General features: G+C 69.7%; 52 protein-coding genes, 2 tRNA genes and 1 riboswitch. Of the genes, 27 read left to right on the top strand and 27 right to left on the bottom strand.

What is annotated here, in order from left to right; translation table 11 throughout:
* On the top strand, positions 1–2020 hold a 2020-nt coding region (locus VED21_RS07315; protein WP_324881669.1), incomplete at its 5' end, for a putative bifunctional diguanylate cyclase/phosphodiesterase.
* 8 nt (positions 2021–2028) lie between these two features.
* Here the strand turns inward: VED21_RS07315 and VED21_RS07310 are convergent.
* The 3 genes from VED21_RS07310 to VED21_RS07300 all read right to left on the bottom strand — a co-directional run bounded on the left by VED21_RS07310 (position 2029) and on the right by VED21_RS07300 (position 4946).
* On the bottom strand, positions 2029–2499 hold the full coding sequence (locus tag VED21_RS07310; protein WP_324881668.1) for a hypothetical protein: 471 nt from the start codon (positions 2497–2499) through the stop codon (positions 2029–2031).
* A gap of 1 nt (position 2500) precedes the next feature.
* On the bottom strand, positions 2501–4348 hold the full coding sequence (locus tag VED21_RS07305; RefSeq protein WP_324881667.1) for a potassium/proton antiporter: 1848 nt from the start codon (positions 4346–4348) through the stop codon (positions 2501–2503).
* A 103-nt stretch (positions 4349–4451) separates the two neighbouring features.
* The gene (locus tag VED21_RS07300; RefSeq protein WP_324881666.1) at positions 4452–4946 is read right to left on the bottom strand and encodes an RT0821/Lpp0805 family surface protein; all 495 of its coding nucleotides are present in this window, start codon (positions 4944–4946) and stop codon (positions 4452–4454) included.
* Between the two features lie 181 nt (positions 4947–5127).
* On the opposite strand from VED21_RS07300, the gene VED21_RS07295 reads away from it, so the two are divergent.
* Positions 5128–5307, top strand: coding sequence for a hypothetical protein (locus VED21_RS07295; RefSeq protein WP_324881665.1), 180 nt, complete (start codon positions 5128–5130; stop codon positions 5305–5307).
* A gap of 114 nt (positions 5308–5421) precedes the next feature.
* Positions 5422–7206: an ABC transporter ATP-binding protein gene (locus VED21_RS07290; RefSeq protein ID WP_324881664.1), complete on the top strand. Its 1785-nt coding sequence runs from the start codon at positions 5422–5424 to the stop codon at positions 7204–7206.
* Positions 7207–7303: 97 nt separating this feature from the next.
* Here VED21_RS07290 and VED21_RS07285 read toward each other — a convergent pair whose 3' ends face one another.
* From VED21_RS07285 to VED21_RS07270, 4 genes are all read right to left on the bottom strand, one after another.
* Positions 7304–8023, bottom strand: coding sequence for a fused DSP-PTPase phosphatase/NAD kinase-like protein (locus VED21_RS07285; RefSeq protein WP_324881663.1), 720 nt, complete (start codon positions 8021–8023; stop codon positions 7304–7306).
* 82 nt (positions 8024–8105) lie between these two features.
* Entirely contained in the window at positions 8106–9131 is a 1026-nt protein-coding gene (locus tag VED21_RS07280) for a hypothetical protein (protein ID WP_324881662.1), read from the bottom strand.
* An 88-nt stretch (positions 9132–9219) separates the two neighbouring features.
* A complete protein-coding gene (locus VED21_RS07275) occupies positions 9220–10227 on the bottom strand; it encodes a hypothetical protein (RefSeq protein ID WP_324881661.1) in 1008 nt (335 codons plus the stop codon).
* Between the two features lie 78 nt (positions 10228–10305).
* Positions 10306–11817, bottom strand: coding sequence for a bifunctional metallophosphatase/5'-nucleotidase (locus tag VED21_RS07270; RefSeq protein ID WP_324881660.1), 1512 nt, complete (start codon positions 11815–11817; stop codon positions 10306–10308).
* A 185-nt stretch (positions 11818–12002) separates the two neighbouring features.
* Here VED21_RS07270 and VED21_RS07265 point away from each other — a divergent pair, with 185 nt between their 5' ends.
* Entirely contained in the window at positions 12003–12179 is a 177-nt protein-coding gene (locus VED21_RS07265; protein ID WP_324881659.1) for a hypothetical protein, read from the top strand.
* On the opposite strand, the gene VED21_RS07260 is transcribed toward VED21_RS07265, so the two are convergent.
* The 10 genes from VED21_RS07260 to VED21_RS07215 are packed head-to-tail and all read right to left on the bottom strand — an operon-like array spanning position 12176 to position 21282.
* Positions 12176–13807: a molybdopterin-binding/glycosyltransferase family 2 protein gene (locus VED21_RS07260; protein WP_324881658.1), complete on the bottom strand. Its 1632-nt coding sequence runs from the start codon at positions 13805–13807 to the stop codon at positions 12176–12178. The genes VED21_RS07265 and VED21_RS07260 overlap by 4 nt on opposite strands.
* A gap of 9 nt (positions 13808–13816) precedes the next feature.
* On the bottom strand, positions 13817–14518 hold the full coding sequence (locus VED21_RS07255; protein ID WP_324881657.1) for an XdhC family protein: 702 nt from the start codon (positions 14516–14518) through the stop codon (positions 13817–13819).
* Positions 14515–14832 carry an XdhC family protein gene (locus tag VED21_RS07250; protein WP_324881656.1) on the bottom strand — a complete coding sequence of 106 codons (318 nt, stop codon included), beginning with the start codon at positions 14830–14832 and terminating at the stop codon, positions 14515–14517. The genes VED21_RS07255 and VED21_RS07250 overlap by 4 nt, the downstream gene beginning before the upstream one ends.
* Positions 14829–16034 (bottom strand): VWA domain-containing protein, encoded by a 1206-nt coding sequence (locus VED21_RS07245; protein ID WP_324881655.1) that lies wholly within the window; start codon positions 16032–16034, stop codon positions 14829–14831. Before VED21_RS07245 ends, VED21_RS07250 begins: the two co-directional genes overlap by 4 nt.
* Before the next feature lies 1 nt (position 16035).
* On the bottom strand, positions 16036–16956 hold the full coding sequence (locus tag VED21_RS07240) for a MoxR family ATPase (protein ID WP_324881654.1): 921 nt from the start codon (positions 16954–16956) through the stop codon (positions 16036–16038).
* Between the two features lie 35 nt (positions 16957–16991).
* Positions 16992–17270: a hypothetical protein gene (locus tag VED21_RS07235; protein WP_324881653.1), complete on the bottom strand. Its 279-nt coding sequence runs from the start codon at positions 17268–17270 to the stop codon at positions 16992–16994.
* Between the two features lie 4 nt (positions 17271–17274).
* Complete coding sequence (locus VED21_RS07230) at positions 17275–17508, bottom strand: DUF4160 domain-containing protein (RefSeq protein ID WP_324881652.1); 234 nt, start codon at positions 17506–17508, stop codon at positions 17275–17277.
* Between the two features lie 43 nt (positions 17509–17551).
* Positions 17552–18346 (bottom strand): xanthine dehydrogenase family protein subunit M, encoded by a 795-nt coding sequence (locus VED21_RS07225; protein WP_324881651.1) that lies wholly within the window; start codon positions 18344–18346, stop codon positions 17552–17554.
* Between the two features lie 13 nt (positions 18347–18359).
* On the bottom strand, positions 18360–20750 hold the full coding sequence (locus tag VED21_RS07220; protein WP_324881650.1) for a xanthine dehydrogenase family protein molybdopterin-binding subunit: 2391 nt from the start codon (positions 20748–20750) through the stop codon (positions 18360–18362).
* Positions 20751–20781: 31 nt separating this feature from the next.
* Positions 20782–21282 carry a (2Fe-2S)-binding protein gene (locus VED21_RS07215; protein ID WP_324881649.1) on the bottom strand — a complete coding sequence of 167 codons (501 nt, stop codon included), beginning with the start codon at positions 21280–21282 and terminating at the stop codon, positions 20782–20784.
* A 361-nt stretch (positions 21283–21643) separates the two neighbouring features.
* Between VED21_RS07215 and VED21_RS07210 the strand changes: the two genes are divergently transcribed.
* The 4 genes from VED21_RS07210 (at position 21644) to VED21_RS07195 (ending at position 26756) form a co-directional block, all read left to right on the top strand.
* Positions 21644–22585, top strand: coding sequence for a TAXI family TRAP transporter solute-binding subunit (locus tag VED21_RS07210; protein ID WP_324881648.1), 942 nt, complete (start codon positions 21644–21646; stop codon positions 22583–22585).
* 134 nt (positions 22586–22719) lie between these two features.
* Positions 22720–24819 carry a TRAP transporter permease gene (locus VED21_RS07205; RefSeq protein WP_324881647.1) on the top strand — a complete coding sequence of 700 codons (2100 nt, stop codon included), beginning with the start codon at positions 22720–22722 and terminating at the stop codon, positions 24817–24819.
* 10 nt (positions 24820–24829) lie between these two features.
* Positions 24830–25207: a DUF1850 domain-containing protein gene (locus VED21_RS07200; RefSeq protein WP_324881646.1), complete on the top strand. Its 378-nt coding sequence runs from the start codon at positions 24830–24832 to the stop codon at positions 25205–25207.
* Between the two features lie 76 nt (positions 25208–25283).
* Positions 25284–26756, top strand: coding sequence for a sodium:proton antiporter (locus VED21_RS07195; RefSeq protein ID WP_324881645.1), 1473 nt, complete (start codon positions 25284–25286; stop codon positions 26754–26756).
* Positions 26757–26806: 50 nt separating this feature from the next.
* Here the strand turns inward: VED21_RS07195 and VED21_RS07190 are convergent, their stop codons facing one another.
* The 5 genes from VED21_RS07190 to VED21_RS07170 form a co-directional block, all read right to left on the bottom strand.
* Positions 26807–27628: a universal stress protein gene (locus VED21_RS07190; protein ID WP_324881644.1), complete on the bottom strand. Its 822-nt coding sequence runs from the start codon at positions 27626–27628 to the stop codon at positions 26807–26809.
* Positions 27629–27711: 83 nt separating this feature from the next.
* Positions 27712–28668, bottom strand: coding sequence for an ABC transporter substrate-binding protein (locus VED21_RS07185; RefSeq protein WP_324881643.1), 957 nt, complete (start codon positions 28666–28668; stop codon positions 27712–27714).
* Positions 28669–28672: 4 nt separating this feature from the next.
* A complete protein-coding gene (locus tag VED21_RS07180) occupies positions 28673–29437 on the bottom strand; it encodes an ABC transporter permease (protein WP_324881642.1) in 765 nt (254 codons plus the stop codon).
* Positions 29434–30195 carry an ABC transporter ATP-binding protein gene (locus VED21_RS07175; protein ID WP_324881641.1) on the bottom strand — a complete coding sequence of 254 codons (762 nt, stop codon included), beginning with the start codon at positions 30193–30195 and terminating at the stop codon, positions 29434–29436. Before VED21_RS07175 ends, VED21_RS07180 begins: the two co-directional genes overlap by 4 nt.
* A riboswitch (TPP riboswitch) is annotated at positions 30187–30294 on the bottom strand. (Overlaps the previous gene by 9 nt.)
* 6 nt (positions 30295–30300) lie before the next feature.
* Complete coding sequence (locus VED21_RS07170; RefSeq protein WP_324881640.1) at positions 30301–30990, bottom strand: DUF1194 domain-containing protein; 690 nt, start codon at positions 30988–30990, stop codon at positions 30301–30303.
* Between the two features lie 170 nt (positions 30991–31160).
* On the opposite strand from VED21_RS07170, the gene VED21_RS07165 reads away from it, so the two are divergent.
* The 10 genes from VED21_RS07165 (at position 31161) to VED21_RS07120 (ending at position 41132) form a co-directional block, all read left to right on the top strand.
* The gene (locus tag VED21_RS07165; protein ID WP_324881639.1) at positions 31161–32345 is read left to right on the top strand and encodes an acetoin utilization protein AcuC; all 1185 of its coding nucleotides are present in this window, start codon (positions 31161–31163) and stop codon (positions 32343–32345) included.
* A gap of 152 nt (positions 32346–32497) precedes the next feature.
* On the top strand, positions 32498–33118 hold the full coding sequence (locus tag VED21_RS07160) for a hypothetical protein (RefSeq protein WP_324881638.1): 621 nt from the start codon (positions 32498–32500) through the stop codon (positions 33116–33118).
* Positions 33115–33684, top strand: a complete 570-nt coding sequence (locus VED21_RS07155; RefSeq protein ID WP_324881637.1) for a hypothetical protein — start codon at positions 33115–33117, stop codon at positions 33682–33684. Before VED21_RS07160 ends, VED21_RS07155 begins: the two co-directional genes overlap by 4 nt.
* A 103-nt stretch (positions 33685–33787) precedes the next feature.
* A complete protein-coding gene (locus VED21_RS07150) occupies positions 33788–34258 on the top strand; it encodes a DUF192 domain-containing protein (protein WP_324881636.1) in 471 nt (156 codons plus the stop codon).
* A gap of 96 nt (positions 34259–34354) precedes the next feature.
* Complete coding sequence (locus VED21_RS07145; RefSeq protein WP_324881635.1) at positions 34355–35998, top strand: efflux RND transporter periplasmic adaptor subunit; 1644 nt, start codon at positions 34355–34357, stop codon at positions 35996–35998.
* Positions 35988–36701 carry an ABC transporter ATP-binding protein gene (locus VED21_RS07140; protein ID WP_324881634.1) on the top strand — a complete coding sequence of 238 codons (714 nt, stop codon included), beginning with the start codon at positions 35988–35990 and terminating at the stop codon, positions 36699–36701. Before VED21_RS07145 ends, VED21_RS07140 begins: the two co-directional genes overlap by 11 nt.
* Positions 36698–37930: an ABC transporter permease gene (locus VED21_RS07135; RefSeq protein ID WP_324881633.1), complete on the top strand. Its 1233-nt coding sequence runs from the start codon at positions 36698–36700 to the stop codon at positions 37928–37930. Before VED21_RS07140 ends, VED21_RS07135 begins: the two co-directional genes overlap by 4 nt.
* Positions 37927–38967, top strand: coding sequence for a glycosyltransferase family 4 protein (locus VED21_RS07130; protein ID WP_324881632.1), 1041 nt, complete (start codon positions 37927–37929; stop codon positions 38965–38967). Before VED21_RS07135 ends, VED21_RS07130 begins: the two co-directional genes overlap by 4 nt.
* A gap of 54 nt (positions 38968–39021) precedes the next feature.
* Positions 39022–40389, top strand: coding sequence for a flippase (locus VED21_RS07125; protein WP_324881631.1), 1368 nt, complete (start codon positions 39022–39024; stop codon positions 40387–40389).
* 2 nt (positions 40390–40391) lie between these two features.
* Positions 40392–41132, top strand: a complete 741-nt coding sequence (locus VED21_RS07120) for a class I SAM-dependent methyltransferase (protein WP_324881630.1) — start codon at positions 40392–40394, stop codon at positions 41130–41132.
* A gap of 26 nt (positions 41133–41158) precedes the next feature.
* On the opposite strand, the gene VED21_RS07115 is transcribed toward VED21_RS07120, so the two are convergent.
* Complete coding sequence (locus VED21_RS07115; RefSeq protein ID WP_324881629.1) at positions 41159–42070, bottom strand: glycosyltransferase family 2 protein; 912 nt, start codon at positions 42068–42070, stop codon at positions 41159–41161.
* Positions 42071–42195: 125 nt separating this feature from the next.
* On the opposite strand from VED21_RS07115, the gene VED21_RS07110 reads away from it, so the two are divergent.
* The 3 genes from VED21_RS07110 to VED21_RS07100 all read left to right on the top strand — a co-directional run bounded on the left by VED21_RS07110 (position 42196) and on the right by VED21_RS07100 (position 42729).
* Positions 42196–42273: transfer RNA gene (locus VED21_RS07110), tRNA-Pro, on the top strand.
* A gap of 37 nt (positions 42274–42310) precedes the next feature.
* Entirely contained in the window at positions 42311–42607 is a 297-nt protein-coding gene (locus tag VED21_RS07105) for an ETC complex I subunit (RefSeq protein WP_324881628.1), read from the top strand.
* Between the two features lie 45 nt (positions 42608–42652).
* Positions 42653–42729 (top strand) — tRNA-Arg (locus VED21_RS07100).
* A 264-nt stretch (positions 42730–42993) separates the two neighbouring features.
* Here VED21_RS07100 and VED21_RS07095 read toward each other — a convergent pair.
* Positions 42994–43179, bottom strand: a complete 186-nt coding sequence (locus VED21_RS07095; RefSeq protein ID WP_324881627.1) for a hypothetical protein — start codon at positions 43177–43179, stop codon at positions 42994–42996.
* Between the two features lie 152 nt (positions 43180–43331).
* On the opposite strand from VED21_RS07095, the gene VED21_RS07090 reads away from it, so the two are divergent.
* Positions 43332–43577: a DUF6460 domain-containing protein gene (locus tag VED21_RS07090; protein ID WP_324881626.1), complete on the top strand. Its 246-nt coding sequence runs from the start codon at positions 43332–43334 to the stop codon at positions 43575–43577.
* Positions 43578–44055: 478 nt separating this feature from the next.
* Here the strand turns inward: VED21_RS07090 and hisI are convergent, their stop codons facing one another.
* A complete protein-coding gene (hisI, locus tag VED21_RS07085; RefSeq protein WP_324881625.1) occupies positions 44056–44466 on the bottom strand; it encodes a phosphoribosyl-AMP cyclohydrolase in 411 nt (136 codons plus the stop codon).
* Between the two features lie 12 nt (positions 44467–44478).
* Complete coding sequence (gene metC, locus VED21_RS07080) at positions 44479–45663, bottom strand: cystathionine beta-lyase (RefSeq protein ID WP_324881624.1); 1185 nt, start codon at positions 45661–45663, stop codon at positions 44479–44481.
* 266 nt (positions 45664–45929) lie between these two features.
* Between metC and VED21_RS07075 the strand changes: the two genes are divergently transcribed.
* From VED21_RS07075 to hisC, 5 genes are all read left to right on the top strand, one after another.
* The gene (locus VED21_RS07075) at positions 45930–46952 is read left to right on the top strand and encodes an amino acid ABC transporter substrate-binding protein (RefSeq protein WP_324881623.1); all 1023 of its coding nucleotides are present in this window, start codon (positions 45930–45932) and stop codon (positions 46950–46952) included.
* A gap of 83 nt (positions 46953–47035) precedes the next feature.
* Positions 47036–48229: an amino acid ABC transporter permease gene (locus VED21_RS07070; RefSeq protein ID WP_324881622.1), complete on the top strand. Its 1194-nt coding sequence runs from the start codon at positions 47036–47038 to the stop codon at positions 48227–48229.
* A gap of 3 nt (positions 48230–48232) precedes the next feature.
* Positions 48233–49345, top strand: a complete 1113-nt coding sequence (locus tag VED21_RS07065) for an amino acid ABC transporter permease (RefSeq protein WP_324881621.1) — start codon at positions 48233–48235, stop codon at positions 49343–49345.
* Between the two features lie 23 nt (positions 49346–49368).
* The gene (locus tag VED21_RS07060) at positions 49369–50151 is read left to right on the top strand and encodes an amino acid ABC transporter ATP-binding protein (protein WP_324881620.1); all 783 of its coding nucleotides are present in this window, start codon (positions 49369–49371) and stop codon (positions 50149–50151) included.
* Between the two features lie 117 nt (positions 50152–50268).
* Positions 50269–51354: a histidinol-phosphate transaminase gene (gene hisC / locus VED21_RS07055; protein WP_324881619.1), complete on the top strand. Its 1086-nt coding sequence runs from the start codon at positions 50269–50271 to the stop codon at positions 51352–51354.
* 45 nt (positions 51355–51399) lie between these two features.
* On the opposite strand, the gene VED21_RS07050 is transcribed toward hisC, so the two are convergent.
* A partial coding sequence (locus VED21_RS07050) for a DUF2852 domain-containing protein (protein WP_324881618.1) occupies positions 51400–51751 on the bottom strand: 352 nt, incomplete at its 5' end.

Here is a 51751-nt window from a genome sequence, read left to right as displayed (position 1 = left end):
CGACGCCGACCTGCGCTGCCGCCACGCCGCTCCCCGCTTCGCCGCCCTGCTGGACAGCCAGCCCGAAGCCCTGCTCGGCCGCCGCCTGTCGGAGATCGACCACGCGGTCGCCCGCGGCGTCGCCGAGGCGCTGGCCCACGCGGCGGGGACCGGCACCGCGGCGCCGGTCGACTGCTTCGCCGCGCGCGGCGACGGGCGGCGCGTCATGCTCACCGGCTGCGTCATCCCGCACCGCATGGCGGACGGGGCGGTGGAGGGTGGGGAGACCCCGGGCTTCCTGGGCATCCTCCAGGACATCGCCGACGAGGAGCGCATCGCCGATTTCGTGATGCGCCGCGACCCGTTCGTGGCGACCCTGCTGGACGCGGCGGTGGACGGCATCGTCATCACGGACCGCAAGGGCGTCATCCGCTCGATCAACCGCGCCTGCTGCCAGCAGTTCGGCTACGAGGAGGCGGACCTGCTGGGCCAGAACGTCACGGCGCTGATGCCGCCGCCGTTCTCGCGCGACCATGACCGCTTCATCCAGACCTACCTGCAGACCGACCGCGCCAAGATCATCGGCATCGGCCGCGAGTCGCTGGGCCGGCGCAAGGACGGCACCGTCTTCCCGATCCACCTCAGCGTCGGCGAGGCGCGGCTGGGCGAGGAGGTCACCTTCGTCGCCATGATCCGCGACATCTCCGACCGGCTGGCGGCGGAGCAGCGCGCCTCCTATCTGGCGCGGCACGATCCGCTGACCGGCGTGCTGACCCGCACCGCCTTCCTCGAGGAGTGCGAGGCGGTGCTGGCGCGGAGCGGGGAGGGGGAGGGCGCGCCGTGCTTCGCGCTCTACTCGCTCGACGTCGACCAGTTCAGCGACATCAACGAGGCTTTCGGGTTCCATGTCGGCGACGCGGCGCTGAAGGCGCTGGTCAGCCGCGTCATCGAGGTGCTGCCGAAGGAAACCTACATCTGCCGCATCGCCGCCGACGAGTTCGCGGCGCTGTCGCGGGTGGACGATCTGGAACAGGCGCGCACGCTGGCCGACGTGCTGCACGACCGGCTGACCGCGTCGATCTACGCCGACCGCCACTGGGTGCGGCTGCGCGTCTCCATCGGCGCGGCGGTGTTCGACCAGACGGTGCAGCGCGTCGAGGAGCTGAACGCCAAGGCCAAGCTGGCGCTGCAATCGGTGCAGCACAACGGCGGCAACGCGGTGTGCTTCTACACGCCGGAGATGGCGGCGGCGGCGACCCGGCGCATGCTGCTGACCATGCACCTCGCCCACGCCATCGAGCGGAACGAGCTGCACCTCGTCTACCAGCCCATCGTCGAGGCGCGCAGCGGCAAGGTGACCAGTGCCGAGGCGCTGCTGCGCTGGACCCACCACACGCTGGGCGCCATCTCGCCGGGCGAGTTCATCCCGGTCGCCGAGGAAAGCGGCTTGATCGTGCCGATCACCGACTGGGTGCTGACCTCGGTCGTGCGGCAGATGGTGGCGTGGGAGGCGCAGGGCGTGCTGCCCGGCCGCGTCTTCATCAACATCTCCGGCCAGCAGTTCCTGCGCGGCAACCTGACCCACCGCCTGGCCGAGCTGCTGGCCGAGCACCCCGGCCTGAACGAGCGCCTCGGCCTGGAGATCACCGAGCAGGCCGCCGTGCGCGACCTGAAGGCCGCCGTGCGGACGCTGACCGAGCTGATGGGCATCGGCGTCCAGGTCGCCATCGACGACTTCGGCTCCGGCTACTCCTCGCTCAGCTACGTGCAGCAGCTGCCGGTTGCGAAGCTGAAGATCGACCGCGCCTTCGTCATCGACGTGCCGGAGAACACCAAGAACGCCGCCCTGGTCCGCGCCGCCGTCGGCATGGCGCACGGCCTGGGCCTGATCACCGTGGCCGAGGGCGTGGAGACGGTGGAGCAGCGCGAGTTCCTGTGCTCCGTCGGCTGCCTGCAGCTCCAGGGCTACCTGTTCGGCCGCCCGATGACGCCCGAGGCGCTGTCCGACATGGTCCGCGGCCAGCAGCAGGAAGGGCTCTGAGCCCGACGTCAATCGTTAGTGACGATCTTGAGCGCGCGGAATGCGTGGCCGGCCGTCGTACTGTCGTCGAATGCGACGATGGACGGGTGTTGGTCGTGCTCCCAGCATCGCAAGGTTTCGCCGCGGTCGCTGCCGCCCGCTCGTGGAAGCACGACGTAGGAGGCTTTATCTTTCCAAATGAAGATAAAGCCCCAATGCCCGTCGCCACCGGCCCATGGCGACCGCCGGATCTCGACACCAGTCGCCTCTCGTATAGCCCGCCTATCGGTGTATGGCTGTACCACACACGCACGGGTCCAACCGGAAGGCCCGGCTTCGGTAAGCGATACGCGGCGGCCGTCCGGGCGCAGGTGTGCGATACGCTCTTGTAGCGTGCGCTCTATCACCTTGTCCCGCAAAGCAGGCTCCGGTCCGCCGCAGCCAGCACTCGTGAACACGATGAGCGTCAGAGCAAGGCCCGCCGTCGTAAGCCGTGGCATGTCAATCCCCCTGCGCGGCGTCCTGCGGACGGCGCTGGCGGCGCTGCCAGCGGCGGAAGGACTGGCGGCCCCACCAGTTGCCGATGGCCTTCGCCACCTGCCGGGGGCGCAGGAACAGCGCCACGCGCGGCTGCGACGCCTTGCCGGGCTCCAGGGCGAGGCCGACGGAGGCGATCTCGCCCTCCTCGTCCAGGTCGCGGACGATCAGCTCGACACCGCCCATGCGCAGCCGGTCGCCCAGTTCGAAGCCGTTCGGGAACTCCAGGTGGAACTTCTCCCGCAACGTCCGGCTGGCGTTGGCGACGGCCATGGGCAGGCCGTACATCTCCGCCAGCTGCTCCACCGTGATGGTCGGGCTCAGCACGAGGTCGCCGTAGAATTCGCGGTCGGCGGGGTCCAGCGGGCGCACGCCGCCCATCAGCTTGTCCAGCAGCGGCAGGCGGTGCGGTGCGATGAACATGTAGACGTGGTCGTTGGCCTGGATCGGCCGCGCCTTGTGCAGCGGCACCACCAGACCGTCGCGGATGACCAGCGACGGCCGTGCCCAGCGCGGCAGGCTCTGGCCGCGCGCCACGGCGCTCTTGGGGTGGACGCGGTAGGCGACCAGCTCGTGCTCCACCTCGCCGGGCAGCTCCAATTCCACGCGGTCGACCGGCCCGGTGCGCGGCGGCACGATCAGGCCCAGCCAGCGCGCCATCGGCCGGATCGTCCAGCCCTGCACGATCAGCGAGACGATGACGACGATGAAGGCCGTGTTGAAGATGGTCTGCCCGTTCGGCAGGCCGCCCAGCGTCGGCACCAGCGCCAGCAGGATGGACACAGCACCCCGCAGGCCCACCCAGGCGACGAAGGTCGTCTCGTTGGCGGTGAAGCGGAACGGCAGCAGGCACAGCCACACCGCCAGCGGCCGCGCCACCAGGATCAGCAGGAACGCCAGGATGACCGCCGGGATCAGGATGTCCACGAACTCCCGCGGCGTGGCGAGCAGGCCGAGCATCACGAACATGACGATCTGCCCAAGCCACGTCAGCCCATTGTGGAAGCGCCGCAGGCCCTGGGCACCGCGCAGCTTGACGTTGCCGGCCACCAGACCCGCCACGTAGACGGCCAGGAAGCCGCTGCCGCCCAGCACGCTGGTTCCGCCGAAGACGAACAAGGCGAAGGCCAGCGACACCACCGGGTTGAGCCCCGGGTCGACGCGCATGCCGTTCAGCACCGCCACCAGCACGACACCGCCCAGCAGGCCGGCCAGGGCTCCGCCGCCCAGTTCCCACACGAACTCCAGCGCCACGTGCGCCGGGGTGAGGCCGCCGGTCGAGGTCGCCGCCTCCACCAGCAGGATGGTCAGCAGGATCGCCATCGGGTCGTTGCTGCCCGATTCGATCTCCAGCGTCGACCGCACCCGTTCGCGGATGGTGATGCCGCCGATGCGCAGCAGCAGGAACACGGCCGCCGCGTCGGTGGAACTGATGGCGGCACCCACCAGCATCGCCTCGATCCACGGCAGGTCCAGCAGGTAGTGCGCGGCGGCGCCGATGGTGCCGGTGCTGACACCGACGCCGATGGTGGCCAGCGACAGCGCCGGCCACGCAGCCGTGCGGTAGCTCTGCAGCCGCGTGTCGAAGCCGCTTTCGAACAGGATGACGGCGAGCGCCACGGAACCGATCAGGAAGGCCGTCGGGGCGTCGTCGAAGGGGATGCCGCCGATCCCGTCCTCGCCGGCCAGCAGCCCGATCGCCAGGAAGATGAGCAGCAGCGGCGTGCCGAAGCGGATCGCCACATAGCTGGTCATGATGCTGGCGAGCAGCAGCACCGAGCCGATGAGGATGATGGTACTCGCTGCCTCCATGGCCGTCGCGCCGCGCCTTTCCGGGAATCCACAACCCGTTGATGGTGCCCCTTTTGTGCGGTGCACGCAACGTGGACGGACGGATAAGGCGCGGACGCGGCCGTCAGCTGACCAAAGCCCAGCTTCCGTCGGGCTGCCGGCAGGCGGTCCCGCGCGCCGATTCCGCCTGACCCTGCACGTAGATCGTGTGGGTGTAGTCGCGGCAGGTCTGGCCGGCGTTGTTCTGGTAGGTGCGCTGCGGCTGGACCGATCCGCGGGCGCCGGTCTCCGGGTTGCTCCAGTCGATGGGGCCGCCCTGCGACACCGCCTGCCGCTCGGCCGCGGCGGCGCGCTCGGTGTCGTTGCCCTTCAGGTAGCGGGCGATCTCGCGGCCGGCCAGGGCGCCCAGCACCGTGCCGATGCCCACCGTCGCCACCTTGCCGGCCCCGCCGCCGAAGCGCGAGCCGAGCAGGCCGCCGGCCACGGCACCGCCCAGCGTGCCGACGGTCTCGCCGGTGCTCATGCTCTCGAAGCCGCCGCCGCCCTGGCAGGCGCCGAGGCCGAGGGCCAGCGCCGCCGCCAGCGCCGTGGTGCGGAGAGTCGTCTTGCGCAGGATCATGTCCGTCCTCCCCAACCGGGATGCCGAAAATCTCTCGGATTCACCGGGCAAACCCCGCCGGGGCGGCAAGGTTCCCGGCACCCGGGGAACGGGAACGCGGCGGTTTCTTCATCGGACGGGGAAGCTTTCTGCCGTTTCGTGTGTTTAAGGGGGGAAGAGCCACGAAACGGAGGGTATTTTCATGTCTCGTCTGCGCCTGATCGGGGCTGCCATCGCGCTGTTGACGCTGGCTGCCTGCAACACCGGCACGATGCTGGGCGGTGCGGCCGGTGCGGCCGGCGGCTATGCGCTCGACGGCAAGCGCGGCGCGGTGATCGGCGGCCTGGGTGGCGCGGCGGTCGGAACCGCGCTCGACAACTAGGCGTCCCCTTCGCCATGGCGGGCGGCGCGGGGCCGGCAGGCTCCGCGCCGCTTGCCGTTTGCGCCCCGGGTCGGCTATGGCTTCGCGCTTGGTGAACGACTGGGGTGGCCTGCGGTGAGCGGCAAGAAGGAGGCGTTGCGCCTCGACGCGGCGACGGAAAAGCTGATGCTCCGGGTGTGGCGGGAATGGATCCGGCCGTACCGGGGCAAGCTGCTGATCGCCTTCGCGCTGATGGGCGTGCTGGCGGCGGCCACCGGCGCCTACCCCCTGCTGATCGACAAGTCCTACAGCATGTTCGAGACGCAGGACCGCACCATGATGGTGCTGATCCCGCTTGCCATCGTCGCGGTGACGCTGATCAAGGCGCTGACCGCCTATGCCCAGACGGTGGTGACCGCCGACATCGTGCAGCGCGTGCTGACCGACGTGCGCATGCGCATGTTCGACCACCTGCTGGTCAGCGACCTCGCGGCCTTGCACGCCGCCCCCACGGGCACGCTGGCGTCGCGCTTCATCAACGACGTGGACGTGGTGCGCAACGCGCTGTCGCGCACGGTGACCGGGCTGGTGCGCGACGTCCTGACGGTGATCGCCCTGGTCGGCGCCATGTTCTACCTGGACTGGGTGCTGTCGCTGATCACCTTCCTGGTCTATCCGCTGGCGGCCCTGCCCATCGTGAACATCGGCAAACGGCTGCGCCGCGTCTCGCGCGACACCCAGGCGCAGATGGGCGACATGACGGCGCTGCTGACCGAAAGCCTCGCCGGGGCGCGCATGGTCAAGACCTTCAGCCTGGAGGATTACGAGCGCAAGCGCGCCGGCGCGGCGTTCGAGGAGAACTATCGCCTGTCCATGAAGGCGACGCGCCAGCGCTCCGCCGTCGACCCGATGCTGGAGGCGCTGGGCGGGCTGGCGGTGGCCGGCGTCATCGCGTTTGCCGGCTGGCGCATCGCCACGGGCGCGGGGACGGTGGGCGAGTTCACCGGCTTCATCGGCGCGCTTCTGATCGCCGCCCAACCCGTGCGCGCCATCGGCACGCTGAACGCCGCGCTGCAGGAGGGTCTCGCCGCCGCCCAGCGCATCTTCGAGCTGACCGACCGGAAGCCCGCCATCACCGACCGGCCGGACGCCAAGCCGCTGGCGGTCGCCAAGGGTGGCGTGCGGCTGGACGGCGTGCGTTTCGCCTACGACACGGGAGCTGAGACGCTGAGGGACGTGACGCTGGACGTGGCGCCCGGCAGCACGGTGGCGCTGGTCGGGCGCAGCGGGGCCGGCAAGTCGACCGTCTTCAACCTGATCCCGCGCCTCTACGACGTGACCGGTGGTGCCGTGCTGATCGACGGGCAGGACGTGCGCGCGGTGACGCTTGCCAGCCTGCGCCGTGCCGTGGCCGTGGTCAGCCAGGATACGGTGCTGTTCAACGACACGGTGCGCGCCAACATCGCCTTCGGCCGCCCGGACGCCACCTTCGACGACATCGTCGCCGCCGCCAAGGCGGCCGCCGCGCATGGGTTCATCGAAAAGCTGCCGGACGGCTACGACACCGTACTGGGCGACCGCGGCACCAAGCTTTCGGGCGGCGAGCGCCAACGCGTGGCGCTGGCCCGCGCCTTTCTGAAGGACGCGCCGATTCTGCTGCTGGACGAGGCCACGAGTGCGCTCGATTCCGAATCCGAACGTCTGGTGCAGGAGGCGCTGGAGCGCCTGACCAAGGGGCGCTCGACTCTGGTCATCGCCCATCGCCTCGCCACCGTGCGCAGCGCCGACCGCATCGTCGTCATGGAGCAGGGCCGCATCGTCGAGCAGGGCACCCACGACGAGCTGCTGGCCGCCGAGGGGATGTACGCCCGCCTGTGCAAGCTGCAGTTCGGCGAGGACGGCGAGGCGGTGACGGCCTGAGGGCGTGACGTTGGGTTTGCGGCTCGCGCCTTAACCCAACCTACGACGCGCCCGTAGGTTGGGTTGAGCGCAGCGAAAACCCAACGTCAGAAACGCATCACTCCCGCGCCAGCAAACGATCCACCACCGTGTTGGCCCATTCGCGGGAGCGGAAGCTCGCCTTCGCCTCCGCCGGGTCGTAGACGGTGTCCACCCACCGCCAGAAGTCGATGGGGTGGCGCTCGTTGTAGGCGCGGTAGAGGTCGAAGAAATAATCCAGGATGCCGGTCTTGGCCTGTTTGAAGTGGCCGTACTTCCAGTGCAGCTGCTTCACCGCCTCGTCCAGCGGCACCTTCTCGTGCACGAACATGTACAGCGCGGCCATGAAGCCGGCGCGGTCGGCGCCGGACTTGCAGTGCATCAGCGCCGGGTACTCGATCGTCTCGAACATCCGCTTGGCGGCGTGCAGCGTCTCGCGCTTCGGCGTGTCGCGGGAGTTGACCGGGAAGTCGACCAGCGTGACGCCGTACCGCCGGCAAGCCTCGTCCTCCAGGATGTAGGAGGCGCAGTCGCGCTGGCCGCGCAGGTTGATGATGGTCTTCACGCCCAACTCGGCCGCCTTGCGCACGTGCGACGGCGACACCTGACTCGCCCGGAACATGCGCGGCGAGATGCGGTAGCGGTTGTCGTAGATCAGCCGGAAGCAGGCGTGGTCGATGAATACCGCCTCGAAATGGCCGAGCGCACGCTCCCACGTGGTGCCCATGCGGGCGCGGCGCCGTTTGATCAGATCGGCCAGATCACTGAAATACTGGCGCAGGAACCACTTCTTCGCCAAGACACTCTCGCTTCGCGTCGGCAACATGGTCGTTGCAACAAGGCCGCCAACATAGGTGCCGGGCGGCGCGCGTCAAGCCCGCTCAGGCGGGCGTGCGCTCCTGAAGGCGGTCGAAGACGCGGTATTCGGCGGCGATGCCCAGCACGATCTCCATATAGGCGTTGATCATGCCGACCACATAGAAGGCCGGGCAGCCGGTGAAGTGGCGCTCGCCCTCCTGGGCGATCGGCTTGATCACCTCGGTGTTCAGACGGATGAACGGCTCGCCGTCCTGCTCGGCCAGCTGGAAGGCGGTCTGGTGCAGCGGCAGCACGTGGGTGGCCTGGTGGTGGTCGGCCTCCATGTGGCTCGCCTCGATGTAGTAGGACAGCATGCCGAGGCTGCCCATGGCGAGCGGCAGGATCTGCTTCAGGCTGCGCCGCACCAGCGCGTCGTAGAACGCGCCGTCGCGGCCTGGGGCCAGCATGGGCGCGGCCTCCACAAGGCTCCAGCACACGTGCAGGGCGGTGTGGCTGCCGGTCTTGGTGATCGACAGCACGTCGTAGCCGTTGACGTTGTACGCGGGCGAGTCGTCCAGCAGCTGCGCCAGCACGAAGTTGGCGGCGGCGCGCGCCGAGATCTCGCCGGTGCCGAGGTTGCGGTAATGCTCCTCCTCGCTCAGCAGCTCGATCGCCCACTTCTTCACCAGCGCGTCGAGCAGGTGGCAGGCGGTGTCGCGCAGATAGGCGCAATAGTCCTCCGGCGACAGCTTCGCCAGCCCCTCGTGGTCTTCCGGGTCGAGGCCGAACAGGGGATCGGGTGCGCGCAGCAGGACGATGCGCCCGTCCTCGGTCGTCGGCAGGCCGTTGATGATGTGGCGCAGCAGCGAGTCGTACAGCGTCGCCAGCAGCGTGTTGATGGCGATCTTGTCGTAATCGGTCTGCCGCGTGTCGGCGTGCGCCGGACAGTGGCCGGCCAGCTTCTTCAACTCTTCGTCGAAGATGTAGCCGGGGTTCTCGGCGATGCGGTGCAGGACGGGCGACAGCAGGATGCGGTCCATCCCGGCCTCCGTATGCGCGGCGAGATAGGCCTGGGCGAAATCGTTCGGGCGGGAGGTCGGGGCGGACATGGGCATGCAACTCGGGCAGAAATCGACGCGAATACCCTAGGCAGCCCCATGCCGCGGCGCAATGGAGACGTTTTGTGACAAGCCGGCCCTACCGCTGCAAAAGCCGGTCGTAGACGGCGTATTCGCGGGCGATCGTGGCGACGATGTCCAGGTACAGGTTGATCAGCCCCGGCGCGTAGAAGGCCGGGCAGCCGGTGTAGTACTGCTCGCCCTCCTTCCGGAACGGGGTGATCGGCTCCGGCGACAGGCAGATCAGGCCCGACTCGTTCAGCGTGAAGGCCGTCTGCTCCTTGGGCAGCAGGTGGATGGCAAGGCCGTCGTGCGGCTCGATCCCGCCGGCTTCCATGTAGTGCACCAGCATGCCCAGGCTGACCATGGCCAGCGGGATCACCTGCTTGGCGCTGCGCCGGACGAGGTCGTCGTAGAACGCGGCGTCGCGGCCGGGCACCAGCAGCGGTGCCGCCTCCACCAGCGCCCAGCCGATGTGGATGGCGGTGTGGCTGCCGGTCTTGGTGATCGACAGCGCGTCGTAGCCGGCGCGCTGGTAGAGGGCCGAGTCCTCCATGTGCGTGTGCAGCAGGAAGCTGGCCGCTGCAACGGCGGAGATCTCGCCGCTGCCCAGGGTGCGGTAATGCTCCTCCTCCACCAGGACGTCGGCCATCCAGCGGGTGATGATCTCGTCCAACAGGTGGCAGGTGCAGTCGCGCAGGAAGCTGCACATCACCTCCACCGGCACGCCGCCCAGCGACGCGCGGTCGGTCGGATCGAGCGCGTAGGCCGAGCGCGGCGGCGGCACCAGCCGGATCCGCCCCTCGTCGTCCACCGGCAGGCCGGCCTCCACGTACGCCTTCAGCCCGTGAAAGAGGAAGGCCAGCAGCGTGTTGACCGTCACCTTGTCCATATCGTCCTGGCTGGTGTCGGCGTGCACCGGGCACCGGCCGCCCAGCTGCTTCAGCTCTTTCGAGAACAGGAAGGCCGGGTTCTCCGAGATCGTCTGCAGGATCTGGTTGATCGGGACGCGCGTCAGCCCCGCCCCGGCATGCGCGGCGGCGAAGGCCAGGGCGAAGTCGTTGGAGCGGGAGGCGGGACGGGACATGCGGCGGGAACCCGGTGAGTGGCGCTGAACGAGGGTAGGCGAGCGGTTCGCCCACCGCAACCTTGCATCGGCGAACGGCTACGGTTTCGCCACCGTCCGCCCTTCCACCTTCGGCGACACGGTGCCGCGGGCCTGGACGTGGTCCATGACGATGGTGGCGAACAGCATGGCACCCGACGGGTCGACCAGCACCCGGCCGCGCGTCAGCGCCGCGTACCCGTCGCCGCCCTTCAGCATGTAGTCGTTGGTCGCCACGCGGTAGGTGGCCGCCGGGTCCAGCGGCTTGCCGCCCACCGTCACCTCCACCACCCGGGCGCCCGGCGGCGCCTTGGGGTCGTAGACGGCGCTCAGGCCGGACACCTGCGGGTAGCGGCCGGCGCGCTCCTCCACCTTGGAGAAGCCGTTCTCCAGCGCGGCCAGCAGATCGGCGCCCTTCAACTCGGTCAGCACGCCGACGTTGCCGAACGGCATCTCGGCGAAGATGTCGCGACGGCGGATCGGTGCGCCAGCGGGGTGCAGTGCGTCGGCACGCAGGCCGCCACCGTTGGTGATGGCGACGTCGGCCTTCAGCGCCTCGCGCAACGCGTCGGCGACGAGGTTGCCCATGGTCGCCTCACGCGCGCGGACGGTGCCGCGACGGCTGTCCAGCTCCGTTTCCGTGCGGCCGATGACGGCGTCCATGTCGGCGGCCAGCGCGTCGGTGTGGATCTTGACCAGCGCGGCGAGTTCCGGATCGGGTGTCGCTCCGGCGGTGGCGGCGAAGCGCCATTGCGCCGGCTCGACACGGGTGACCGGCCCCTTGTCGCCGGTGGTGGTGCGCACCGTCAGGTCGACCACGCCCAGGTAATGGGCATCGTAGCCGGCCTTGAGGATCAGCGTGCCGCCGTCGTGGAAGCTGATGGGGTCGTGGTCGTGGCCGCCCAGGATCAGGTCGATGCCCTTCACGGCACGCGCCAATTCGCGGTCCTCGTCCATCGACAGGTGGGTGAGGGCGACGACGACGTGCGCGCCGTCGGCCCGCAGGCGCTTCACCGCCTCCGCCGCGGCGGGCAGGACGGGCGTGAACTGGACGACTCCGGGATGGGAGAGCGTGCCGGTCTCCGGCGTCAGCACGCCGAAGAATCCCACCTTCACGTCGCCCACGGTCTTTGTCCAGGTCGCAACCGCACCACCGAAGGGCTGGCCGTCCGGCCCCAGCACGTTGGTGCCCAGCCACAGGAAGCGCGATTCGGACAGGCGCTGCCTGGCCACCTCGGGTCCGAAGTCGAACTCGTGGTTGCCGAAGGCGGTGGCCTCGATGCCCAGCGCGTTGAACAGCGCCACCATGTGGGCGCCCTTGGTGAGGCCCGACAGCAGCGACGGCGACAGGAAGTCGCCGCCCAGCGTGGTGACGGCCGCCGGGTTGCGCGCCCGCTCCTGGCGCAGCAGCGTCATCAGCTCGGCAAAGCCGCCGCGGCCCTGCACCGGGGTGATCTCGTACACGTCGTTGACGTGCAGGAAGGTCAGCGTGCCGTTCTGCGCCCGTGCCGCCAGCGGCAGGAGCAGGACGGCGAACAGGGCGCAGGCGAGAGTGCGGAGCGTGTGCGGCATGCGGCGGGACCCGTGGCGGTTAAGTCCGGTGCAGCGTAGCGCAGTCCGCCTGGGCGGTGGGAGTATACCGTTTGCGCCGTGCTGCGCGGAAATGTTTGCTTAACGAACTGATGTAAATCAACCCGGCCCCGCGCCGTTCCGTCCTAGGCTTGCCGCTCTGGTCCTTGCGGCGGAAAGGAGGCGTCATGTCCCCGAGGCTGATCGACGCGGCGATCCAGACCATCCTTGCGTCCAACTCGCTGAGCGAGGCTGAACGCCGGCTCCTGGAACGGCTGCGTGCGGTGCGCGATGCGCTGTGCGCCCGGCCGGACTGCACGGTGCTCTGCGCCGCCGACTGCCGCCGGACCCGCCGGCCGCATTAGGGCTGCCGCTCCTTCAGCGCGGCGATGGCGTCGGGCGTGTCGACGTCGCGCAGAACGGCCTCGTCGTCGACCGGCACTTCGGCGACCTGATCGGGGTTGGCGCCGATCAGGTGCTTGGCGCCGGTGTCGCCGGCCACCGCGGCCATGTCGGCGAAAAAGCCGCGGTCCCACAGCACCGGGTTGCCGCGCTTGCCCCCGGCCACCGGAACGCAGATGGCGCGTCCCTCGACGGGATTGTACGCGGCGATGAGCCGATCGATCACGGCACCGCTCACCTCCGGCATGTCGCCCAGGCACACCAGCGCGCCGTCGGCGTCGGCCGGCACGGCGGCGAGGCCGGCGCGCAGGGAGGTGCTGAGTCCTTCGGCGAAGTCGGGGTTGTGGACGAACTGTACCGGCCGTCCGGCCAGCGCGGCGGCGACCTCGTCCCGCTGGTGGCCGGTGACGACGATGACGGGCCGGGCGCGCGATGCCAGCGCGGCGTCCACCGTGCGGGCCACCAGCGCGCGTCCGTCCAGGTCGGCCAGCAGCTTGTTGGGGCCGCCCATGCGCGTGGAGCGGCCGGCGGCCAGCACCAACGCTGCGATGCGCGGCGCGCGGGGCGCCGTGGCCGGCGGCTCGCCGACGCTGGCGCGGGGCAGGGGGCGGCTGGGAATCTCGGCCAGCAGGCCGCCCACACCCATGCGCATGATGTCCGTACGATCGACCGGCACGCGCGCGGCGACGCGCTGCAGCACCCAGTCGAAGCCGTTGAGCTTGGGCGAGCGCGCGCAGCCCGGCAGCCCCAGCACCGGCGTGTCGCCGAGATGGGCCAGCAGCAACAGGTTGCCGGGGTCGACCGGCATGCCGAAGTGCTCCACCGCCCCGCCCGCGCGCTCGATCGCCGCCGGCAGCACGTCGCGCCGGTCGGTGATGGCCGACGCGCCGGCGATCAGCAGCAGGTCCAGGCCGTGCGGGCGCAACGCCAAGATGGTGTCGGCCAGTTCCCCCTCGTCGTGGGCGCAGCGCAGTTCGGCTTCCAGGGTACCGCCCAGCGCCGCGAGGCGGTCGCGCGTCACCCCCACCGTCTTGTCCAGCATGGCCTCCTTCACGCCCCAGAAGCGCGTCTGGATCAGGCCGGCGCGCAACGGGCGGTAGGCGGACACGGCGAGCGCCGGGCCGCCGTCGGACAGCAGGCGCTCGACTTGCCCGACCACGGCGCGAGGTGCTGCAAAGGGGATGATCTTGACGGTCGCCACCATCTGCCCCGGCGCCACGGGCGCGAAGGCGGGCAGGGTGGCGATGGTGACGGATTCGTCCAGCAGGTTGACGCGGTCGATGCGCTCCGCGTCCAGCGTCAGCACGCCGGCCGCCTCGGCGAACAGGTTGACGCGCCCGGTGAAGGCGGCTGCCGCGGATACGCCGCTGCCCTGCACGGCCGCCGCGATGCGCGTCGCCGCCTCATCCTCGCTCACGTCCTCGAGCCCGAGCCGAGCGACCACCACGGTGGTGAAGTCGGAGGCCTTGAGGGCGGCCACGTCCTCGGCGCTCAGCACCCGGCCCTTCTTGAAGATCAGGCCGCTCTTGCGGACGGAGTGGGCGAGGATGGCGCCCTCCGCCTCCTCCACCGGGATCGGGCCGAAGTGCATGGCGGCCTCCTATTCCTTGCGGCGGCGGGCCGCGATGATCTGCGCCATGACCGACACGGCGATTTCCGCCTGCGTCACGGCGCCGATGTCCATCCCGACGGGCGCGTGGATGCGCGCCAGCTCGTCGTCATTCAGGCCCGCGGCGCGCAGCCGGTCCAGTCGCTTGGCGTGCGTGCGCCTGCTGCCCAGCGAACCGACGTAGAAGGCGGGGGAGCGCAGCGCCACCGTCAGCGCCGGGTCGTCCAGCTTGGGGTCGTGCGTCAGCGTCACCACGGCCGTGCGCGCGTCGATGGCCAAGCCGTTCAGCGCGTCGTCCGGCCATTCGGTGACCAGCGCCACGTCGGGGAAGCGGCTTTCCGTGGCGAAGGCGCCGCGCGGATCGACCACCGTGACGGCGTAGCCGGTCAGCCGCGCCACCGGCACCAGCGCCTGGGCGATGTGCACGGCCCCCACCACGATCAGGCGCAGCGGCGGGGCGAAGGCGTTGACGAACAGGCGCACCTCGCCGTCGTACGCCTCGATCATGCCGCTGCGGTCCTGCGCCAGACGCTCGCGCACCATGGGCAGGAACTCCTCGTCCAGGCCGAAGGCGCCGTGCACGGCGTCCTCGAAGACGAGGGTCTGCATGCCGGTCGTCATGTCGGTGACCAGCGCCACCGGGCGCTTCTCGGCACGGGCCTGAAGCAGGCGTGTGAGCAGGTCGGCCTTCATTCCACCGGCTCCACATAGACCTGCACGGTGCCGCCGCAGGCCAGCCCGACCTCCCACGCCATCTCGTCGCTGACGCCGAAGGTCAGCAGGCGCGGCTCGCCGTCCTGCATGCTCTTCAGCGCCTCGTCCACCACGGCGCCCTCGATGCAGCCGCCGGAGACGGAACCGGCCATGGCACCGCCCTCGTCCACTGCCAGTTGGCTGCCGACCGGCCGGGGCGAGGAGCCCCAGGTGCTCACCACCGTCGCCAGCGCCACCTTGCGTCCGGCCGCGTGCCACGCCGCCGCCTGTTCCAGCACGTCGTCCGTGATCATCCCTGTCCCTCCCGCAGCCATTGCCGCGACGCTTCCCGCCGGATGCCGTGCTGCTGCAGAGCGCCGGCCAGCGCCGCGAGGCTGTCCAGATTGTGCGCCGGGCGGAAGTCGTCGACGTGCGGCAACAGCGCCCGGATACCGGAGGATTTTGGTGCGAATCCCTCCCAGCGCAACAGCGGATTGAGCCAGACGAGGCGGCGGCAGCTCTTGTGCAGCCGTTCCGCCTCGCGCCCCAGCCCTTCGCCCGCGTCGCGGTCCAGCCCGTCGGTGATCAGCAGCACCACCGCTCCCTGGCCCAGCACGCGGCGCGCCCACACCCGGTTGAACTCCTTCAGCGCCACGCCGATACGCGTGCCGCCCGACCAGTCCTCCACAGCGCCCGACACCGCCTCCAGCGCCACGTCCACGTCCTTGTGGCGCAGGTGGCGGGTGATGTTGGTCAGCCGCGTGCCAAAGGTGAAGCTGGACACCCGGTCGCGGTCGTTGGTCACCGCGTGCATGAAGTGCAGCAGCATGCGCGAATAGCGGCTCATGGAGCCGGAGATATCGCACAGCACCACCAGCGGCGGCGGGCGCGTGCGGCGGCTGCGCCGCGCCAGATCCACCACGTCGCCGCCGGATTGGAGCATGCGCCGCAGCGTGGCGCGCGGGTCGACGCGGGGGCCGCGCGGGTCGGGCCGCCAGCGCCGCGTGGACGCCTGCGCCACCGGCAGCGCCATGCGGGCGAGAAGCTGCTTGGCCTGCGCCAGCTCCTCGCCCGACATCTTCTCGAAGTCCTTGGCCTGCAACAGCTCCTGGTCGGAGACGGTGAGGGCGGCGTCGACCTCGATCTCCGTCTTCTCCGGCCCTTCCTCGGCCGGGCCGGTGCCGGGCGGGCGCAGCGCCTCGGCGATGCGGCGGGACATTTCCTTGTCGTCCGGCGACGGCGGCGTGCGCATGCCGGGCAGCAGCAGGCCCATCATGCGCTTCAGGATGTCCGGGTTGCGCCAGAAGACGTGGAACGCCTGGTCGAACAACTCGCGCTGGTCGCGGCGGTTCACGAAAACGGCGTGCAGCGTCCAGTAGAAGTCGCGCCGGTCGGTGATGCCCACCGCCCGCACGGCCTCCACCGCCTGCAGCACCTTGCCGGGGCCGACCGGCAGCCCCGCCGCCCGCAGGGCACGGGCGAAGTGCATGAGGTTCGCGGTCAGGCGGTCGTCCATATTAGCGGACCTGCGCGGCCAGCTCCGTCTTCACCTGGGCGAGCAGGCGGGCGGCCTCGCTGCCCTGGATGCGGGCGATGTCGTCCTGGTATTTCAGCAGCGTGCCCAGCGTGTCGTTGATGACGCTCGGGCTCAGCTCCAGCTGGTTGAGTTCCACCAGCGCCTGTGCCCAGTCCAGCGTCTCCGCCACGCCCGGCGCCTTGTACAGGTCCATGCCGCGCAGGTGCTGCACGAAGGCGACGACCTGGGCGGCGAGGTCGGCGTCCGCTCCCGGCGCCTTGACGCGCAGGATCTCCCGCTCCCGCTCGGCCGAGGGGTAGTCGACCCAGTGGTAGAAGCAGCGCCGCTTCAGCGCGTCGTGGATCTCGCGCGTGCGGTTGGAGGTGAGGATGACGATGGGCGGCTCCGGCGCCTTGATGGTGCCGTACTCCGGGATGGAGACCTGGAAGTCGGACAGAATCTCCAGCAGGTACGCCTCGAACGGCTCGTCGGTGCGGTCCAGCTCGTCGATCAGCAGCACCGGTGCGCCGGCGAGGTCCGGCTCCAGCGCCTGGAGCAGCGGGCGCTTGATGAGGAACTTCTCGGAGAAGAGATCGCCCGCCAGCGCGTCCCGGTCGCGGTCGCCCGTGGCTTCGGCAAGCCGGATCTCCATCATCTGGCGCGCGTAGTTCCACTCGTACACGGCGGCCGCCGCGTCCAGCCCCTCGTAGCACTGCAGCCGCAGCAGCCGGCGGCCCAGCGTGCGGGACAGCACCTTGGCGATCTCGGTCTTGCCCACGCCGGCCTCGCCCTCCAGGAACAGCGGGCGGCGGAGCTTGAGCGCCAGATGGAGCGCCGTGGCGAGCGCCCGGTCGGGCACATAGTCGCCGCCGCGGAGCAGATCGGCCGTCGCGTCGACGGAGGAGGGGAGGGGTGTGGGCATGTCCGTTAAGGTATGGCGAGACCGCGAAGCGGCAATCAGGCGGCGGCCGAGCGTTGTTCGCGGGCGCGCTGCCAGAGGCGGTCGGCGGGGTAGCCGACCTCCGGTTCTTCCTCGTCGCCCCACCCGATGGCCCATCCCCAGGCAACGACCTTCACCGTGGCGAAGGCCTGGGGATCGCGGATCGGACGGAAAGCGCGGAACTTGGCGATCGGCTCAGCGAGGTCCACGACGTCCTGCGTGCCGTCGATCCAGGTGATGCGAACCGACTGCGTTCCGGGGAGTGCCTCGACGGCAGCGATGCGCGGCTGGTCCATGGCCTCACTCCTCTCCGTTGATCTCGATCCACGTCAACGCCAGGAGCGCCCGGTTGGCGTCCGCCCATTCGAGCACCTTGCGCATCGTGTCCGGCGGCGCGGCGCCGGCCATGACCTTCAGGTCGCTGATGCGCACCAGCGCCTTGAAATCCGGCCCGACAACGTGGAAATGCGGCGGGTTGTGGTCGTCCGCGTAGATGTAAACCCGTGCATTTCCAATGCGGACGACGATCGGCATAGGCCAAGCCTAAGGCCGATCGCCGTCCGTTGTCAAACCGGCCTCATCCGCAGCTTTCCACCGCCCGCTTCGCCATCACGGTGACGAGATGCGCGCGGTATTCGGCGCTGCCGTGCATGTCGCTGTTCAGGCCGTCGGCCGGCACGGCGATGCCGGCCACCGCGTCCGGGCGGAAGTCCTTGGCAAGCGCCGCCTCCATCTCCGGCACGCGGAACACGGACCCGCCGGCGCCGGTCACGGCGACGCGCACCCCATCGCCGAATTTCGCCACGCACACGCCGACCATGGCGTAGCGGCTGGCCGGGTTGCGGAACTTGGCGTAGCCGGCCTTCTCCGGCCGGGCGAAGCGCACGCCGACGATCAGCTCGCCCGGCTCCAGCGCCGTTTCGAACAGGCCGGTGAAGAAGTCATCGCACGCGATCTCGCGCCGGTCGGTCTTCACCACCGCCTTCAGCCCGACCACGGCCGCCGGGTAGTCGGCCGCCGGATCCGCGTTGGCGATGGAGCCGCCGAGCGTGCCGAGGTTGCGCACCTGCCGGTCGCCGATCTCGCCGGCCAGGGCGGCCAGCGCCGGGATGCGCTGCTTCACCAGATCGCCGTGCGCCACCTCCGCGTGGCGGGTGTAGGCGCCGATGAAGAGGCCGTCGCCGTCCTCCCGGATGCCCTTCAGCTCAGGCAAACGGCTGAGGTCGATGAGTTCGGTCGGCTGGGCGAGGCGCTGCTTCAGCGTGGGCAGCAGCGTCTGGCCGCCGGCCAGGATCTTGCCCTCCTCCGACTGGCCGAGGATCGACACGGCCTCGGCCAGCGAGGTGGGGCGGCGGTATTCGAACGCGTACATGGTTGGTCCTCCCTCACTCCGCCGCCATGGCGGGCCGGTTGCTGCGGATGGCGCGCCAGACGCGCTCCGGCGTGGCCGGCATGTCGAGATGGGTGATGCCGTGTTCCGACAGGGCGTCGACGACGGCGTTCATCACGGCGGCCGCGGCGCCGATGGTGCCGGCCTCGCCGCAGCCCTTCACGCCCAGCGGGTTGTGCGTGCACGGCTGGTCCTCGTGCCAGCTCACCTGGAACGACGGCACGTCGTCGGCGCGCGGCATGCAGTAGTCCATGTAGGAGCCGGTGAGCAGCTGGCCCGAGTCCTCGTCGTAGACGCAGTGCTCGAACAGAGCCTGCCCGATGCCCTGGACAAGGCCGCCGTGCACCTGCCCCTCGACGATCAGCGGGTTGATGACCCGGCCGAAGTCGTCCACCGCCAGGAAGCGGTCGACCTTGACCACGCCGGTGTCGGGATCGACCTCCACCTCGCAGACGTGGCAGCCGTTGGGGTAGGTGAAGTTCTTGGGATCGTAGAACGCCTGCTCGTCCAGACCCGGCTCCAGCTCATCGAGCGGGAAGTTGTGCGGCACGTAGGCGGACAGCGCGATGTCGCCGATGCCCACGCTCTTGTCGGTGCCGGCCACGGTAAAGCGGCCGTCCTTCACCTCGATGTCGGTCTCGGCGGCCTCCATCAGGTGGGCGGCGATCTTCCTGGCCTTGCGCTCCACCTTGTCCATGGCCTTGACGATGGCCGAACCGCCGACCGCCAGCGAGCGCGAACCGTAGGTGCCCATGCCGAACGGCACCTTGGCGGTGTCGCCGTGCACGATCTCCACGTTCTCGATGGGGATGCCGAAGCGCTCCGCCACGATCTGGGCGAAGGTCGTCTCGTGCCCCTGGCCGTGGCTGTGCGAGCCCGTGAAGACGGTCACCGATCCGGTCGGGTGGAAGCGCACCTCGGCCGACTCGTACAGGCCCGCGCGCGCACCCAGGGCGCCGGCCACGTTGGAGGGTGCTATGCCGCACGCCTCGATGTAGTTGGCGAAGCCGATGCCGCGCAGCTTGCCGCGCTTGGCCGAGTCCGCCTTGCGGGCGGCGAAGCCGTCGTAGTCCGCGGCGGGCAGCGCCAGTTCCAGGTTCTTGGCGAAGTCGCCGGTGTCGTACTGGAGCGCCACCGGCGTCTGGTAGGGCATCGCGTCCGCCGGGATGAAGTTGCGGCGGCGGATCTCCGTCTTGTCGATGCCCAGCTCGGCCGCCGCCTTCTCGACCAGCCGTTCAATGAGATAACAGGCCTCCGGCCGGCCGGCGCCGCGGTAGGCGTCGACGGGAGCGGTGGTGGTGAAGACCGCCTTCACCTCGGCGTAGATGGCCGGCGTCTTGTACTGCCCGGCCAGCAGCGTGGCGTAGAGATAGGTGGGAATCGACGTGGCGAAGGTGGACAGGTACGCCCCCATATTCGCCTGCGTCGCCACGCGCAGCGCCAGGAAGTGGCCGTCCTTGTCCAGCGCCAGTTCGGCGTGGGTCAGGTGGTCGCGCCCGTGCGCGTCGGTGAGGAAGCTCTCCGCCCGCTCCGCCGTCCACTTCACCGGCCGGCCGATCTTGCGCGCCGCCCAGGTAACGATGGCCTCCTCCGCGTAATGGAAGATCTTGGAGCCGAAGCCGCCGCCGACGTCCGGCGCCACCACGCGCAGCTTGTGTTCGGGAATGCCCAGCACGAAGGCGCCCATCAGCAGGCGGATGACGTGCGGGTTCTGCGAGGTGGTGGTCAGCGTGTAGTCGCCGGTCGCCGCGTCGTACTCGCCCACGGCCGCGCGCGGCTCCATGGCGTTGGGGACGAGGCGCTGGTTGACGAGGTCGATGGTGGTGACGTGCGCGGCCTGCGCGAAGGCCGCGTCCACCGCCGCCTGGTCGCCCAGGTGCCAGTCGTAGCAGAGGTTGCCCGGCACGTCGTCGTGCACCGCCGGCGCGCCCTCGGCCAGGGCCGCGCGGATGGAGGCGACGGGCGGCAGCTCCTCGTAGTCGACGTCGACCAGTTCGGCGGCGTCCTTGGCCTGCTCGCGCGTCTCGGCGATGACGACGGCCAGCTGGTCGCCGACATAGCGCACCCGGTCGCGGGCCAGCGGCCAGTGCGGCGGCTCCTTCATGGGGGAGCCGTCCTTGTTGTGGATCAGCCAGCCGCAGGGCAGGCCGTTCACGTTGTCGGCCGCCATGTCGGCGCCGGTCAGCACGGCGATGACGCCCGGCGCCTTCAGCGCCGTGCCGGCATCGATGCTCCGGATGCGCGCGTGCGCGTGCGGCGAGCGCAGCATCACGGCGTGGGTCTGGTTGGGCCGGCTGATGTCGTCGGTGTAGGTGCCGCGGCCGGTCAGGAAACGCTGGTCCTCTCGACGGCGCACGGAGGCGCCGATGCCCGTTGCAGTCGCCATGGTCCTCTCCCTCCCCAGGGCATTGCCGTCCTTATTCGGCGGCAGCTTTTTGCGTCGTGCCGGACTTCATGGCCTCGGCACCGGCCAGCACCGCCTTGACGATGTTGTGGTAGCCGGTACAGCGGCAGATGTTGCCCTCCAGCCCCTCGCGCACCTCCTCTTCCGTCAGGTTCGGGTGGGTGTTGGCGAGGTCCACCGCGCTCATCACCATGCCCGGCGTGCAGAAGCCGCACTGCAGGCCGTGGTGCTCGCGGAACGCCGCCTGCATGGGATGCAGCGTGCCGTCGGCCGCTGCCAACCCCTCGATGGTGGTGACCTCCGCGCCGTCCGCCTGGGCGGCCAGCATGGTGCAGGACTTGACCGACCGGCCGTCGAGATGGACGACGCAGGCGCCGCACTGGCTGGTGTCGCAGCCGACGTGCGTGCCGGTCAGGCCGAGGTGCTCGCGCAGGAAGGTGACGAGCAGCGTTCGCTCCTCGACCTCCCGCGTGACCGCCTTGCCGTTGACGGTCATCGTTACGGTGCAGGACATGCGGTTCCTCCCTGTGGACGCGTTCCCGTGGGCGCGCGCGTGCGCCGCCTTACCGATAGGATAGGGTCATCATAGCGGTATTGGTCAATCCGCCGTTCAGCCGACCACCAATGAAGCACGCCAACGCTCAGGCGAAGACGGCCAGAAGGGCTACCACGATCACGACGACCGCCGGGATCCACACCACGGGCGGCAGCCCGGAGCGGGCGGGCGAGGGGCTCGATTCGGGATCTGGCGGCATCTACGGACTTTCCGCAAGGGGGACGGTCGGCACTGGCGCCCCGCCTGGGCGCGGGGTACAGTCGACACCATCACCGACGCGCACGGTGCGCGAACAAGAAGACATGAGGGAGGTTACCCGATGAAGCGGATGCTTGCCGCACTGGGAGTCTGTCTGGCCACCGCGCTGCCCGCGCAGGCGGACGAGTTCATCACCGTGCTGACCGGCGGCACCAGCGGCGTGTACTACCCCCTGGGCGTCGCGCTGAACGGCGTCTACAGCAAGGCGATCCCGAACGCGAAGGTGACCGTGCAGGCCACCAAGGCGTCGGTCGAGAACCTGAACCTGCTGCAGTCCGGCCGTGGCGAGATCGCCTTCACGCTGGGCGATTCGCTGTCCGACGCCTGGAAGGGCACGGAAGAGGCCGGGTTCAAGTCGAAGCTCGACAAGCTGCGCACCATCGGCGGCATCTATCCCAACTACATCCAGATCGTCGCGGCGAAGGATTCGGGCATCAAGACGCTGGCCGACCTGAAGGGCAAGCGCGTGTCGGTGGGGGCGCCCAAGTCCGGCACCGAACTGAACGCCCGCGCCATCTTCGGCGCCGCCGGCATGACCTACCGTGACTTCGCCAAGACCGAGTACCTGCCGTTCGCCGAATCGGTCGACCTGATGAAGAACCGCCAGCTCGACGCCACGCTGATCTCCGCCGGCCTGGGCGTGGCGGCGGTGCGCGACCTGTCGACCTCGCAGGAGATCGCCATCGTGTCGGTGCCCGAGGACGTGGTGCAGAAGGTGGGCGACCCGGCCTACATCTCCGAAACCATCCCGGCCAACACCTACAACGGCCAGACCGAGGCGGTGAAGACGGTGGCGATCCGCAACCTGCTGGTCACCCACTCCGGCGTGTCGGAGGCCACCGCCTACGCCATGACCAAGGCGACCTTCGAGAACCTGGAGCAGCTGACCGCGGCGCATGCGGCGGCCAAGCAGATCAAGCTGGACGCCGGCACGGCCAAGTCCCCGGTGCCGCTGCACCCCGGTGCGGCCAAGTACTACAAGGAAAAGGGCCTGATCCAGTAGGCGGATCACTCTGTAGGTTGGGTTGAGCGCAGCGAAAACCCAACATTGCTTGCAGAGCGGACACGTTGGGTTTTCGCCTGCGGCTCAACCCAACCTACGAGCCTTTTTCTTTTGACGGACTTCCACGCAGACCGATGACCGCAGCCCAGGGCGAGGCGGACGCCAAAATCCGCCAGGTGATCGACCGCGAGAACCCCGCGACTGTCGTCGCGTTCGAGGGGATCGCGGGGAGGGCGATCTTCGCCATCGCCGTGCTGTTCTCGCTGTTCCAGATCTGGACGGCGGCGTTCAACCCGCTGTCCAGCCTTGTGGTGCGGTCGGTCCACGTCGGCTTCCTCCTGCTGATGACCTACACGCTGTTCGGCTTCCGGCAGGAGGAGCGGCGAACCGTCCCCTGGTACGACTGGCTGCTCGGGCTGCTGGCCTTCGGCCTCAGCCTCTACCACTGGTGGTTCGAGGCCGACCTGATCCAGCGCTCCGGCGACCCGAGCACCACCGACCTCATGGTGGGCATCGTCGTCATCGCCCTGGTGTTCGAGGCGGCGCGGCGCATCATGGGCTGGGTGCTGCCGATCATGTGCGGCGTCTTCATCCCCTACGCGCTGTTCGGCCGCTACCTGCCCTTCGGGCTCGGGCACCGCGGGTACGACCTGGATCAGGTGATCGACAACCTGTACCTGTCGACCGAAGGCATCTACGGCACGCCGACCTTCGTGTCGGCCACCTACATCTTCCTCTTCATCCTGTTCGGCGCGTTCCTGGAGCGCGCGGGCATGATCAAGCTGTTCAACGACGTCTCGCTGGGCCTCGTCGGGCACGCCAAGGGCGGGCCGGCCAAGGTGGCGGTGATATCGTCGGGCCTGATGGGGACGATCAACGGTTCCGGCGTGGCCAACGTGCTGACCACCGGGCAGTTCACCATCCCGCTGATGATGCGCTTCGGCTACCGCCCGGCCTTCGCGGGCGCGGTGGAGGCGACCGCCAGCATGGGCGGGCAGCTGATGCCGCCGGTGATGGGGGCCGCCGCCTTCATCATGGCCGAAACCATCGGCGTGCCCTACAGCGAGGTGGCGCTGGCCGCCACCATCCCGGCCATCCTCTACTTCGGCAGCGCCTTCTGGATGGTCCATCTGGAAGCCGGCATGCGCAACCTCGTCGGCCTGCCGCGCTCCGAGTGCCCCAGTGCTTTGAAGGCGGTGGTCGAGGGCTGGTACCTGATGCTGCCGCTGGCCGCGCTGGTGTACCTGCTGTTCTCCGGCTTCACGCCGCTGTTCGCCGGCGTCATCGGCCTGTTCGCCACCTGCGCGCTTATCCTCGGCAGCGGCGTCGCGGCGATGATCGGCCCGACGGCGCTGCGCGTCGCCTTCTGGGTGGCGATCGGCCTCGGCGCCGCCGGCCTGTGGCGACTGGGCTTCCGGACGGAACACATGGCGCTCCTCGTCATGGGCGCGCTGGCGGCGCTGTGCCTGCCGTTCCGCAGCGGGCGGGAGACGTTCGGTCTGCTGGTCCAGGCGCTGGCCGACGGTGCGAAGAACGCGCTGGGTGTCGGTGTGGCCTGCGCGCTGGTCGGCGTGCTGATCGGCATGCTGCAGCTCACCGGGCTGTCGTCCGGCTTCGCGGCCATGGTGGTGGAGTTCGCCCAGGGCAACCTGCTGCTGGCGCTGCTGCTGACCATGGTCGCGTCGATCGTGCTGGGCACCGGCCTGCCGACCACGGCCAACTACATCGTCATGGCGGCGATCACCGCCCCGGCGCTGAAGATGATGGGCGTCGACCTGATCGTCTCGCACATGTTCGTCTTCTACTTCGGCATCATGGCCGATCTGACGCCGCCGGTGGCGCTGGCGGCGCTGGCCGCCTCCTCCATCTGCCGGGCCGGGCATCTGGAGGTCGGCTGGATCGCCACGCGCATCGCCATGGCCGGCTACGTGGTGCCGTTCATGGCGGTGTACGACCCGGCGCTGCTGTTGCAGACCGACAACCCGCTTGCGGTCGCCTACATCGTGGTGAAGGCGTGCCTTGCCATCGCGCTGTGGGGGGCGGCGACCATCGGCTTCTTCTGGACGCCGCTGACGTGGATCGAGCGGCTGATCGCCGGTGCGGGCGCACTGCTTTTCGTGCTGGCCCTGCCGGTCACCGATGAGCTGGGCTTCGCGATCGCCGTCCTGTTCGTGCTGTGGCAGCGCTGGCGGATGCGCGCCCTGAAAGGGGCCGCGGTCCGGCCGGCGCAGTGAGCGGCCGGCAATGACCGGGCTGTGCGTCGCTCTCGTTGGTGGCGCGCTGCTCGCCACGATCCCGGCCGAGCGGTTCAGCCTGTCCTGGACCCATTCGGTGGAGAAGACCGAGTGGCGGGAGGACTGGCGGATCGACGGCGGCCGGCTCGTGCTCGCCCGGGCGTGGATCAAGAGCACCGGGGCCGGCATGGAGCCGCCGGACGGGGCACGGCTGGAGGACGGCTGGTGGACATGGACGCCGGCTCTCGCGCCGCAGCCGCGCATGATCCTGGCTGCGTCCGACCACACGGCGGACCACACGCTGTGCGCGGCCGGGTCCTGCCGGCTGCTGCACGCGTGGTTCGACCGGCCGGTGCACGACCCGGTCGAGCTGCGGGCCTGCCCGTGAAACCGCGGCCTTTCCGGCTTGGCTTACGCTTCCCTTGCACGCATACTGCCCTCCCACCGACTGCAAAGCCCTTGCGATGATTGAGGTTTCCGCCCTTCGCCCCGGCCTCGGCCGCATCCTCTCCCGCGCGCTCGCCGTCGGCCTGCCGCTCGCCGTCCTGATGCTGCCGGCCCTGGCCTTCGCCATGGAAGGGGAGACGGCGGCGCTACCGCACCTGGACGGGCGCGAACTGGGACCATTGTGGGTGGTGCCGTTCGCCGGCGTGCTGCTGTCCATCGCCATCCTGCCGCTGCTGGCGCCCAGCATCTGGCACCACCATTTCGGCAAGATCTCGGCCGCCTGGGGCCTCGCCTTCCTCATTCCCTTCGCCGTCCGCTACGGCGTGGCGCACGCGACGTACGAGGTGCTGCACGTCGTGCTGCTGGAATACATCCCCTTCATCGTCCTGCTGACGGCCCTGTTCACGGTGGCCGGCGGCGTGCGGCTGAAAGGGGCGCTGGTCGGCACGCCTGTGATGAACACGGCCGGCCTCGCGGTGGGCACGGCGCTGGCCAGCCTGATGGGCACCACGGGTGCCTCCATGCTGCTGATCCGGCCGCTGCTGCGCGCCAACGCGCACCGCAAGTACAAGGTCCACACGGTCGTCTTCTTCATCTTCCTGGTCGCCAACATCGGCGGCTCGCTGACGCCGCTGGGCGACCCGCCGCTGTTCCTGGGCTTCCTGAAGGGCGTCGAGTTCTTCTGGCCGACCGTCCACCTGCTGGCCCCCATGGTCTTCTGCGCGGTGATCCTGCTGGTGGTCTATTTCGTGATGGACGTGACGCTGTTCCGGCGCGAGCCGGAATCGGTGCCGAAGCTCGACGGCGTGGCGGAGCCCATCGGCCTGGAAGGCAAGGCCAACCTCGTCCTGCTGGTGGCCATCGTCGGCGCGGTGCTGCTCAGCGGCGTGTGGAAGCCGGGGATCGAGCTGACCGTGTGGGCGGTGCACGTGCCGCTGGAGAGCGTGGTCAGCCAGCTTCTGCTGATCCTCATCACCGTGCTGTCGCTGAGGCTGACCAGCGAGCAGAGCCGGCGCCTGAACGGCTTCACCTGGGGGCCGATGGTCGAGGTGGCGAAGCTGTTCGCCGCCATCTTCCTGACGATCATCCCGGCCATCGCCATCCTGAAGGCGGGGACGGAGGGCGCGCTCGCCCCCATCGTCGCCAGCGTCAACCAGGGCGGCCAGCCGGTGCCGGCGGCGTACTTCTGGGCGACGGGCGCGCTGTCCAGCTTCCTCGACAACGCGCCGACCTACCTGATCTTCTTCAACACCGCCGGCGGCGACGCCGGACACCTGATGACCGATCTGGCGCTGACGCTGGCGGCCATCTCGGCGGGTGCCGTGTTCATGGGCGCCAACACCTACATCGGCAACGCGCCCAACTTCATGGTCAAGGCCATCGCCGAGGAGCGCGGCGTGAAGATGCCCAGCTTCTTCGGCTACATGCTGTGGTCCTGCGGCATCCTGGTGCCGCTGTTCGCCCTGGTGACGGTGGTGTTCTTCCGTTAGGCGATCGATCCCTCGCACGCCGGACGCGGGCGAGGGATCAGAAAACATCCTCAATGCGACATCAGCGCCGGCACCTGGGTGTGCTGGAGCACCGTGCGCGTGGCGCCGCCCAGCACCATCTCGCGCAGGCGGGAATGGCCATAGGCACCCATCACCAGCATGTCGGCCGACAGGTCGCGCACGCAGGTCAGGATCACCTCGCCGATGTCGCCGCCCTGGTGGATGTTCGCCTGGTGCTGGGTGCGCACGCCGTGGCGCTCCAGGAACACCATGATGTCGCGGCCGCTGTCCCCCTGGTGGCCGGGCGGGTCGATGGTCAGCACCGTCACCTTCTCCGCCGCCATCAGGAAGGGCATGGCGTCGCGCACGGCGCGTCCGGCCTCGCGCGTGTTCTTCCAGGCCAGCACGATGTGCCGCCCGAAGCCCGGCGGGGCACCGTCGTAGGGCAGCACCAGGGCCGGGCAGGGCGCCTCCAGCGGCAGGCGGTCGGGCACGTGCAGCAGCACGCGGTCCTCCAGGTGCGCCCCGTGCGACTGGGTGATGACGGCGAGGTCGGCGTAGGCGGCGCGCTCGGCCAGCAGCTCGACGTGGTCGCCCTCGACCACCGAGAAGGAGTAGGAACAGTCCTTGAGCGCCTGCCGCACCTCGTGCTCGATCTCGCCGGCCTTTTCGTGCGCGATGGCGGTCGATTCGGCGATGTAGCCATAGGACGCGGCGCGTCCGGTGGCGGCGGCCGGCATCGACACCGGCGTGGCGATGTACAGCACCTCCACATAGGCGCCGAAACGCTGCGCCAGCGACACGGCGACCTCGATCCGCTGGGCGTGGCGGTCGTCGTTGGACATGTGGAGCAGGATGGTCTTGATCGGCATGGATCCGCTCGCGCTGTTGCCGGCCCCGGCGGGCCTTCCGCACTAGGTAACGCCCGCCGGAGCCGAATGGCAACGCCCGTCGGCTATTTCAGCGTGACGGCATAGCTGTCCACCGGCAACGCCTTGTCGATCAGACCGCGGGCCTTCAGGAACTCGGCGAAGCGGGCGTAGCGCGGGCCGTCCAGCGCCGCCGGGCTGTGCGAGAATCGCGGCAGCGTGTCGGCCCAGGCGCGGCGGTTCAGTTCGTCGTTCAGCTCCGGCCGGTCCTTGACGAAGGCGGCGTGCGCCTCCTCCGGGTGGTTGAGGATGTAGAGGACGGCGCGCTCCACCGCGGCCAGGAAGCGCGGCAGGCGCGGGTCGGCGGCCTTGTCGGCGTGCGCCACGACGATCAGTTCGTCATAGGCGGGCACGCCCTCCTCCTCGGGATAGAAGGCGCGGCCGTCGCGCTTTTCGATGGCCATCTGGTTCAGCTCGAAATTCCGGAAGGCGCCGATCACCGCGTCCACCTGGCCCGACAGGATCGACGGCGACAGGGAGAAGTTGACGTTGACCAGCGTCACGTCCTTCAGGCTCAGCCCGTGCTTCTCCAGCATGGCGCCGAGCAGCGCGTCCTCGAACCCACCGACCGAGAATCCCACCTTGCGGCCCTTGAGGTCGGCCACGCTCTTCACCGGGCCGTCCTTCAGCACGACGAGCGAGTTCAGCGGCGTGGACACCAGTGTGCCGACGCGGCGCAACGGCAGTCCCTGGCCCACCTGCACCTGCAGCTGCGGCTGGTAGGAGATGGCCAGCTCCGCCTTGCCGGCGGCCACCAGCTTGGGCGGGTCGTTGGGATCGGCTGGGGCAATCAGGTCCACGTCCAGGCCGGCGTCCTTGAAGAACCCCTTCTCCTTCGCCACCACCAGCGGCGCGTGGTCGGGGTTGACGAACCAGTCGAGCAGGACGGTCAGCTTGTCCTGTGCCAGGGCAGGCCAAGGGGTCAAAAGACCAGCGGTGAGAAGGCCGGCGGCGAGCGTGCCGGCGGCGAGGAGTCGCTTCATCGGTTCAGTCCCTTTCTTCGAAGGCATGGGTGTCCGGCTGCCAGGGCAGGGCCCGGCGCAGCAGGGTGTCGACGGCGGCGTAGAGCGTGACGGCGAAGGCGCCGAGAACGAACAGCGCGGCGAACAGCAGGTCCACCTGCATGCGGGCGTTGGCGTGCAGCATCAGGTAGCCGAGCCCGGCGGAGGACCCCACCCACTCGCCGATCACGGCGCCGATGGGTGCCACTGCGGTGGCGACGCGCACGCCGGACGCCAGCGCCGGCAACGCCGCCGGCAGGCGCAGGTGCCACAGCGCCGATGCCCTGGACGCCCCCATGGTGCGGGCGAGGTCGAGCCAGCCCGGCTCCGTCCGCCGCAGCCCGTCGAACAGCGCGGTGGTGACCGGGAAATAGATGACCAGCGTCGCCATGGCGACCTTCGACGCCATGCCGTAGCCCAGCCACAGCACCAGCAGCGGGGCCAGCGCGAACACCGGGATCGCCTGGCTGACCACCAGCAGCGGCATCAGCCAGCGCCGCGCCGTGCGCACGCTGGCCAGCACCAGCGCGCTGCCGGTGCCCAGCGCCACGCCGAGCACGAGGCCGCTCAGGATCTCCCCCAGCGTCGTCAGCCCGTGCTGGAGCAGCAGCGGCGCGTGGCGCTGCAGGGCGCCCGCCACCAGCAGCGGCCCCGGCAGGATATAGCGCGGCACGTCGGTGGCCCAGACCAGCGCCTGCCACGCGGCGAGCAGCACGGCGAGGGTGACCGAAGCGCGGAACAGGCGGTTCACGACGCCAGCCTCCGCAGCAGCTCCGCCTGCATCGACAGCACGGCCGGATCGTCGACGGCGCGGGGCGGCGGGCCGGGTGGTTCCAGGGCCGGGCCTATGGTGGCCGGGCTGCCGGTCATCACGTGCACGCGATGGCCGAGGCGCAGCGCCTCCAGCGGGTCGTGCGTGACCAGCAGCGCCGTGCGGCCGGCCAGCAGCTCCGCCGCCAGTTCCTGCAGGCGCAGCCGCGTGATGGCGTCGAGCGCCGAGAAGGGCTCGTCCATCAGGACCAGCGGCCGGTCCTCCATCAGCGTGCGGGCCAGCGCCACGCGCTGGCGCTGGCCGCCGGACAGCGCGGCCGGGCGGTCGTGCTCGCGCCCCTCCAGCCCGACGCGGGCCAGCAGGTCGAGGGCGCGGGTCACCAGCGCGGCCGAACGGCGCTCGCCGCGCAGGCGGGCGCCAAGCAGCACGTTGTCCAGCGCGTCCAGCCAGGGCAGCAGCAGGTCCTGCTGCGCCATGTAGGCGATGCGCCCCTGCAGCGGCAGCCCGTCGCCGGCCGCGACGGTGGTCGGTGGCTCGGGCTCCGCAAGGCCGGCGATCATGCGCAGCAGGGTGGTCTTGCCGACGCCGCTGGGGCCGAGCAGGCAGGTGATGGCGGCCGGCTCCAGGCGCAGGTTCACGCCGGCGAACAGCGGGACGCCGTCGTAGGTCAGGCGGGCGGCATCGATGGAAACGGAAAGCGGGGCCGGGACGCTGCCCGGCCGGACGATGTCATGCATGCTCACTGGTCCCTACGCCGGTACGAGCCGGATCAGGTTCCAGGGGTCGTCCCGCGTGTGGGACCTCTCAGCCGCCGACCGGCTCCCCCCAGTGAAGATGCCGAACTATGGCAAGTCGCCGCAGCCGGGGCAAGCCGCGAACGCGTGGCGGGTCGTCTCGTCCGGCTTGCCGGCGATCTCCAGCAGCAGCTTGTTCAGGATGGCCTCGGCGAAGGCGCCGAAGTCCTGCGCCACGACGATGAAGGCGCCGGGCCCGCCGATCACGCGGTTGCGGTAGTAGGAATCCAAATCGCGCGGCGCCTCGCCGCCCCAGGGGTTGGGGCGGTCGTTGACGATGGGCAGGCCGTTGATGGTGATGCCATGCGCCAGTGCCGCGTCACGCGACCATTCGATGGGTGGGCCATTGTTGTTCGGCCCGTCGCCGGAGATGTCGATCACCTTGCGCGTGCCGTCGAAGCCGTTGTCGTCGAAACGCGGAACGCAGTACTCGATGGCGGCGCTGATGGAGGTCCAGCGTTCCCGCCCGATGGGCTTCATCGCCAGCGTGTCGGCGAAGGCCTTCGGTGCCCCGGCGCCGTCCAGCACCATCCAGTCCACCACCGTGCGCTGGTAGTGCTCGCCCGCCCATTCCACGTAGGTGACGGCGATGCGCCCGTACGGGCCCGAGCGGATGGCGTTGGCGATCTTGGGGTTCTGGAACGCCTCGACATAGCCCAGGCGCTGGAGCTGCCCCTCCTCCTCGTCGACGCTGCCGGAGACGTCGACGGCGAGCACGAGTTCCAGGTCCACGGGCATGCCTGCCCCCCAGGCCCGGCCGGCGAGGCCGAGTGCGAGGACAAGCAGCAGGACGGCCAGCGGTCGTGTCGCCATTTCCAAGAAGAAGGGACTGGAACGCCGTTCGGCAAGGGGCGGACGCAAGGGGCGGACATTGACGCGAGCGCGACCGTGCGCCACCTCTTCCACCCATGCCCCCATCCATTTCCCCGTGCGATTCCGCACGCCCCCTGTTCATCGGCAGCGACGTCTACCGCGGGTCCAGCTATGGACCGAAGCACCCGCTGTCGGTGCCGCGGGTCTCGACCGTCATCGACCTGTGCCGGGCCATGGGCTGGCTGCCGGACTCCGTCTACGTCGACAGCCCGCCGGCCACGCCGCGTCAGCTCGCCCGCTTCCACGACCCCGACTACATCGCCGCCCTGGCGCGGGCGGAAGCCGAACAGAGGGTCGATCCCGAGACGGCGGCGCGCCACAACCTGGGCCGGCTGGAGAATCCCATCTTTCCGGAGATGTACCGCCGCCCGGCCACGGGCGCAGGGGCCGGCGTGCTGGCGGCGCGCCTGATCATCGACGGGCACCGCACGGTCTACAGCCCGGCCGCCGGCACGCACCACGCCCGGCCGGCACGGGCATCCGGCTTCTGCTACTTCAACGCGCCGGTCCTGGCGATCCTGGAGCTGCTGGACGCGGGGTTCGGGCGGGTGTGCTATATCGACCTCGACGCCCACCACGGCGACGGGGTGGAGGAGGCGTTCGCCGACGATGACCGCGTGCTCACCATCTCCGTGCACGAGGATGGCCGCTGGCCCTTCACGGGCAAGGCGGAGGAACGCGCCGGCCGGATGGTGCGCAACCTGCCGGTGCCGCCGGGGTTCAACGACAGCGAACTGGCCTATGTGGTCGAACACGCGCTGGTGCCGCTGACCCGCGATTTCGCGCCGGAGGTGCTGGTGCTCCAGACCGGCGCCGACGCGCTGGCCGAGGATCCGCTGAGCAGGCTGGAGCTGTCCAACCGCGCCCTGTGGGATGCGGTGGCTGCGCTTGCCCCACTGGCGCCGCAAACAATGGTGGTGGGCGGCGGCGGCTACAACCCGTGGTCCGTCGGGCGGGCCTGGGCCGGCATCTGGGCCGTGCTGAACGGCATCGACCCGGCCGTGCCGCCGACGCCGCAGGCCGAGGCGGTGCTGGGTGCCCTGACCTGGAACCGCGCCGCCGGCCGCAACCCGCCCCGGCACTGGTTCACCACGCTGGCCGACGCGCCGCGCGAGGGGCCTGTGCGGGACGGCGTACGCCGCGTGGTCGAGCTGGCGCTTGACCCATTTCCTTTCACGCCGATGCCGAAGTATTCCCCGACGATGATCAACGGCGGTTGATCGCGCGACAATACTCGCCGAAAAGCCTAGCAAAAGCCCCGACAAATCGTTGACGTTGCATGTGGAATGAGTGATTCTCAACGATGGTGCGCGCGGGCCGGGGGGCATTGAGGGCGGCCGCGGGTGCGATTGGGGGAAAGGCACGGGAGCGCATGTCGAATACGACCCTGCTGCTCATCGCCATCGGCGCGATCATGCTGGCGGCGTTGCCGCTCGCCGCGATCATGAAGGATTTCCTCCCCGGTTTCATGGAACGCAGCGCCGGCCTGGACCAGCTGGAAAACCGCATCTACGTCCTGCATTCCGAGGCGCACGACCTGCAGGACCGCGTGAACGCGCTGGTGGCGCGGCGCAACCAGGTCTCCTCCGAAAAGCACCGCGTCGACAGCGACATCCGCAAGATGGAGAAGACCATCACCGATCTGGCCGACCAGCCGCCGCTGTTCGTGCACGAGGTGGGGGAGCCGTCGGCCGGCACCACGCCATTCCTGGTCAACATCCAGCAGGAGAAGGCCTCGGCCCAGGCGCGCCTCAGCGGCGACCGTGCGGCGGTCAACCCCATCTGGCGCTACACCAACGTCGCCGAGGTGTGGGCCGGCAGCTACGAGGAGGCCAAGCAGCTGGTCGAGACGGCCTTCCCCTTCAAGCTGGGCTTCCAGAAGAGCTTCCAGAAGCAGGCGGTCGCCGCCGAGAAGGCGCAGGCCGACGCCAAGGCCAAGGCGGCGGCGGCCGGTGCGCCGCCAGCGGCCCGCAAGAAGGCGGCGGCCGGATGATCAACTTCCTGATCATCCTCGTCATCATCGCGCTGGCCGCATGGCTGGGCAACGTGCTGCTGTCGGTCGAGGCGACGGTCGCCGCCTCCCGCACGCGGGTGCGCGGGGCCAAGGAATCGATCGGCAAGATCGAGGCGACGATGGCCAAGCTGCAGCGCGAGGAAGAAAAGCTGGCCAAGGAGATCGACGAGATCACCAACGCGCTGATCGAATCCCGCCGCAAGCAGTCCGAGGTGCAGGTGAAGCTGGCCGAGGCGCAGGCGCAGCGCCGTCCGCGCCTCCTCATCCTGTCCGACCGCCGCAACAACGGCGACAAGGAATGGCTGGTCACCGTCGTCAACACGCAGATCCGCGAGGTCGACGCCAACCACCCGCTGGCCGCCGAATGGGCGGCGGGACGCGACTATCTGGTGTGGGCGGAAAGCGACCGCGACGCGGCGGAGCGCGCGCAGCGCCGCTTCAACGCCCGTCCGGGCTATTCCATCAAGTCTGTGGGACCGGTTCGGGACGAGCTGTACCCCTCCTCCCGCCCGCCGGCCGCGGCTGCGGCGGCGGCCTCGTCCTGATTGCCGGCATTTGCGCCCTGGACAGCGCACCGTCCGGACGGCATGGTTTCCGGCGATGCCGACCCTGTTTTGGCCGACCCTGTTTTGAGAGAACGCAACCCCGATGATCGGACGGATTCTGCAAGGCGCGCTGCTGTGCCTGGGCCTGCTGCTGGCGGCGGGCGCCGCCACGGCGCTGGAGACCTTCGAGCGGTCCTCGCTCACCGTCGAGACGGCGGGCGGCGGGCGCTTCCGCTTCGACGTGGAACTGGCCTACACCCCGGCGCAGCAGGCGCAGGGCCTGATGTTCCGCGAGACGATGAAGCCGGACGCCGGCATGCTGTTCCTCTACGACCGGCCGCAGCCGGCGACCTTCTGGATGAAGAACACGCTGATTCCGCTGGACATGATCTTCATCGGCGCCGACGGCCGCATCGTCAACATCCACGAAAACGCCGTGCCGCACTCGCTGGAGGGGATCCGCTCGGCCGGGCCGGTCAAGGGCATCCTGGAGATCAACGGCGGCATGAGCAAGCGCCTGGGCATACGCCCCGGCGACCGGGTGGCGCACTCCACTCTCGGCACCGCCAAATAGCGCCGTAGGCGCCCCCCAGCGCCTTTGCCGCACCGTTGCCGTATTTGCGACGTTTACGATCAGGGGATTCGCCCCGGAGCCCCCTGGAGCCATCGGATGATTCGGCGTCTTGCGACCTTGCTGGTGCTGGTGCTTCTGGCCGTGGCGGCGGTCGCCGGCTACCTGTACCTGGACCGGGCGGAGGCAGCACCCAGCTACCGCACCGCCAAGGTCGAACAGGGGCCGCTGGTCAGCGCCATCACCGCGACCGGGACGCTGAACGCCGTGGTGACGGTGGAGGTCAGCTCCCAGCTCTCCGGCCAGATCGCCCAGGTGCACGCCGACTTCAACAGCGCGGTCAAGGTCGGGCAGGTGCTCGCCAACCTCGACGACACGCAGCTGAAGGCCCGCCTCGCGTCGGCCCAGGCCGATCTTGAGGCGTCACAGGCGACGTTCAACGTGCAGCAGGCGCAGCTGGAGAAGTCGCAGGCCGACGTCGCCAGCGCGCGCGCCAACGTCGCCAACACCGTGGCCGCCGTGCTGCGCGCCGAACTGGCGATGCAGGAGGCCGAGCGCGACCTCGCCCGGCGGGAGGACCTGCGCGGCCGCGGGGTCGTCGCCGCCGCTGACCTGGAAAAGGCGCAGACCGCCTTCCGCACCGCCCGCGCGCAGATGACCTCCGCCCAGGCGCAACGCCAGCAGGCGGAAGCCGCCGTGGCGTCCGCCGAGGCGTCCGCCCGCATCGCCCTGGCGCAGGTGGAGGTGGCGCGCGCCAACGTGCTGCAGCGGACCGCCGCCATGCAGCTGGTGCAGGTGGACATCGACCGCTCGGTCATCCGCTCGCCCATCGACGGGGTTGTGGTGGACCGGCAGGTGAACGTCGGCCAGACCGTGGCGGCCAGCCTGCAGGCGCCCAAGCTGTTCAACATCGCCCAGGACCTGCGGCAGATGCGGGTGCTGGCCAACATCGACGAGGCCGACATCGGCCGCGTGCGCGAAGGTCTGTCGGCCAGCTTCACCGTGGGCGCCTACCCCGGCGAGACGTTCCACGGCACCGTGGCCGAGGTGCGGCTGGCGCCGGAGACGCAGCAGAATGTCGTCACCTACATCGTGGCCATCACGGTCGAGAACGCCGAACTGCGCCTGCTGCCCGGCATGACCACCAACCTGCGCGTCGCGGTGGATGAGCGGGCGAACGCCGTGAAGGTGCCGAACGCCGCCCTGCGCTTCCGCCCGATGGGCACGGCGGCACCGGCCGACACGGCCGCGGCACCGGTCACCGTGGCGCCGGCCATCGGCGCCGGGCGGGGGGCCGCGTCGGTGGAGGCGATGGTGCGCCGGCTCGACGGCGAACTGACGCTCGACGACAAGCAGCGCACCCAGATCGACCGGATCCTGGCGCAGGCGCGCGAGCGCTTCACCGCACTCGGCTCCCGCGACGGCGACGCCGAGCGGCGGCGCGCCGAGGCGCGCGAGATCCGCCGCTCGGTCGAGGAGGGCATCGCCGCCGTTCTCGACACCGACCAGCGCGCGCGCTTCGATGCGCTGAAGAACGGCGGCACCACGAAGACGGTGGTGACCCCGCGCACGGTGTGGGTCGTCGGCGCCGACGGCCAGCCGCAGGCGGTGCAGGTCCGCGCCGGCATCAGCGACGGCAGCTTCACCGAGGTGGTCGGCGGCGGGCTGGCGCCGGGGCAGGAGGTGATCGTCGGCATGAACTCCCAGGCCGCCGCGAACCGGGGACCGCGCCTTGCCTTCTGAGGCGCCGCTCATCCGCACCGAAGGGCTGTGCCGGACCTACGTCATGGGTCCGCACCGGGTGCCGGCGCTGGCCGATGTCGGCGTCGTCGTGGAGCGCGGCAGCTTCGTCGCCGTCATGGGCCCGTCGGGGTCGGGCAAGTCGACCTTCATGAACGTGCTCGGCTGCCTGGACCGGCCGGACGCCGGCCGCTACTGGCTGGACGGGGAGGAGGTCAGCGGCCTCGACCCTGACGCCCTGGCCGAGGTGCGCAACGGCAAGATCGGCTTCGTCTTCCAGTCCTTCAACCTGCTGCCGCGCGCCACAGCGCTGGCGAACGTCGAGCTGCCGATGGTCTACGCCGGGCTGGACCGCGCCGCCCGCGCCGAACGCGCCACGGAGGCGCTGGCCGCCGTCGGCCTGGCCGAACGCGCCCACCACCGGCCCACACAACTGTCCGGCGGCCAGCAGCAGCGCGTCGCCATTGCCCGCGCGCTGGTCAACCGGCCGCCGCTTCTGCTGGCCGACGAGCCGACCGGCGCGCTGGACACCCGCACCACGCGGGAGATCATGGCGCTGTTCCAGCAGCTCAACCGCGCCGGCATCACCATCGTGCTGGTGACGCACGAGCCGGACGTGGCGCGCTACGCCGGCCGCGTGCTCTCCTTCCTCGACGGGCGGGTGGTGGAGGACCGGGTGCAGGCACCGCAGGAGGCTGTCCCATGAACGCGCTGGACGCCATCCGCACCGCGCTGGACGCGTTGCGCGCCAACCTGCTGCGCACCTCGCTCACCATGTTGGGCATCGTCATCGGCGTGGCGGCGGTGATCGCCATGGTCGCCGTCGGGTCGGGCGCGCGCAACCAGGTGCTCCAGCAGATCTCCAGCCTGGGCACCAATCTGCTGCTGGTCGGGCAGGGCAGCGTGGCGCGCGGCGGCCTGCGGCTGGGCGCCGGCACCGCCGCCTCGCTGACCGAGGACGACGCCATCGCCATCACCGCCGAGATCCCGGAGGCCGAGATCGCCGCCCCCTACGTGCGCTGGGGCCTGCAGGTGGTGGCCGGCAACCAGAACTGGAACACGACCCTGTTCGGCGTGACGCCCGATTATCTGGACGCCCGCACCTGGACCGTGGCGGCGGGGCGCGGCCTCTCCGACCAGGACGTGGCGCAGAACAACAAGGTCATCCTGCTGGGCCACACGGTGGTGGAGAAGCTGTTCGGCGGCGGCGACCCGGTGGGGCAGACGGTGCGGCTGCTGTCCACGCCCGTCACCGTGATCGGCGTGCTGGCCGCCAAGGGCCAGAACAGCAGTGGCCAGGACATGGACGACGTGGTCTTCGTGCCGCTCAGCACCGCCAAGCGCAACATTCCCGGCATGGCGAAGGCCAACCCGCGCTTCATCCACGCCATGGCGGTGAAGGTGCGCGAAGGCTACGACGTGCCCGAGGCGCAGCGCCAGATCAAGGACCTGCTGCGCCAGCGCCACCGCCTGGTGGAGGGGCAGGACGACGATTTCTGGATGCGCGACCTGAGCGAGGTGGCGGCGACGCGCGACGCCTCGTCCCGCGCGCTGTCCTTCCTGCTGGCTGCGGTGGCGGCGGTGTCGCTTCTGGTGGGCGGCATCGGCATCATGAACATCATGCTGGTCTCCGTCACCGAACGGACGCGGGAGATCGGGCTGCGGCTGGCCGTGGGGGCGAAGCGGCGCGACATCCTCATGCAGTTCCTCATCGAATCGACGACTCTGTCGGTCATCGGCGCCGGGGTGGGCGTGGTGCTGGGCGCCGGGGTGGCGCTGATGGTGGCGCGGGCCGCCGGCTGGCCTGTGCTGATCAGCCTGGACGCCGTCATCCTGTCGGTCAGCGTCAGCGGCATGGTCGGCGTCTTCTTCGGCCTCTACCCGGCGCGGCGCGCCTCGCAACTCAACCCCATCGAGGCGCTGAGGCACGAATGAACGTTTCCAGGCCCCCCCTGCCTAAGCCACTGCGCGTCATGGCCTTCACCGGCGGCGCCACCGTGCCCGCCGCGCGCTTCCGCGTGCGCCAGTACATTCCCGCCCTGGCCGGGCTGGGCGTGAGCGTCGACGAGCGCCCGGCGCCGCTCGGCGCCTACCCGCCGCGCGACCGCTGGCTGCGCCCGGCCTGGGCCGCCGCGTCCCTGGTGCAGCGCCTGCCGGCGGTCGCCTGCAGCCACCGCGCCGACGTGACGCTGCTGCAGCGCGAGCTGCTGTCGACCCTGGTGACGCTGGAGGGCTGGACCGGCCGCCCGCGCGTGCTGGACGTCGACGACGCCATCCACCTGTTCCGCGAGGGCCGCACGGCCGAGCGGCTGGCCCGCGCCTGCGACCTCGTGGTGTGCGGCAACTTCTGGCTGGCCGATGTCTACGCGGCGTGGAACGCCAACGTCGCCGTGCTGCCCACGGCGGTGGACACGGCGGCGCTCCCGGCCACACCCTATCCGGCCGGGAGCGCCGTCATCGGCTGGATAGGCACGTCGGGCAACCTGCGCTACCTGGAGGGCGTCGAGGACGCGCTGGCCGTGGTGTTCGACCGGTTCCCGCACGCGCGGCTGGCGGTGTGCGCCGACTTGCCCCCCGCCTTCCACCGCCTGCCGGCGGAGCGCGTCGATTTCGTTCCCTGGTCGCCGGCGGCCGAGGCCGGCTTCTTCGCCCATCTCAACGTCGGGCTCATGCCGCTGGCCGACAGCCTGTGGGAGCGCGGCAAGTGCGGCTTCAAGATGCTCCAGTACCTGTGCGCCGGCCGTCCCGCCGTGGTGTCGCCGGTCGGCATGAACGTCGACATCCTGGCCCACGGCGACGCCGGCTTCGCCGCCGATTCGACGGACGGGTGGGTGGAGGCGCTCTCGTCGCTGCTGGCCGATCCCGGCCGCGCCGCCGCCATGGGCCGGCGGGGCCGCGCGGTGATCGAGGAGCATTATGCGGTGGACGCGCTGGCGCCCCGCTTGGCGGGCCTGCTGCGCGGCGTGGCGTAACGCCGCCGCCGGTGGCAGTATGCGCGCCGCCCTGACCTTCGGAAGCCTCCGTCCTTGATCGCCGCCGCCCTTCGCTCGCGCCTCCTGCGCAACACCGGCTGGAACCTGCTGGGTGAGGGCATGCCGCTGGCCGCGGCGGTGCTGTCCATCCCGCTGCTGATCCAGCACATCGGGCTGGAGCGTTTCGGCGCGCTGACACTCACCTGGGCGCTGCTGGGCTACCTGACGCTGCTGGACTTCGGCATGGGCCGGGCGCTGACGCAGCGCATCGCCGAACTGACGGGGCAGGGCCGCGACGCCGACCTGCCGGCCGAGGTGTGGCCGCCGCTGCTGCTGATGGGCGCGCTGGGCGCGTCGGCCGGGGTGGCGGTGTGGCTTGCGTCCGACTGGCTGGCGCACAACGTCGTGCACGCCGACGGCGTCGGGGGGGAGGAGATCGCCACGGCGCTGCGCCTCGTCGCCCTGATCGTGCCCACCGCCCTGCTCACCGGCGGTTTCCGCGGCATCCTGGAAGGGCTGCACCGCTTCGACCTGTCCAACGCCGTGAAGGTGCCGGTGGGGGTGCTGAACTACCTCAGCCCGCTGTTCGTCCTGCCCTTCACCGAAAGCCTGATCGCCGTGATCGCCGCCATCGCGCTGGGCCGCGCCGCCGGGATGGCCGCTTACATGACGCTCGCGGCGCGGGTGACGCCGGGGTTGTTCGCCGGAATCGGCCGGCGCGGCGAATCGCTGCGCCATGTGCTGGTCACCGGCGGCTGGATGACGGTCAGCAACGTCGTCGGCCCGGTGATGATCTACGCCGACCGTTTCGTTCTTGCCTCCCTGGTGCCGCTGGCGGCGGTGGCGTACTACACGACGCCGTTCGAACTGGTCAGCCGCCTGCTGTTCGTGCCGGCCGCCCTGGCCGGCGCCCTGTTCCCCACAGCCTCCGCCGATCGCGGCCGGCCGGAGCGTCTGGCCTCCTTCGTGGAGCGCGGCGGCACGGCAGTGGCCGGCGTGTTCCTGCCGGTGCTGCTGGCGGTGCCGCTGGCCGGGCACTGGGGGCTGTCGCTGTGGTTGGGATCCGCGTTCGCGGATCAGGCGGCGCCGGTTCTGTCGGTGCTGGTGCTGGGGGTGTTCTTCAACGCCGTCGCCTACGTGCCCTTCGCCGTCATCCAGGGGATGGGCCGCGCCGACCTGACGGCGAAGCTGCACGCGGCCGAGATGCCGCTGTACCTGGGTGCCTTGTACCTGCTGGCCGGGGAATACGGCATCCTGGGCGCTGCGGTGGCTTGGACGCTGCGCACCGGCGGCGACCTGGCGGTGATCCTGGTGATGGCCGGCCGCCTGACCGGCCGGACAGAAGCGGTGCGCACGTTGGCCGTCCTGTGCGGCGTAGCCGCGGTTGCGTATGTCGCCGTCCTGACGATGATGTGGAGATGAGCATGGACGGCAACGCGGGCGATGTCTTGGGCGGCTTCGGCAGCACCGCCTACCACGACCAAGTGCGCCGCGACGTGGCACCGCTGCTGCCGGCGCGCACGCGGCGGGTGCTGGAGATCGGCTGCGGCACCGGCGCCACCCTGGCGTGGCTGAAGGCGGAGCGCGGTGCGGAGGAGACCATCGGCGTGGAGATCGAGCCGGCGGCGGCCGACGCCGCGCGCGGCCGCGTCGACCGGCTGGTGGTCGGCGACCTCACCCGCATGGACCTGGAGACGGGGCAGGAGACGGGCGGCGTCGCGATCGCGCCCGGCTCGCTCGACCTCGTCATGGCGCTCGATGTCCTGGAGCATCTGCCCGACCCATGGGATGCCGTGCGGCGGCTGACGCGGCTGCTGGCGCCCGATGGCGCGCTGATCGCCTCGCTGCCCAACGTGGCGCATTTCTCCGTGTCGCTCGGACTCGCGCTGGGGAACCGCTGGCGCTACGCGGACTGGGGAATCCTGGATCGCACGCACCTGCGCTTCTTCGTGCGCGACACCGCGGTGGACCTGCTGCAGGCCGGCGGGCTGGTGGTGGACCGCGGCGTCCTGCTGGGCCTGGAACCGGGGCGGCGGACGCGGCTGGCCGACCGGCTGACGCTGGGCCGGGCGCGCCACCTGCTGACGCACGGCTTCATCCTGCGCGCCGTGCGCGCGCCCTCCGGCGGCGCCGTGCGGTGGAGCTTCCGCGGCGACCCGGCCTGATCACCCCGCCTGATCACCCCACCTGATCAGCGGCCGAACAGCCCGGCGAGCGCGCCCCGCACGGTGGCCGCGATCTTGGCCGGCCGGCCGCGCTCGAACAGCACGAGACGCAGCAGGTCCACGGCGATCGCCGGCAACTCGGCCCGCAGGAAAGCGGGCAGGGTGCCGCCGTAGAGGCGCAGCGTGCGCACGCGGTTGCGGTATTGCGTGTAGCGCCGCTTGGCGCTGTGGTGCGTCACCGGCACGGCCCGGCCGAGCAGCCGGCGCTCCTCGTAGGCGCCCAGCCGGTGCCGCAGGCGGGCCTCGCGCGCGGCGACGATGTCCCAGCCGGCGCGGCGCAGGCGCAGGCCGAACTCGACGTCGACGAAGTCGATGAAGAAGTCTTCCCGCATCGGCCCGACCTCGTCCAGGACGGCCATGGGGATCAGGCTGCCCGACGCGATGGCGTACAGCAGGTGGTGCAGCACCGGCCGCTCCGGCGCCTGCGCCGCCGCGCGGCGGCCATCGGCGGAGACCAGGAAACGAGTCGGCTTCCTCTGTCCGTCGTCGGCGGTGACCGGCACGGCCATGCCGACCCGCTCACCCGAATCCAGTGCGTCCAGGAGGGCGGCGACCATGCCCGGCTGCGCCACGCTGTCCTGGTCCAGCAGCAGCACGTGGCGGGCGCCCAGCGCACGGGCGCGGGTGATCCCCTGATTCTGTGCGGCGGCGATCCCCAGGTTCCCGGCGTTGCGCAGCAACTCGGCGCGCGTTCCCGCCGCCCGCACGGCGTCCTCCACCGGCGCCAGCCGCTCTACGGCGGAGGCGTTGTCAACCACCACCAGCCAGTGCGCCTGCTCCAGCGCCGCCGCCAGCGTGCGCGCCACCGTCGCGTCCGGATGGTGGGTGACGACCACCGCGGCGACCGCGTTGTCGGGGAAAGGCGACGGCTGGGACATGCGGCCCGTCTATCGGTCGGACCGCACCGCGTCAAGCGCGGGTGCGGCAAAGGAGGTGACCCGGCCGAAAGGCACCGCTTCACCTTGCCGTGGCGTCGTGGTTCGTGTATCTGACAGCACGGCGACGGGGCGTAGCGCAGTCTGGTCAGCGCGCCAGTTTTGGGTACTGGAGGCCCCCGGTTCGAATCCGGGCGCCCCGACCACCGTACATGAAGCGTAGGAAGAAGGAGCAGCAGCGCCATGAAGGTCCGGATCTATCAGCCGAGCAAGACGGCCATGCAGTCCGGGCGTGCCAAGACGCAGTCGTGGCAGCTGGAGTACGAGCTTGAGACGCCCCGCCGGCCGGAGCCGCTGATGGGTTGGATCAGCTCGGGCGACACGCTCAATCAGGTGAAGCTGCGCTTCGATTCGAAGGAGGACGCCATCGCCTTCGCCGAGCGCAAGGGATGGGAATACACCGTGCAGGACGCCCCGGTGCGCCGCGTGCGTCCGCGCAACTACGCCGACAATTTCCGGATGGACCGGCCGCGCTTCTGACGCGCAACCATTCAAGGCCGGTGCGCTCCCGTTCCCGCGGGCAGGGCGCCCTTAGCTCAGGTGGATAGAGCAACCGCCTTCTAAGCGGTAGGTCGCTGGTTCGAATCCAGCAGGGCGCGCCACTCCCGGCCCGGGGCGGCACCCTTCCGCGCGTGCGCGAACGGAGTTATCCACGGCGAGGCACTCCGCCTGGATATGCGGCAGAATTGCCGCTCGACCTATACGGACGCATATCGAATACGCCGAAAGCGGCAGAAACTATGGAAAATCCGCGCAGCCCAATTTTTGGGCAGGCGCAAATGCGGCTGTGCGACGTGGCGTCATTGCGTCCGGGTCCACAGAGTTATCCACAGATTCTGGGGATAACTGCGCCGGCCTGCCATCCTCTACGCCCGGCCAACACCGTCCTGTCCGTCGAGCGCGTGCACGGTGTCCGTCCAGATGGCGTGCGCCTCGTCGTCGCCGTCGCGTTCGGCCTTGGCGGCGTTGGCTTCGGCCTTGGCGCCCGCCTGCGGTCCATAGCGGCCCAGCAGCAGCCCGGCCACCGCCCATAAGTCGTGTCGCTCTTCCATGTCCCACTCCTTCGCGTGTGGGTCCGCCGGTGCGCGGCTGCCGTTGGCAGGGCACCGCCGAGGCCGGTAAGCTCGAGCGGAACCGCCGTCGGCACCGGCCGTTCTACCGTGAACACGCCGCCGTGCCCCGGAATTCCAAGGGAGGTGGTCCATTGGATTGGATCGTCAAGGTCGTAATCGCGAGTTTTCTGGTCGGATTCGCGCTGTCCGCGTTCGACATCAACCCGGCCCGGATCCTGACCGACACGTGGTCGACCCTGGGGGACGTGGTGGAGTTCTTCATGGGCATCGTACGCTGGGCGCTGCCCTACATCCTGACCGGCGCCATCATCGTCGTGCCCGTCGCGGCGCTGGGCGCGCTCGCCCGCTGGACGCGCAGCCGCCGCCCGAGACCCTAAAAGCAAAAAAAATTGGGAGACTCCGTTTCCGGAGCCTCCCGAGACTCAAAAACAGGGAGGGTTAGAGACGATTTGTTTGTACGCCTCAACGCTCCCTCCACTCCTTGATCCAGGTCAAGATTTCGTCTGTTGGCAAAGCTGACGATATGGCCCGAAACGAAAAAAAACCGGAGCCCCTTTTCGGAGGCTCCGGTGTAGTCAATACAGGGAGGGTTAGAGACGAGGTGTCATATAGCTGATCGGCATACATGGCAACCTTGATCTGCATCAAAACGAAGAAACTTGCTTGAAATCGCCCCGCTGCGTTCGTTGCGCCACACAAAGTGGTCCTACCACGCACGAAAAAAAGCCGGAGGTTCCGAATGGAACCTCCGGCATAGGCGATTACAGGGAGGGTTAGAGACAGCCAACGTTCTAACCCGAACGTTGGAGTGCCTACGTTGACATAGATCAATTCACCGTGGCGGTGCAGCATAGGCTAGGTCTGCGTGTCATTCTTGCCACCATAGAGCGATTCGGGGCTGCGCAACACGTCCAAAACCGTCACCAGCTCGCCGTCACGCGCTGTACGGTAGAAGCAGCTCCGCCGGCCGGTGTGGCAGGCGACACCGTCCTGGTCGACGACCAGCAGCAGCGTGTCGCCGTCGCAGTCGATGCGGAACTCCTTCAGGCGCTGCACTTGGCCGGACGTCTCGCCCTTGCGCCACAGGCCGCCGCGCGACCGCGACCAGTAGCACACGCGCCCGGTGCTCAGCGTCTCCACGACGGCGTCCCGGTTCATCCAGGCCATCATCAAAACCTCGCCGCTGCCCTCCTGCTGGGCGATGGCCGGCACCAGCCCGTCGGCGTTGAAGCGGATGGCGTCCAGGATCTTGGCATAATCGGTCATACGAACAGGTCCTCAGGCGGCGGAGCGGAGGCGCCGGAACCCGGCCTCCAGGTCCTTGATCAAATCGTCGGGGTCTTCCAGGCCGGCGTGGATGCGCACGAGGCGGCCGGGCTCGTTCCATTTGGTGGCGGTGCGGATGGCGGCCGGGTTGGTCGGCAGGATCAGGCTCTCGAACCCGCCCCAGCTGTACCCCATGCCGAACAGCTCCATGTGGTCGAGCATGGCGGCCAGTGCCGGCTTCTCCACCGGCTTCAGCACGATCGAGAACAGCCCGCTGGCGCCGGTGAAGTCGCGCTTCCACAGGGCGTGGCCGGGATGGTCGGGCCGGGCCGGGTGCAGCACGCGCGCCACCTCCGGCTGGCGCGACAGCCAGTCGGCCAGCATCAGGCCCGTCTCCTGATGGCGCTTCAGGCGCACGGACAGGGTGCGCAGGCCGCGCAGGCCCAGGTAGAGATCGTCCGGCCCGGCGCAGGTGCCGAATCGCACGGCGTTGCGCTTGACCGGGATCCAGCTCGCCTCGTTGCACACCAGCACGCCCAGCATGGCGTCGGCGTGGCCGACCAGGTACTTGGTCGCGGCGTGGATCGACACGTCCACCCCGTGCTCGAACGGCTTGAAGAAGAGCGGGGTGGCCCACGTGTTGTCCATCAGAACCGTGGCGCCGGCCGCCTTGGCGACGGCGGCCATGGCCGGCACGTCCTGCATTTCGAAGGTCAGCGAGCCCGGCGATTCGAGGAAGACCACCGAGGTGTTCGGCCGGATCAGCCGCGCGATGTCGGCGCCGATCAGCGGGTCGAAGTACTCGGTCTCCACGCCGTAGCCGGCCAGCACCTCGTTGCACAGCCGGCGTGTCGGCGCATAGGCGCTGTCGGTGACCAGCACGTGGTCGCCGGCCTTGGTGAAGGCGGTCAGCGCCGTGGCGATGGCGGCGAGGCCCGACGCGGTGTTCACCGCCTTGTCCCCGCCCTCCAGCGCGGCCACCGCCTCTTCGAAGGCGTAGGAGGTCGGCGTGCCCATGCGGCCGTAATGCACGCCCTCGAAGGGATGGCGGTCGCTGTCCTCCAGCGCCTCCAGCGTCGGGAACAGGACGGTGGAGGCGTGGTAGACGGGCGGATTGACGATGCCGAAGTTGGCGAACGGATCGCGCCCGGCGTGGGTGACGATGGTGTCCGGCTTGGCGTGCGTGAGGTCCTTCATGGGGATCCCGGTGTCGTTTCGGCCATCTGGTGGCGCGGAGGGGCGGAGCATCTTGGCAGGCGGGCGCCGCCGGGGCCACCCGGAATCACGGCGTCGTAAGCCCATGAACACAATGGATTAACCATCGGATCGGAACACGGAGGATTCGACAAAGCAAATGCCGCTGATACACTCTGTGACACGCGCGTGTGGTCATACCGCATGGTGTGCCGCATGGGCATACAAGATCGAATCATAAGACGGCCACGAACAGGGTGGAGTACACAATGAAAGCGGGATTCTTCGCCGCGGCTGCGGCGGCCATGACCCTTGTCGCCGCCGGCGGCGCCCAGGCGGGCGCGACGCTGGACGCCATCAAGGCGCGCGGATTCGTGCAGTGCGGCGTGAACTCGGGCCTCGCCGGCTTCGGCAGCCCGGACAGCGCCGGCAACTGGACCGGCCTGGACGTCGATTTCTGCCGCGCCGTCGCGGTGACGCTGTTCGGCGACCCGTCCAAGGTCAAGTTCACGCCGCTGTCCGCGCAGCAGCGCTTCCCGGCCGTGCAGTCGGGCGAGGTCGACCTGCTGTCGCGCAACACCACGTGGACGCTGACCCGCGACACCTCGGTCGGCCTGAACTTCGCTCCGGTCACCTATTATGACGGCCAGGGCTTCATGGTGCCCAAGAAGCTCGGCGTGAAGAGCGCCAAGGAGCTGAACGGCGCCACGGTGTGCGTGCAGTCCGGCACGACGACGGAGCTGAACCTCGCCGACTACTTCCGCGCCAACGGCATGAGCTTTAACCCCGTCGTCATCGAATCGATCGACGAGGTGAACGCCGCCTACTTCGCCGGCCGCTGCGACGTGTACACCACCGACGCCTCCGGCCTTGCCGGCACGCGCGCCTCGGTGGCGCCGAATCCGGAAGACCACGTCATCCTGCCCGAGCTGATCTCCAAGGAGCCGCTGGCCCCCGCCGTGCGCCACGGCGACGACCAGTGGTTCGACATCGTCAAGTGGACGGTCTACGCCACCATCCAGGCCGAGGAGAAGGGCATCACCTCCAAGAACATCGATGAGTTCCTGAAGAGCAAGGATCCCGACGTGCTGCGCCTGCTGGGCGTGACCCCCGGCATGGGTGCCGCACTGGGTGTCGACGAGAAGTGGGCCTACAACGTCGTCAAGAAGGTTGGCAACTACGGCGAGATCTTCGAGAAGAACGTGGGCAAGAACACCCCGCTGAAGCTGGAGCGCGGCCTGAACGCGCTGTGGACGCAGGGCGGCCTGCAGTACGCCGCCCCCTTCCGGTAAGCGCGTCCTGACGGCACGGCCGCCCGCCTGCTCCGGCAGCGCGGGCGGCCATCTCGTCCCATGACGGCAGAGCGGAGGGGGCCGTGGCCAGCGAAACCAGGGACGACCGGCGCGAACGCGCCGCAATCTCATTTTCCCTGAACGATCCGACGGTCCGCGCGACGGTCTACCAGATCCTGGTGATCGGTGCCGTGGTCGCGCTCGGCTGGTATCTCATCTCGAACACGCTCGACAACCTGTCGCGGCGCGCCATCGCCACGGGCTTCGGCTTCCTGGGGCGCGAGGCGTCGTTCGGCATCAGCGAGCACCTGATCGACTATTCTCCGCGCGACGACTACGGCCGCGCGCTGCTGGTCGGCGTGCTGAACACGCTGAAGGTGTCGTTCATTGGCGTCATCCTGGCCACGCTGCTGGGCACGGTGGTGGGCATCGCCCGGCTGTCCAGCAACTGGCTGGTCGCCCGCATGGCCGGCGTCTACGTCGAGACGGTGCGCAACATACCGCCGCTGCTGCAGCTGTTCTTCTGGTACGCGCTGATCACCGAAAGCATGCCGCCGGTGCGGCAGGCGCTCAACCCGATCCCCGGCGTGTTCCTGTCGCAGCGCGGCGTGTGGTTCCCCACGCCCATGCCCGACCCGGTGTGGAGCACCATGGGCATCGCGCTGCTGATCGGAATCGTCGCGGCCTGGGGCGTGGCCCGCTGGGCCAAGGCGCGGCAGGACCGCACCGGCCAGCCGTTTCCCAAGGGCTTGGTGGGGGTGGGCCTGATCCTCGGCCTGCCGCTGATCGCCTACGTGGCGGGCGGCGCGCCCACGGCGCTCGACGTGCCGGTGCTGCAGGGCTTCAACTTCCGCGGCGGCATGGTGCTGTCGCCGGAGTTCTTCGCCATCCTCATCGGCCTCGTCGTCTACACCGCCGCCTTCATCGCCGAGGTGGTGCGCGGCGGAATCCTGGCCGTGAACTGGGGACAGACGGAGGCGGCGCGGGCACTCGGCCTGCCGCAGGGGCGCACGCTGCGCCTCGTGGTGCTGCCGCAGGCCCTGCGCGTGATCGTGCCGCCGCTGACCAGCCAGTACCTGAACCTGACCAAGAACAGCTCGCTGGCGCTGGCCATCGGCTACCCGGATCTGGTCTCCATCGCCAACACGGCGATCAACCAGACGGGCCAGGCGATCGAGGGCGTGGCCATCATCATGGGCACCTACCTGTCGATCAGCCTGACCATCTCGCTGTTCATGAACTGGTACAACAAGCGCATCGCGCTGGTGGAGCGCTAGGCCATGACGGGTGACGTGCACAACAGCACCGTGAGCCTGCCGGACGAGCGGCCGCCGTCCTCGGTGGTCGGGCCGCTCGCCTGGATCCGGGCCAACCTGTTCAACACCTGGTTCAACGGCCTGCTGACGATCCTCATCGTCTGGCTGCTGTTCCAGATGATCCCGCCCTTCGTCAGCTGGGCCTTCGTCAAGGCCCAGGGGTTCGGCGCCACGCCGCAGGAATGCCGGGCGCCGGGCGCCGGGGCCTGCTGGGCGTTCGTCAGCGAGAAGCTGCGCTTCATCCTGTTCGGCACCTACCCCTACAACGAGCAGTGGCGCCCCCTGGCGGCGATCATGGTCGTCATCCTGCTGCTGGCCGCGAGCTGCGACCGCCGGTTCTGGCGGGCGTGGTTCCCGCTGGTGTGGGTGGCGGGGCTGGCGCTGGTCGGCGTGCTGATGTGGGGTGGCGTGCTCGGCCTGACCTACGTCGAGAACTCCTTCTGGGGCGGGTTGCCGCTGACCATCATCCTGTCGGTGATCGGGCTGGCGGTGGCGTTCCCGATGTCGATCCTGCTGGCGCTGGGCCGGCGTTCGAACATGCCGGCGATCCGCGCGCTGTCCGTCGCCTACATCGAGCTGATCCGCGGCGTGCCGCTGGTCAGCCTGCTGTTCATGGCGTCGGTGATGTTCCCGCTGTTCCTGCCGACGGGTGTCAGCATCGACAAGCTGCTGCGCGCGCAGATCGCCTTCATCATGTTCGCCGCCGCCTACATGGCGGAAGCCATCCGCGGCGGCCTGCAGGCGATCCCGAAGGGGCAGTACGAGGCGGCGGACGGCCTGGGCCTCAGCTACTGGCAGAAGATGGGCAAGATCATCCTGCCGCAGGCGATCGCCATCTCCATCCCGCCGCTGGTGAACACCTTCATCAGCTTCTTCAAGGACACCTCGCTGGTCATCATCATCGGTCTCTACGACCTGCTCGGCACGGCCAAGGCGTCGCTGACCGATCCGGCATGGCGCGGCTTCTACCGCGAGGCGTACCTGTTCATCGGCCTGATCTACTGGGCCTTCTGCTTCTTCATGTCGAAGTACAGCCAGCGGCTGGAACGCGACCTCAACCGTTCCCGCCGCCGCTAGAAGCCTTCGCTAGGAGATTGGGCATGACCGTCACCCAGAACACCGCTCAGCCGCACGCCTACGCCGAGGGCGAGGACATCATCCAGTGCACCGGCGTGCACAAGTGGTACGGCGAGTTCCACGTCCTGAAGGACATCCACTTGTCGGTCCGCCGCGGCGAGCGGATCGTCATCTGCGGCCCGTCGGGATCGGGCAAGTCGACGCTGATCCGCTGCCTGAACCGGCTGGAGGAGCACCAGAAGGGCCGCATCGTCATCGACGGCATCGAGCTGACCGGCAACCTGAAGAACATCGAACTGGTGCGCCGCGAGGTCGGCATGGTGTTTCAGCACTTCAACCTGTTCCCGCACCTGACGGTGCTGGAGAACTGCACGCTGGCGCCGATCTGGGTGCGCAAGAAGCCCAAGGCCGAGGCCGAAGAGATGGCCATGACGTACCTGAAGCGGGTGCAGATCGCCGAACAGGCCAAAAAGTACCCTGGCCAGCTGTCCGGCGGCCAGCAGCAGCGCGTCGCCATCGCGCGGTCGCTGTGCATGAACCCCAAGATCATGCTGTTCGACGAACCGACCTCGGCGCTGGACCCCGAGATGGTCAAGGAGGTGCTGGACGTCATGATCGGCCTCGCCGAATCCGGCATGACCATGCTGTGCGTGACGCACGAGATGGGCTTCGCCAAGTCGGTGGCCGACCGCGTGATCTTCATGGACCGCGGCGAGATCGTCGAGCAGAACACCCCCGACGAGTTCTTCACCAACCCGCGCTCCGACCGCACGCGCCTGTTCCTCAGCCAGATCCTGAACCATTGACCCGCGCATCGGACCAGTGGTGATTGCAGCCCGGTGCGGATTCGGGTTGAATGGCGCACCGTGCCGCAAGGCCCGATACCACCAAGGGCCAATGCCCAAGCAGCGCGGAGCGTGTCCATGGAGTTGTTGTCGCCACGGTCCGGTGTCAGCCAGATCAAGCCGTACCGTCCAGCCCGCCCGGCGGGAGACGAACGGGCGTGGATCGACCTGTCGCTCACCGTCAACCCGCTCGGACCAAGTCCGAAGGCACTCACCGCCTATCGCCACGCCGCCACGGGCATCCATCGCTATCCCGATTCCCGGCAGGACAAGCTGCGCCATGCGCTGGCGCGCCGCTACGACCTGGACGCCGAGCGCATCGTCTGCGCCGCCGGGTCGGAGGACCTGATCCAGCTCGTCTGCCTGACCTACGCCGGTCCGGGCGACGAGGTGCTGTGCCACGAGAACGGCTACCAGGGATTCCTGAAGGCCGCCCGCGTATCCGGCGCCACCCCGATCATCGCCAAGGAGCGCGACATGGTGGTGGATGTCGAGGCCATGATCGATCGCGCCGGCGAGCGGACGAAGGTCTGCTACCTCGCCAACCCGAACAATCCGACCGGCACCTACATCCCTCTGGAGGCGGTGCAGCGCCTGCGGGCCGGCCTGCCGTCGCACACCCTGCTGGTGCTCGATTCGGCCTACGCCGAGTATGTCCGCCGCGACAACTACGGCGACGGCATCGAACTGGTGGAAACCTGCGACAACGTGCTGGTGGTGCGCACCTTCTCCAAGCTGCATGGCTTGGCCGGGCTGCGCGTGGGGTGGGGCTACGGCCCGCGGCCGGTGATCGATTCGCTCAACCTCGTGCGCAGCGCCTTCAACGTGTCCGTGCCGGCGCAGGAGGCGGCGGCGGCGGCGCTGAGCGACGTCGAGCACGAGACGGCAACCCACGCCCACAACGACGCTTGGCTGCCCTGGCTGACGCACGAGTTGGAACAGCTCGGCCTGCGCGTGTACCCCAGCGTTTGCAACTTCATCCTGGTCCGCGTGCCGACCGACCCGTCGCTGGGCGTCGCACAGGTGGTCGAGCATCTGGCCCGGCGCAACATCGTGGTCAAGGCGGTCGGCGACTACGGCATGGCCGATTGCCTGCGGATCACCGTCGGCCGCGAGGACGAAAACCGGGCGCTGGTCGCGGCGTTGTCGGAGATCCTGTCGTAAGAGGCTTCCCGCCGCCCGTACGGCGGCGGGAAGGGGACAAAGCCGTCAACCCTGCGGCGCGGGCGATTCACCGGCCGGCTTGTTGTTGCGGCGTTCCGCCATGAAATCGTCGAACTCCGCCTTGTCCTTGGCGGCGCGCAGCCGGTCCAGGAAGTCGTGGAACTCGCGCTGCTCGTCCTCGAGGCGGCGCAGCGTCTCCTCGCGGTACTCGTCGAAGGCGCGGTTGCCGCTCGACGCGAAGGCGGAACGGCCGGCATAGAAGTGCTGCATCTTCTCTTCCATACGCCGCATCTTCCGCTGCCAGCGATCGGCGCCGCGGTGGCTCCAGCACATCATGTTCTTGCTCCACAGAAGAAAGGCCAGGGCCGCCAGCCCGAGCGGCCACCAGACGATGAAA

The organism is Azospirillum sp., from assembly GCF_035627195.1.
GTDB lineage: Bacteria > Pseudomonadota > Alphaproteobacteria > Azospirillales > Azospirillaceae > Azospirillum.
This window is presented reverse-complemented; position numbering and strand designations above follow the sequence as displayed.

Bases quoted from the DNA above. Each gene is read 5' to 3' on its own strand.
- VED21_RS07310 (WP_324881668.1), bottom strand. From the start codon at position 2,499: ATGCCACGGCTTACGACGGCGGGCCTTGCTCTGACGCTCATCGTGTTC.
- VED21_RS07305 (WP_324881667.1), bottom strand. From the start codon at position 4,348: ATGGAGGCAGCGAGTACCATCATCCTCATCGGCTCGGTGCTGCTGCTC.
- VED21_RS07300 (WP_324881666.1), bottom strand. From the start codon at position 4,946: ATGATCCTGCGCAAGACGACTCTCCGCACCACGGCGCTGGCGGCGGCG.
- VED21_RS07295 (WP_324881665.1), top strand. From the start codon at position 5,128: ATGTCTCGTCTGCGCCTGATCGGGGCTGCCATCGCGCTGTTGACGCTG.
- VED21_RS07280 (WP_324881662.1), bottom strand. From the start codon at position 9,131: ATGTCCGCCCCGACCTCCCGCCCGAACGATTTCGCCCAGGCCTATCTC.
- VED21_RS07275 (WP_324881661.1), bottom strand. From the start codon at position 10,227: ATGTCCCGTCCCGCCTCCCGCTCCAACGACTTCGCCCTGGCCTTCGCC.
- VED21_RS07270 (WP_324881660.1), bottom strand. From the start codon at position 11,817: ATGCCGCACACGCTCCGCACTCTCGCCTGCGCCCTGTTCGCCGTCCTG.
- VED21_RS07265 (WP_324881659.1), top strand. From the start codon at position 12,003: ATGTCCCCGAGGCTGATCGACGCGGCGATCCAGACCATCCTTGCGTCC.
- VED21_RS07260 (WP_324881658.1), bottom strand. From the start codon at position 13,807: ATGCACTTCGGCCCGATCCCGGTGGAGGAGGCGGAGGGCGCCATCCTC.
- VED21_RS07255 (WP_324881657.1), bottom strand. From the start codon at position 14,518: ATGAAGGCCGACCTGCTCACACGCCTGCTTCAGGCCCGTGCCGAGAAG.
- VED21_RS07250 (WP_324881656.1), bottom strand. From the start codon at position 14,832: ATGATCACGGACGACGTGCTGGAACAGGCGGCGGCGTGGCACGCGGCC.
- VED21_RS07245 (WP_324881655.1), bottom strand. From the start codon at position 16,034: ATGGACGACCGCCTGACCGCGAACCTCATGCACTTCGCCCGTGCCCTG.
- VED21_RS07240 (WP_324881654.1), bottom strand. From the start codon at position 16,956: ATGCCCACACCCCTCCCCTCCTCCGTCGACGCGACGGCCGATCTGCTC.
- VED21_RS07235 (WP_324881653.1), bottom strand. From the start codon at position 17,270: ATGGACCAGCCGCGCATCGCTGCCGTCGAGGCACTCCCCGGAACGCAG.
- VED21_RS07230 (WP_324881652.1), bottom strand. From the start codon at position 17,508: ATGCCGATCGTCGTCCGCATTGGAAATGCACGGGTTTACATCTACGCG.
- VED21_RS07225 (WP_324881651.1), bottom strand. From the start codon at position 18,346: ATGTACGCGTTCGAATACCGCCGCCCCACCTCGCTGGCCGAGGCCGTG.
- VED21_RS07220 (WP_324881650.1), bottom strand. From the start codon at position 20,750: ATGGCGACTGCAACGGGCATCGGCGCCTCCGTGCGCCGTCGAGAGGAC.
- VED21_RS07215 (WP_324881649.1), bottom strand. From the start codon at position 21,282: ATGTCCTGCACCGTAACGATGACCGTCAACGGCAAGGCGGTCACGCGG.
- VED21_RS07210 (WP_324881648.1), top strand. From the start codon at position 21,644: ATGAAGCGGATGCTTGCCGCACTGGGAGTCTGTCTGGCCACCGCGCTG.
- VED21_RS07205 (WP_324881647.1), top strand. From the start codon at position 22,720: ATGACCGCAGCCCAGGGCGAGGCGGACGCCAAAATCCGCCAGGTGATC.
- VED21_RS07200 (WP_324881646.1), top strand. From the start codon at position 24,830: ATGACCGGGCTGTGCGTCGCTCTCGTTGGTGGCGCGCTGCTCGCCACG.
- VED21_RS07195 (WP_324881645.1), top strand. From the start codon at position 25,284: ATGATTGAGGTTTCCGCCCTTCGCCCCGGCCTCGGCCGCATCCTCTCC.
- VED21_RS07190 (WP_324881644.1), bottom strand. From the start codon at position 27,628: ATGCCGATCAAGACCATCCTGCTCCACATGTCCAACGACGACCGCCAC.
- VED21_RS07185 (WP_324881643.1), bottom strand. From the start codon at position 28,668: ATGAAGCGACTCCTCGCCGCCGGCACGCTCGCCGCCGGCCTTCTCACC.
- VED21_RS07175 (WP_324881641.1), bottom strand. From the start codon at position 30,195: ATGCATGACATCGTCCGGCCGGGCAGCGTCCCGGCCCCGCTTTCCGTT.
- VED21_RS07170 (WP_324881640.1), bottom strand. From the start codon at position 30,990: ATGCCCGTGGACCTGGAACTCGTGCTCGCCGTCGACGTCTCCGGCAGC.
- VED21_RS07165 (WP_324881639.1), top strand. From the start codon at position 31,161: ATGCCCCCATCCATTTCCCCGTGCGATTCCGCACGCCCCCTGTTCATC.
- VED21_RS07160 (WP_324881638.1), top strand. From the start codon at position 32,498: ATGTCGAATACGACCCTGCTGCTCATCGCCATCGGCGCGATCATGCTG.
- VED21_RS07155 (WP_324881637.1), top strand. From the start codon at position 33,115: ATGATCAACTTCCTGATCATCCTCGTCATCATCGCGCTGGCCGCATGG.
- VED21_RS07150 (WP_324881636.1), top strand. From the start codon at position 33,788: ATGATCGGACGGATTCTGCAAGGCGCGCTGCTGTGCCTGGGCCTGCTG.
- VED21_RS07145 (WP_324881635.1), top strand. From the start codon at position 34,355: ATGATTCGGCGTCTTGCGACCTTGCTGGTGCTGGTGCTTCTGGCCGTG.
- VED21_RS07135 (WP_324881633.1), top strand. From the start codon at position 36,698: ATGAACGCGCTGGACGCCATCCGCACCGCGCTGGACGCGTTGCGCGCC.
- VED21_RS07130 (WP_324881632.1), top strand. From the start codon at position 37,927: ATGAACGTTTCCAGGCCCCCCCTGCCTAAGCCACTGCGCGTCATGGCC.
- VED21_RS07120 (WP_324881630.1), top strand. From the start codon at position 40,392: ATGGACGGCAACGCGGGCGATGTCTTGGGCGGCTTCGGCAGCACCGCC.
- VED21_RS07115 (WP_324881629.1), bottom strand. From the start codon at position 42,070: ATGTCCCAGCCGTCGCCTTTCCCCGACAACGCGGTCGCCGCGGTGGTC.
- VED21_RS07105 (WP_324881628.1), top strand. From the start codon at position 42,311: ATGAAGGTCCGGATCTATCAGCCGAGCAAGACGGCCATGCAGTCCGGG.
- VED21_RS07095 (WP_324881627.1), bottom strand. From the start codon at position 43,179: ATGGAAGAGCGACACGACTTATGGGCGGTGGCCGGGCTGCTGCTGGGC.
- hisI (WP_324881625.1), bottom strand. From the start codon at position 44,466: ATGACCGATTATGCCAAGATCCTGGACGCCATCCGCTTCAACGCCGAC.
- metC (WP_324881624.1), bottom strand. From the start codon at position 45,663: ATGAAGGACCTCACGCACGCCAAGCCGGACACCATCGTCACCCACGCC.
- VED21_RS07075 (WP_324881623.1), top strand. From the start codon at position 45,930: ATGAAAGCGGGATTCTTCGCCGCGGCTGCGGCGGCCATGACCCTTGTC.
- VED21_RS07065 (WP_324881621.1), top strand. From the start codon at position 48,233: ATGACGGGTGACGTGCACAACAGCACCGTGAGCCTGCCGGACGAGCGG.
- VED21_RS07060 (WP_324881620.1), top strand. From the start codon at position 49,369: ATGACCGTCACCCAGAACACCGCTCAGCCGCACGCCTACGCCGAGGGC.
- hisC (WP_324881619.1), top strand. From the start codon at position 50,269: ATGGAGTTGTTGTCGCCACGGTCCGGTGTCAGCCAGATCAAGCCGTAC.